Annotated in this window: 52 protein-coding genes and 1 riboswitch (1 of these 53 running past the window's edge); of the genes, 40 read left to right on the top strand and 12 right to left on the bottom strand. The window is 69.0% G+C overall.

The window, feature by feature from the left end:
- The 4 genes from ACFULV_RS24355 to ACFULV_RS24340 all read left to right on the top strand — a co-directional run.
- A protein-coding gene (locus ACFULV_RS24355) for a phytoene desaturase family protein (protein ID WP_378660470.1) crosses the window boundary here: on the top strand, positions 1-478 show its 3' end. It extends 1,088 nt beyond the left edge of the window; only the last 478 of its 1,566 coding nucleotides appear in the window; its start codon lies beyond the left edge, outside the window; its stop codon occupies positions 476-478.
- Positions 479-482: 4 nt separating this feature from the next.
- On the top strand, positions 483-1,481 hold the full coding sequence (locus ACFULV_RS24350) for a carotenoid biosynthesis protein (RefSeq protein ID WP_378660468.1): 999 nt from the start codon (positions 483-485) through the stop codon (positions 1,479-1,481).
- A 146-nt stretch (positions 1,482-1,627) separates the two neighbouring features.
- Positions 1,628-2,383 (top strand): LppM family (lipo)protein, encoded by a 756-nt coding sequence (locus ACFULV_RS24345; protein ID WP_378660581.1) that lies wholly within the window; start codon positions 1,628-1,630, stop codon positions 2,381-2,383.
- A gap of 1 nt (position 2,384) precedes the next feature.
- On the top strand, positions 2,385-3,557 hold the full coding sequence (locus ACFULV_RS24340; protein WP_378636659.1) for a glycosyltransferase family 2 protein: 1,173 nt from the start codon (positions 2,385-2,387) through the stop codon (positions 3,555-3,557).
- A gap of 93 nt (positions 3,558-3,650) precedes the next feature.
- Here the strand turns inward: ACFULV_RS24340 and ACFULV_RS24335 are convergent, their stop codons facing one another.
- Complete coding sequence (locus ACFULV_RS24335; protein ID WP_378660579.1) at positions 3,651-4,364, bottom strand: hypothetical protein; 714 nt, start codon at positions 4,362-4,364, stop codon at positions 3,651-3,653.
- Positions 4,365-4,649: 285 nt separating this feature from the next.
- A riboswitch (SAM riboswitch) is annotated at positions 4,650-4,743 on the top strand.
- Between the two features lie 110 nt (positions 4,744-4,853).
- Here ACFULV_RS24335 and ACFULV_RS24330 point away from each other — a divergent pair.
- The 12 genes from ACFULV_RS24330 to ACFULV_RS24275 all read left to right on the top strand — a co-directional run bounded on the left by ACFULV_RS24330 (position 4,854) and on the right by ACFULV_RS24275 (position 18,379).
- Positions 4,854-5,864 carry an amino acid ABC transporter permease gene (locus ACFULV_RS24330; RefSeq protein WP_378660465.1) on the top strand — a complete coding sequence of 337 codons (1,011 nt, stop codon included), beginning with the start codon at positions 4,854-4,856 and terminating at the stop codon, positions 5,862-5,864.
- Entirely contained in the window at positions 5,861-6,622 is a 762-nt protein-coding gene (locus ACFULV_RS24325) for an amino acid ABC transporter ATP-binding protein (RefSeq protein ID WP_378660462.1), read from the top strand. Before ACFULV_RS24330 ends, ACFULV_RS24325 begins: the two co-directional genes overlap by 4 nt.
- A 32-nt stretch (positions 6,623-6,654) precedes the next feature.
- The gene (locus tag ACFULV_RS24320) at positions 6,655-7,614 is read left to right on the top strand and encodes an ABC transporter substrate-binding protein (protein WP_378636648.1); all 960 of its coding nucleotides are present in this window, start codon (positions 6,655-6,657) and stop codon (positions 7,612-7,614) included.
- Positions 7,615-7,642: 28 nt separating this feature from the next.
- The gene (locus tag ACFULV_RS24315; RefSeq protein ID WP_378660459.1) at positions 7,643-8,713 is read left to right on the top strand and encodes an LLM class flavin-dependent oxidoreductase; all 1,071 of its coding nucleotides are present in this window, start codon (positions 7,643-7,645) and stop codon (positions 8,711-8,713) included.
- Positions 8,710-10,329, top strand: coding sequence for an ABC transporter substrate-binding protein (locus ACFULV_RS24310; protein WP_378660456.1), 1,620 nt, complete (start codon positions 8,710-8,712; stop codon positions 10,327-10,329). The genes ACFULV_RS24315 and ACFULV_RS24310 overlap by 4 nt, the downstream gene beginning before the upstream one ends.
- A gap of 2 nt (positions 10,330-10,331) precedes the next feature.
- Positions 10,332-11,381 (top strand): ABC transporter permease, encoded by a 1,050-nt coding sequence (locus ACFULV_RS24305; protein WP_378660453.1) that lies wholly within the window; start codon positions 10,332-10,334, stop codon positions 11,379-11,381.
- 67 nt (positions 11,382-11,448) lie between these two features.
- Positions 11,449-12,276, top strand: a complete 828-nt coding sequence (locus ACFULV_RS24300; RefSeq protein WP_378660576.1) for an ABC transporter permease — start codon at positions 11,449-11,451, stop codon at positions 12,274-12,276.
- The gene (locus tag ACFULV_RS24295) at positions 12,273-13,940 is read left to right on the top strand and encodes a dipeptide ABC transporter ATP-binding protein (RefSeq protein ID WP_378660450.1); all 1,668 of its coding nucleotides are present in this window, start codon (positions 12,273-12,275) and stop codon (positions 13,938-13,940) included. Before ACFULV_RS24300 ends, ACFULV_RS24295 begins: the two co-directional genes overlap by 4 nt.
- A complete protein-coding gene (locus ACFULV_RS24290; RefSeq protein WP_378660447.1) occupies positions 13,937-15,064 on the top strand; it encodes an LLM class flavin-dependent oxidoreductase in 1,128 nt (375 codons plus the stop codon). Before ACFULV_RS24295 ends, ACFULV_RS24290 begins: the two co-directional genes overlap by 4 nt.
- Complete coding sequence (locus tag ACFULV_RS24285) at positions 15,061-16,428, top strand: NtaA/DmoA family FMN-dependent monooxygenase (protein WP_378660444.1); 1,368 nt, start codon at positions 15,061-15,063, stop codon at positions 16,426-16,428. The genes ACFULV_RS24290 and ACFULV_RS24285 overlap by 4 nt, the downstream gene beginning before the upstream one ends.
- A complete protein-coding gene (locus tag ACFULV_RS24280) occupies positions 16,425-17,234 on the top strand; it encodes a DUF1684 domain-containing protein (protein WP_378660441.1) in 810 nt (269 codons plus the stop codon). The genes ACFULV_RS24285 and ACFULV_RS24280 overlap by 4 nt, the downstream gene beginning before the upstream one ends.
- The gene (locus ACFULV_RS24275) at positions 17,231-18,379 is read left to right on the top strand and encodes an LLM class flavin-dependent oxidoreductase (protein ID WP_378660438.1); all 1,149 of its coding nucleotides are present in this window, start codon (positions 17,231-17,233) and stop codon (positions 18,377-18,379) included. The genes ACFULV_RS24280 and ACFULV_RS24275 overlap by 4 nt, the downstream gene beginning before the upstream one ends.
- A gap of 40 nt (positions 18,380-18,419) precedes the next feature.
- On the opposite strand, the gene ACFULV_RS24270 is transcribed toward ACFULV_RS24275, so the two are convergent.
- Positions 18,420-18,899 carry a MarR family winged helix-turn-helix transcriptional regulator gene (locus ACFULV_RS24270; RefSeq protein WP_378660435.1) on the bottom strand — a complete coding sequence of 160 codons (480 nt, stop codon included), beginning with the start codon at positions 18,897-18,899 and terminating at the stop codon, positions 18,420-18,422.
- Between the two features lie 87 nt (positions 18,900-18,986).
- Here ACFULV_RS24270 and ACFULV_RS24265 point away from each other — a divergent pair, with 87 nt between their 5' ends.
- Together ACFULV_RS24265 and ACFULV_RS24260 are read left to right on the top strand one after the other, a co-directional pair.
- Positions 18,987-20,564 carry a DHA2 family efflux MFS transporter permease subunit gene (locus ACFULV_RS24265; protein WP_378660433.1) on the top strand — a complete coding sequence of 526 codons (1,578 nt, stop codon included), beginning with the start codon at positions 18,987-18,989 and terminating at the stop codon, positions 20,562-20,564.
- Between the two features lie 144 nt (positions 20,565-20,708).
- The gene (locus ACFULV_RS24260) at positions 20,709-21,287 is read left to right on the top strand and encodes a DUF2867 domain-containing protein (RefSeq protein WP_378660430.1); all 579 of its coding nucleotides are present in this window, start codon (positions 20,709-20,711) and stop codon (positions 21,285-21,287) included.
- A 9-nt stretch (positions 21,288-21,296) separates the two neighbouring features.
- Here the strand turns inward: ACFULV_RS24260 and ACFULV_RS24255 are convergent, their stop codons facing one another.
- Entirely contained in the window at positions 21,297-22,298 is a 1,002-nt protein-coding gene (locus ACFULV_RS24255) for a methylenetetrahydrofolate reductase (RefSeq protein WP_378636616.1), read from the bottom strand.
- 250 nt (positions 22,299-22,548) lie between these two features.
- Between ACFULV_RS24255 and ACFULV_RS24250 the strand changes: the two genes are divergently transcribed.
- The 4 genes from ACFULV_RS24250 to ACFULV_RS24235 all read left to right on the top strand — a co-directional run bounded on the left by ACFULV_RS24250 (position 22,549) and on the right by ACFULV_RS24235 (position 28,217).
- On the top strand, positions 22,549-23,703 hold the full coding sequence (locus ACFULV_RS24250; protein ID WP_378660573.1) for a polyprenyl synthetase family protein: 1,155 nt from the start codon (positions 22,549-22,551) through the stop codon (positions 23,701-23,703).
- A 13-nt stretch (positions 23,704-23,716) separates the two neighbouring features.
- On the top strand, positions 23,717-25,303 hold the full coding sequence (gene crtI, locus ACFULV_RS24245) for a phytoene desaturase family protein (protein WP_378660427.1): 1,587 nt from the start codon (positions 23,717-23,719) through the stop codon (positions 25,301-25,303).
- A gap of 101 nt (positions 25,304-25,404) precedes the next feature.
- Complete coding sequence (locus ACFULV_RS24240; RefSeq protein WP_378660424.1) at positions 25,405-27,066, top strand: alpha-(1->6)-mannopyranosyltransferase A; 1,662 nt, start codon at positions 25,405-25,407, stop codon at positions 27,064-27,066.
- Between the two features lie 32 nt (positions 27,067-27,098).
- A complete protein-coding gene (locus tag ACFULV_RS24235) occupies positions 27,099-28,217 on the top strand; it encodes a phytoene/squalene synthase family protein (protein WP_378660421.1) in 1,119 nt (372 codons plus the stop codon).
- A 32-nt stretch (positions 28,218-28,249) separates the two neighbouring features.
- Here ACFULV_RS24235 and ACFULV_RS24230 read toward each other — a convergent pair whose 3' ends face one another.
- Complete coding sequence (locus tag ACFULV_RS24230; RefSeq protein ID WP_378636605.1) at positions 28,250-28,618, bottom strand: Rv2175c family DNA-binding protein; 369 nt, start codon at positions 28,616-28,618, stop codon at positions 28,250-28,252.
- A 125-nt stretch (positions 28,619-28,743) separates the two neighbouring features.
- On the opposite strand from ACFULV_RS24230, the gene pknB reads away from it, so the two are divergent.
- On the top strand, positions 28,744-30,663 hold the full coding sequence (gene pknB / locus ACFULV_RS24225) for a Stk1 family PASTA domain-containing Ser/Thr kinase (RefSeq protein ID WP_378660571.1): 1,920 nt from the start codon (positions 28,744-28,746) through the stop codon (positions 30,661-30,663).
- Positions 30,664-30,741: 78 nt separating this feature from the next.
- Here pknB and ACFULV_RS24220 read toward each other — a convergent pair whose 3' ends face one another.
- Positions 30,742-32,127 carry a class II 3-deoxy-7-phosphoheptulonate synthase gene (locus ACFULV_RS24220; protein ID WP_378636602.1) on the bottom strand — a complete coding sequence of 462 codons (1,386 nt, stop codon included), beginning with the start codon at positions 32,125-32,127 and terminating at the stop codon, positions 30,742-30,744.
- Between the two features lie 178 nt (positions 32,128-32,305).
- Here ACFULV_RS24220 and ACFULV_RS24215 point away from each other — a divergent pair, with 178 nt between their 5' ends.
- A complete protein-coding gene (locus ACFULV_RS24215; protein WP_378636821.1) occupies positions 32,306-32,803 on the top strand; it encodes a polyadenylate-specific 3'-exoribonuclease AS in 498 nt (165 codons plus the stop codon).
- Between the two features lie 93 nt (positions 32,804-32,896).
- Here ACFULV_RS24215 and ACFULV_RS24210 read toward each other — a convergent pair whose 3' ends face one another.
- The 4 genes from ACFULV_RS24210 to ACFULV_RS24195 all read right to left on the bottom strand — a co-directional run bounded on the left by ACFULV_RS24210 (position 32,897) and on the right by ACFULV_RS24195 (position 37,270).
- Complete coding sequence (locus ACFULV_RS24210; RefSeq protein WP_378636599.1) at positions 32,897-34,519, bottom strand: cytochrome bc complex cytochrome b subunit; 1,623 nt, start codon at positions 34,517-34,519, stop codon at positions 32,897-32,899.
- Positions 34,516-35,655, bottom strand: coding sequence for a ubiquinol-cytochrome c reductase iron-sulfur subunit (locus ACFULV_RS24205; RefSeq protein WP_358071506.1), 1,140 nt, complete (start codon positions 35,653-35,655; stop codon positions 34,516-34,518). The genes ACFULV_RS24210 and ACFULV_RS24205 overlap by 4 nt, the downstream gene beginning before the upstream one ends.
- 73 nt (positions 35,656-35,728) lie before the next feature.
- Positions 35,729-36,601 (bottom strand): c-type cytochrome, encoded by an 873-nt coding sequence (locus ACFULV_RS24200; RefSeq protein ID WP_378636596.1) that lies wholly within the window; start codon positions 36,599-36,601, stop codon positions 35,729-35,731.
- Between the two features lie 57 nt (positions 36,602-36,658).
- Complete coding sequence (locus ACFULV_RS24195) at positions 36,659-37,270, bottom strand: heme-copper oxidase subunit III (RefSeq protein WP_301905794.1); 612 nt, start codon at positions 37,268-37,270, stop codon at positions 36,659-36,661.
- Positions 37,271-37,449: 179 nt separating this feature from the next.
- On the opposite strand from ACFULV_RS24195, the gene ACFULV_RS24190 reads away from it, so the two are divergent.
- Both ACFULV_RS24190 and trpD read left to right on the top strand, forming a co-directional pair.
- A complete protein-coding gene (locus tag ACFULV_RS24190) occupies positions 37,450-37,866 on the top strand; it encodes a hypothetical protein (RefSeq protein ID WP_378660418.1) in 417 nt (138 codons plus the stop codon).
- Between the two features lie 90 nt (positions 37,867-37,956).
- A complete protein-coding gene (trpD, locus tag ACFULV_RS24185; protein WP_378660416.1) occupies positions 37,957-39,018 on the top strand; it encodes an anthranilate phosphoribosyltransferase in 1,062 nt (353 codons plus the stop codon).
- A gap of 10 nt (positions 39,019-39,028) precedes the next feature.
- On the opposite strand, the gene ACFULV_RS24180 is transcribed toward trpD, so the two are convergent.
- The 3 genes from ACFULV_RS24180 to ACFULV_RS24170 all read right to left on the bottom strand — a co-directional run bounded on the left by ACFULV_RS24180 (position 39,029) and on the right by ACFULV_RS24170 (position 41,797).
- Positions 39,029-39,304, bottom strand: coding sequence for an Lrp/AsnC family transcriptional regulator (locus tag ACFULV_RS24180; RefSeq protein ID WP_378636588.1), 276 nt, complete (start codon positions 39,302-39,304; stop codon positions 39,029-39,031).
- A gap of 4 nt (positions 39,305-39,308) precedes the next feature.
- Positions 39,309-39,860, bottom strand: a complete 552-nt coding sequence (locus tag ACFULV_RS24175; RefSeq protein WP_378660413.1) for a hypothetical protein — start codon at positions 39,858-39,860, stop codon at positions 39,309-39,311.
- 122 nt (positions 39,861-39,982) lie between these two features.
- Positions 39,983-41,797, bottom strand: a complete 1,815-nt coding sequence (locus ACFULV_RS24170; protein ID WP_378660410.1) for a DEDD exonuclease domain-containing protein — start codon at positions 41,795-41,797, stop codon at positions 39,983-39,985.
- 720 nt (positions 41,798-42,517) lie between these two features.
- Here ACFULV_RS24170 and ACFULV_RS24165 point away from each other — a divergent pair.
- From ACFULV_RS24165 to ACFULV_RS24100, 14 genes are all read left to right on the top strand, one after another.
- Positions 42,518-43,087 carry a C40 family peptidase gene (locus ACFULV_RS24165; protein ID WP_378636581.1) on the top strand — a complete coding sequence of 190 codons (570 nt, stop codon included), beginning with the start codon at positions 42,518-42,520 and terminating at the stop codon, positions 43,085-43,087.
- A gap of 224 nt (positions 43,088-43,311) precedes the next feature.
- Complete coding sequence (locus ACFULV_RS24160) at positions 43,312-44,376, top strand: NlpC/P60 family protein (protein ID WP_378660407.1); 1,065 nt, start codon at positions 43,312-43,314, stop codon at positions 44,374-44,376.
- Between the two features lie 9 nt (positions 44,377-44,385).
- On the top strand, positions 44,386-45,393 hold the full coding sequence (locus tag ACFULV_RS24155) for a peptidase MA family metallohydrolase (RefSeq protein WP_378660405.1): 1,008 nt from the start codon (positions 44,386-44,388) through the stop codon (positions 45,391-45,393).
- A 69-nt stretch (positions 45,394-45,462) separates the two neighbouring features.
- A complete protein-coding gene (locus ACFULV_RS24150; protein WP_378660402.1) occupies positions 45,463-46,590 on the top strand; it encodes a glycosyltransferase family 4 protein in 1,128 nt (375 codons plus the stop codon).
- A 43-nt stretch (positions 46,591-46,633) separates the two neighbouring features.
- Positions 46,634-47,029 (top strand): polyketide cyclase / dehydrase and lipid transport, encoded by a 396-nt coding sequence (locus ACFULV_RS24145; RefSeq protein WP_378636572.1) that lies wholly within the window; start codon positions 46,634-46,636, stop codon positions 47,027-47,029.
- 39 nt (positions 47,030-47,068) lie between these two features.
- A complete protein-coding gene (locus ACFULV_RS24140; protein WP_378636569.1) occupies positions 47,069-47,506 on the top strand; it encodes an SRPBCC family protein in 438 nt (145 codons plus the stop codon).
- A 26-nt stretch (positions 47,507-47,532) separates the two neighbouring features.
- The gene (locus tag ACFULV_RS24135) at positions 47,533-48,783 is read left to right on the top strand and encodes an ArsA family ATPase (RefSeq protein WP_378660399.1); all 1,251 of its coding nucleotides are present in this window, start codon (positions 47,533-47,535) and stop codon (positions 48,781-48,783) included.
- The gene (locus ACFULV_RS24130) at positions 48,773-49,468 is read left to right on the top strand and encodes a hypothetical protein (protein WP_378660396.1); all 696 of its coding nucleotides are present in this window, start codon (positions 48,773-48,775) and stop codon (positions 49,466-49,468) included. The genes ACFULV_RS24135 and ACFULV_RS24130 overlap by 11 nt, the downstream gene beginning before the upstream one ends.
- Positions 49,465-50,460, top strand: coding sequence for an ROK family protein (locus ACFULV_RS24125; RefSeq protein ID WP_378660393.1), 996 nt, complete (start codon positions 49,465-49,467; stop codon positions 50,458-50,460). Before ACFULV_RS24130 ends, ACFULV_RS24125 begins: the two co-directional genes overlap by 4 nt.
- A 117-nt stretch (positions 50,461-50,577) precedes the next feature.
- Complete coding sequence (locus ACFULV_RS24120) at positions 50,578-51,306, top strand: lysophospholipid acyltransferase family protein (RefSeq protein WP_378636561.1); 729 nt, start codon at positions 50,578-50,580, stop codon at positions 51,304-51,306.
- A gap of 174 nt (positions 51,307-51,480) precedes the next feature.
- Positions 51,481-52,860: an ABC1 kinase family protein gene (locus tag ACFULV_RS24115; RefSeq protein WP_378636558.1), complete on the top strand. Its 1,380-nt coding sequence runs from the start codon at positions 51,481-51,483 to the stop codon at positions 52,858-52,860.
- Positions 52,861-52,957: 97 nt separating this feature from the next.
- Positions 52,958-54,511, top strand: coding sequence for an alkaline phosphatase D family protein (locus ACFULV_RS24110; protein ID WP_378660390.1), 1,554 nt, complete (start codon positions 52,958-52,960; stop codon positions 54,509-54,511).
- Positions 54,512-54,562: 51 nt separating this feature from the next.
- Positions 54,563-55,834 (top strand): FAD-binding oxidoreductase, encoded by a 1,272-nt coding sequence (locus ACFULV_RS24105; RefSeq protein WP_378660387.1) that lies wholly within the window; start codon positions 54,563-54,565, stop codon positions 55,832-55,834.
- 232 nt (positions 55,835-56,066) lie between these two features.
- The gene (locus ACFULV_RS24100) at positions 56,067-57,560 is read left to right on the top strand and encodes an MFS transporter (protein ID WP_378660384.1); all 1,494 of its coding nucleotides are present in this window, start codon (positions 56,067-56,069) and stop codon (positions 57,558-57,560) included.
- Positions 57,561-57,671: the final 111 nt, after the last annotated feature.

The following is a 57,671-nucleotide window of genomic DNA, read 5'->3' as shown; positions in this document are numbered from 1 at the left end:
CCCGGTGGTGCTGGCGATGAGTTTCAGCGCGCTCGACCCGTCCATCGCACCCGCGGGCGAACATCAGCTGTCGCTGTGGGCGCAGTGGCATCCCTACGAACTCGCCGACGGCGGCGACTGGGCAGCACACGCCGAGCACGAGGCGGACCGGATCATCGCCGAGGTCGAGCGGTACGCCCCGGGTTTCACTTCGTCGGTGCTCCAGCGATTCGTGCAGACGCCGGTCGATCTCGAGCGGGAGATGGGACTGCGCGGCGGCAACGTCATGCATGTGGAGATGTCCCTCGATCAGATGATGCTGTGGCGGCCGCTGCCCGAGCTGTCGGACCAGCGCGTCCCCGGCGCTCCCGGCCTGTACCTCACCGGCGCATCCACCCATCCGGGCGGCGGAGTCTCCGGAGCCAGCGGGCGCAGCGCGGCCCGCCTGGTCCTCGGCGACGGGCGCAAGCGCCGGTTCACGCCGCTGCGCAAGCGATGAAGGCATGCCCGCCACACCGCCGGAGTCGGCATCACGGCAGCTCCGGCCCGGCAGTTCGGCAGCATCGATGACCGGCACGGTCCTCGACACAGGTCGTCGTACCCTCGCCGCGATCCGCGCCTGGTTACGCGCCGACCCACGCCGCGCGATACCGGCCGTGGCCGCGCTGGCACTGGTGCTCGTGCAGATTACGTACCCGTTGAGCGCGGGGGTGGCGCGCGACCGGATCACCGTCGCGGTCGTGGTGCTGTCCGCCTCGACCGCCCTGCTGCACGCGGCGACCACTCGCGGATTGCGGTGGGCCGCCGGGTTCTTCGTCGTCGTGTCCGGGCTGGGGCTCACCGCCGAAATCGTCGGCACCGCGACCGGATTCCCGTTCGGCAGCTACGCCTACGCCGTCGATCGGCTCGGGCCCGCGTTCGCCGATGTGCCGCTGGCCGTGCCGTTGGCGTGGACCGGCGGGCTGTACCCGATCTGGATCGTCGCGGGCATGCTCGTGTCCCGTGCGCACCTGTCGGGCGCCTCCATCACGCACAGCCCCGGTCGGTCCGCATCCACGCATGCCCAGCCACCCAGCGCGTCGGGCGCTCGGCTGCTCAGCGGGTCGAATGCCGGGCGCCTGGGGCTGTTCGTCCTCGGCGCGGTCGGCTGGGATCTGTTCCTCGATCCGCAGATGGTGGCCGACGGCCAATGGACCTGGTCGGTCACCGACGCGGGCCTGCCCGGCATCCCCGAGATCCCGTACACCAACTACCTGGGCTGGGCGCTCGTCGCTGTGGTCATGGCAGTGATTCTCACCCTGCTCGATCATTTCCTGCCGCCGCCGCGCGACCCGTCGGTGGCGGTCCCGGTCGCGGTGTTCGCGTGGACCTGGCTCGGCTCGGCCCTCGCGCACGCGGTGTTCCTCGGCCTTCCCGCGTCGGCCATCTGGGGTTTCCTCGGTCTCGGTGTGCTCGGAATCCCGTTGTTTCTGCGTGCGCGGGCCGCACGACGCGCGTTCTGAGCGGCCGACCCCGCCGCGACACACCCCGATTCGGGGCGAAAATGCCTGATGGGCGCGGGTGGGCGGTGAGTGCTGGGCCCGTCGTGTGGGCTCTCGGGCCTGAGCCTGGCACGATGTCAACCGTGCAGCCGAGTCCCGTCGCCGACATGCCCGCTCCTTCGCCGCGTCGTTCCGTGCCCGCGCGGCGCGTCGCGGCCGTTGCCGTCCTGCTGGCACTGCTCGTGCCCGCGCTGGCCGGGTGCCTGCGCGTGCAGGTGTCGATGGGGGTGTCGTCGAACGATCGCGTGTCGGGGCGGATCGTCGCCGCGGTGGTGCCGACGGGGCCCGACGACAAGGGGCCGCAGCTGAAGGCGCCGGAGCAGCTGGCGGCGAAGGTGCGGGTGGAGAACTACAACCAGGACGGGTACGTCGGCACCCAGGTGTTCTTCGACGATCTGTCCTTCGGCGAGGTCGGCCAGCTCGGTGGCCTGTCGGATCAGACACAGGGCATGTTCACGCTCGAATTCCAGCGCAGCGGCGATCTGGTGAGTCTCACCGGGCGGGTCGATCTGGAATCGGTGCCGCCGCACGGGTCGGACGTGCAGTTCTCCGTTGCGTTCCCGGCCCGCGTCGCCAAGACCAACGGCACCCGTGAGACCACCGACAGCGAGAACACGGTGTCGTGGAAGCTGCCCGCGGGCGAGGTGTCGACCCTGCGTGCCGAGGTGAAGTACGCCGACCCCAACACCCGCTCGTTCGCGGGCTGGGCGGGCATCGTCGGCGGCATCACCCTCGCGGTGGCCGCGCTGATCGCGGGCCTGGCGTTCCGCGATCGCAACCCCGGCCCGCCCAACGCACCGCGCGGCGGTTTCTCCCCCTCGGAGATGTGGCGCGAAATCTCCAGTCGCAGACTGGGCCGCTGACATGAGCGCGGCGGCCCGCTACCTGACCTGGGCGGGCACCGGTCTGGCCGCGCTCGGCGCGGCCACCGCCGCCTACAACCTGGTCACCTTGCGCACCCTGCCACGCGGGGTCGCCGGCGTGATCGAACCGGTCACGGTGTGCGTCCCCGCCCGCGACGAATCGCAGCGCCTGCCCGCGCTGATCGCCGACCTGCGCGCGCAGATCGGCGTCCCCCGCCTGAGCGTGCTGATTCTCGACGACGCGTCCACCGACGGCACCTACGAAGCCGCACTCGACGCGATCGCCGACGACGAGCGCTTCACCGTCCTGCGCTCGGCCGCCCACCCCGCCCCCGGCTGGACCGGCAAGGCCGCCGCGTGCGCGCGCCTGGCCGCCCGCACCGACGCGGCCGCCCTGGTGTTCATCGACGCGGACGTACGCTTGGCCCCCCACGCGATCGCCGCGGCGGTAACCGAATTACGCAGGCGCGGAGCAGGTCTGGTCTCGGCCTGGCCGAGACAGGACGCCGGTTCGACCGCCGAGCGCCTGATCCAGCCCCTGCTCGCCTGGTCCTGGGCTTCGACCCTGCCCGTCGGCCCCGCCAACCACAGCCTGCGCCCGTCCACCGCCGTAGCGTGCGGCCAGTTCCTGGCCGTCGACGCCGCGGCCTACCGCGCCGGCGGCGGCCACGCGGCCGTAGCGGCCAGCGCCACCGAGGACCTGGACCTGGCCCGCGCCATCCGCCGAGCAGGCCATCGCACCGCCCTGGTGACCGCGGGCCCCGCCGCGAGCACCCGAATGTATACCGGCACCACCGAACTCACCGACGGCTACACCCGCTGGCTGTGGTCGGCCTACGGCGGCCGCCGCGACACCGGCGCAGCCATCGGAATTCTCGCCGCCCTCGCCTACTGGATTCCCCCGCTGGCCGCGATCCTCGGCCGAGGCCGAACCCGCCGCGCGGGCCTGCTCGGCTACCTTGCTGCCGTCACCAGCCGCCTCACCGCCCGCACCATCGAAACCCGCAAGCCCCCCACCGGAACCGACCTCGCCTCAGCCGTGGCCCACCCCCTGTCAGTGGCCCACTACCTCAGCCTGTGGACCCGCTCCCACCACCGCCACCGCACCGGCCGCCTGCACTGGAAACAGCGCCCCCTGGTAACCCCCGAAGACCCGATAGCCCACCACGCCTGACCCGCAGTTCCGCGACGGCGCAGGCGCATCAGGGCCGCCGAGCGGGTGAGGGGCAGCCGCGCACCCGCTCGACACCGAGTCGAGCAACCACCTTCAAGCCACCTCGGTGATCCCCACCGTCGGAAAGAAAAAGCACGACCGCCCACCATTGTCAGTAGTACCGAAAACAGCAGCCAGCACAGTCCCCCGCCCCGTATCCACAGGCACAGCCCGCACACCCCCCACAGGAATAGCGGCGAAGAGAAAATCCCGAATAGCCGTCTCAGCAAGAGGCCGCAATTCACCAGGAACCTCAGCAGGCACCATCGCCCGCACAATGTCGGCAATCGACCCCATCGAGGCCATCCCCCCACGCCCGGTACTCACATTGAGCCACGCCACCTGCATCCCGGACGTCTTCGTAGCAGCGGTATCGGCCGCAAGCCCATAGGGCAGGAACGTGAACAGAGTCTGCCCGGATTTCACCGCGGACAGGTCGAGCCCGGGTATCGGCAGTGTGTTGGCCGGCCACGGCCCCGGCACCGCCCCCGCAACAGCCGGAACAAGCCCCGCTCCGTCACCGCTACAGTTCGCCGCCACCGTCGGGTAGAGGAACGGCTGGATACCCAGCGCCTTCAGCGTCTCGACAACACTCTGATAGGCACCGAGAAGATCCCCCGCCCCCGCGGCGGGCGTGACACCGGGTGCGTCCCGAGTGACAGCGGGCGCCACCGGCACGGCCGGTTCGGCAACGGCCGACGGCACAGCCGACAGCAACGCAGCGGCGCAAACCGTCAGGGCGGTCAGTGCGGTGGAACGACGCGGCATGATCACGACGTACTCCTCATCGACGCAGAGAACCCCGACGCTACCGCCTGCGATGCGGGATTCCGGACAGGTGAAGTAACCGCCCGTTCGGCGCGTCGCAATTTCCCAGCGAACCCACCGATCGCCGCTCGCCCCCGGTCCGCGGGTCCCCCACCACGCCGAACCGGGGCAATTGTGCCCGTGCTCGCGTCCGGTTCCAACCTCTGTGCTCACGCTGATTTCTACCGTTGTGGGTACCGCACATGTGCCACATGCTGATTCAGCTCGGGTCACAAAACCGGGGCGCAACCATCCAGAGCGACCGAGAGACCTGGCTCGATGACGTCGCAGCAACCCGCCCGTTTCGGGGTGTGGGTGCTTCTGCCGGGTTCGATGGAGGAGATTTTCGTGCTGTCTACCTGTCCGGCCTGAGCGCCGCCAGATCGCGAACCCGTTGCTGGCCGGGTGGAGGTCACTGTGCCTCGTTCCACTGTTTTCCGAAGGATTCCCATGACCGCGTCTGCCGTTTCCGGCGCCGAGACCGCGCCCGCACCGCCCGGCGACGCTCTCCCCGCCGATCCGGAATCCGGCGGCAAGGCGCCCGCCGGCGACCTGCCCCGGATCGCCGGGTCGTGGCACCCGTGGCGCTGGCTCGTCGCGGCGATCGCTCTGCTGCTGGTGGCCCAGTTCGCGCACGGCCTGATCACCAATCCGGGGTGGGACTGGGGCACTTTCGCCCAGTACTTCACCGCGAAGTCGGTGCTGGCCGCGCTCCGGGTGACCATCGAGCTCACCCTGTGGGGCACTGCCCTCGGTTTCGTGTTCGGCACCCTGCTGGCGATCGGGCGGGTGTCGAACAATCCCGTGCTGCGGGTGATCGCCTGGACCTATATCTGGGCTTTCCGTTCGATCCCGCTGATCGTGCAGCTGCTGTTCTGGTTCAACATCGCCTACCTGTATCCCCGCCTGTCCGTGGGCATTCCGTTCGGCCCCGGCTTCTACGAGTTCGATGTCAATGGTGTGATCAGCGGTTTCACCGCGGCGGTGATCGGATTGGCCCTGCATCAGGCGGCGTATTCGGCCGAACTGATCCGGGCGGGTCTGCTCGCCGTCGACGACGGTCAGCTCGAAGCGGCGGCGGCGCTGGGGATTCCGCGCTGGCGCCAGTTCCGCACGATCGTGTTGCCGCAGGCGATGCGCTCGATTCTGCCGAACGCGGCCAATGAGGTGATCAGCCTGTTCAAGGGCACCTCGATCGTGTCGGTGATGGCGATCGCCGAGCTGTTCTACCAGGTGCAGGTGATCTTCGGCCGCAACGGCCGGGTGGTTCCGCTGCTGATGGTGGCGACCGTCTGGTACATCGTGCTCACCACGGCGCTGTCGATCCTGCAGTACTACATCGAACGGCACTACGCCAAGGGCGCGCAGCGTGCGCTGCCGCCGACACCGTGGCACCGGGTCCGCGCCAAGGTCACCGAGATCGCCGCCGGTGCGGCCGCACCCCGAGGAGCAACCCGATGACCGCAGCGGTGCTGGCGCGCGGAATCCGCAAGTCCTACAGCGGCACCGAGGTACTGCGTGGCGTGGATCTGGCGGTACGCGCCGGTGAGGTGGTCGCCGTGATCGGGCCCTCCGGCTCCGGCAAGTCCACGCTGCTGCGGGTGCTCAACCATCTGGAAGCGCAGGACGCGGGCACCGTGCACATCGACGGTGAGCTGATCGGTTACCGGCAGCGCGGCAACATCTTGCGTTCGCTGCCCGACCACGCGGTGCGCGCCCAGCGCAGCCGCATCGGCTTCGTGTTCCAGCAGTTCAATCTGTTCCCGCATCTCACGGTGCTCGACAATGTGGCGCTCGCCCCGGTCTCTGCGCAGCGGCGCCCGCGTGGCGAGGTGGTCGCCGAGGCGAAACAGCTCCTGGAACGGGTAGGACTGGCCGATTTCGTCGACGCCTATCCCCGGCGGCTGTCCGGTGGTCAGCAGCAGCGCGTGGCCATCGCGCGGGCCCTGGCCTTGAAACCACGGCTGATCCTGTTCGACGAGCCCACCTCCGCACTCGACCCGGAGCTGGTCGGCGAGGTCCTCGCGGTGATCCGCGATCTCGCGCACAGCGGCACCGCGCTGGTGATCGTCACCCACGAGATCGGTTTCGCCCGCGAGGTCGCCGACACGGTCGTGTTCCTCGACGAGGGCGTGATCGTCGAACAGGGCGAGGCCGCCAGCGTTCTCGACCACCCCGAACACCCGCGCACGCAGGCGTTCCTGTCCCGCGTCCGCTGAACATCCCTTCCCACGAACAGGTTTCGACACTGATGAAGCTCTCCACCCTGATCGGCATCGTCGCGGCGGCCACGCTGTTGACGGCAGGCTGCACCGCCGAGCCCGAGGCCGCCGACACCGTGCAGGCCGGTGCGATCACCTACGACCTGTCCCCCGCCCAGGAGGGCAGGGTGCGGGCCGCCAAGGTCGACGCGATCGCCGCCGAGGTGCCCCAGGCCATCCGTAACCGCGGCACGCTGGTGGTGACCGGTCCCGCCGGTTCCGTGCCGCCGCTGCGGTTCTATGCCACCGACGACCGGACCGTGATCGGCTCCGAGGTCGACTTCGCCACCCTGGTGGCCGACATCTTGGGCCTGAAGCTCGATATCCAGGTGGCGGACTGGTCGCAGAACTTCGTGCGGGTGGATTCCGGTGAGGTGGACGCGTTCATCTCGAATGTGACCGTCACCGAGGAGCGCAAGGAGAAGTACGACTTCGCTACCTACCGCACCGACACCGTCGCTCTCGAGGTCCCGAAGGACAGTCCGCTCACCTACACCGACCGCAAGAGCCTGGCGGGCAAGCGGATCGGTATCGGCGCGGGCACCAATCAGGAACAGCTGCTGGTGAGCTGGAACGAGCAGAACGTCGCCGAGGGTCTGCCCCCGGTCGACATCGCCTACTACCAGCAGAGCACCGACTACTACCTGGCGCTGGCTTCCAAGCGCATCGACGGCTACATCGGCCCGAACCCCGCGGCCGTGTACCACTCCGCCACCAGCGACGGCAAGATCATCGCCACCTTCTCCGGCGCGGGTGAGCAGCTGCAGGGCGAGATCGCGGCGCTCACCAAGAAGGACAACGGCCTGATCGGCCCGATCCACAAGGCGCTACAGCACGCGATCGCCGACGGCAGCTACCAGAAGATCCTCGACCGCTGGGGCCTGAATTCGGAGAAGGTCACCGAGTCGCGGATCAACCCGCCCGGTCTGCCGAAGAAGCCCGCCGCATGAGGTCGTTCGACGAGCTGGGAGACCACGCATGAAGTTCCTGCTGATGACGCTGATCACCCGGGTACCCGATCCGGTCACCGGTGTGGTCCCGACGACACGTGATCGCCTGCACGAGGTGGTCGAACAGGCCAGGCGCGCCGAGGAATTCGGCTACGACGGGTTCGCTGTCGGTGAGCGGCACGAGGATCCGTTCCTGTCGGCCGCTCCCCCGGTGGTGTTGAGCCATATCGCGGCCCTCACCTCGCGGATCAGCCTGTTCACCGCGGTCACCACCTTGAGCCTGCTCGATCCGGTGCGCGCGTTCGAGGACTATTCCACCCTCGACAACCTGTCCGAGGGCCGGCTCGAGTTGATCATCGGCAAGGGCAACGGCGCGGCGCAGGCGCAGCTCTACCACGTCACCACCGAGGATCAGTGGGAGCGCAATCGGGAAGGGTACGAACTGTTCCGGGCGCTGTGGGACAGCGAGGAAGTGACGTGGTCGGGACAGTTCCGGCCCTCGCTCGCCGCGGCCAAGGCGTTGCCCCGACCGTTGCAGCCGCGGGTGCGGATCTGGCACGGGAGTGCAACGAGCAAGGAGTCGGTGGAACTGGCCGCGCGCCACGGTGATCCGGTGTTCTCGGCAAATGTCACCAATCCGATCGAACCGTACGCCGCGCTGATCCGCCACTATCGCGAGCGCTGGGCGCACTACGGTCACGACCCGGCCGACGCGCTGGTCGGCGCGGGCACCGCGGGCTTCCATGTCGCGCGGACCTCGCAGGAGGCCGTCGAGGTGTTCCGTCCGCTGTACGAGGCGCGGACCTCGCTGCAGCGCAAGGTCGGCAATCCGGTCGTGTTCGAGACCGTCGAAGACTTCGTCACCCGCTCGTCGGCGCTGGTCGGCAGCCCGGAGCAGGTGATCGACAAGGTCGGCCGCTATCACGAACAGTTCGGGCACGAGGTGATCCACCTGTCCGCCGAACGTGACGGCCGCACCGAATCCGAGTACCTGGGCAGTCTCGAACTGTTCCAGGCCGAGGTGGCGCCCGAGCTGCGCCGCCGCATTCCGAGTCGTCCTCTGGCCGCTGGCCGCCAATTATCTGGAGTTATCTCGTGATCCGTCCTCGTCATCGCATCGCCGCCGCCGTCGGCGCCCTGGCCGCCGTCACCACGGTGGTCGCCTGTGGCAGCGACACCGGCGGCTCGGGTGGTCAGGCCGGACCGCCGCAGCCCGGTGGCACGTTGCGCTACGGTCTCTCCCAGGCCCCGACCTGCTCGGATCCGGCTCAGTCGGCCAGTAATCAGACCATCTACGTCGCCCGCCAGATCGTCGACTCGCTCACCGATCAGGACCCGAAGACCGGCGCGATCACACCCTGGTTGGCCAAGAGCTGGGAGGTCAGCCCGGACGCGAAGGTGTTCACCTTCAAGCTCGCCGACGGCGTGACCTTCAGCGACGGCACCGCGCTCACCGCGGACTCGGTGCGCGATACCTTCGACGCGACGATCAAGCTCGGCGGGGCGAAGGCAGCACTCGGGGTCAGCTATCTCACCAACTATGTCGGCACCACCGCGGTCGACAAGCTCACCGCCCGTGTCGAATTCAGCCAGCCGAACGCCCAGTTCCTGCAGGCCACCTCGACCCCGCAGCTGGGCATCCTCGCCCAGTCCACCAACGCCAAGCCCGCCGAGGCTCGGTGCGCGGGCGACAACATCGGCAGCGGACCGTTCACCTACACCAGCTGGAAGCAGGACTCCTCGGCCACGCTGGCCAAGCGTGCCGGATACAACTGGGGCTCGGCCGTTTTCGGGCACAAGGGCGAGGCGTATCTGGACAGGATCGAGTTCACCGTGGTCCCGGAATCGGGTGTGCGGACCGGCAGCCTGGCCTCGGGTCAGCTCGACGCGATCAGTGACGCGCTGCCGCAGGACGCGCCGCAGATCGAGGCCGCGGGCGGCGGGGTGCTGTCCACCTCCAACCCGGGGACCCCGTTCGGCCTCCAGCTCAATGTGACTCGTGGTCCGCTGCGTGACCAGGCCGTGCGTCAGGCGCTGCTGCCCGCACTGGATCGCAAGCAGCTCGTCGACACCGTGCTCGGCCCGCAGTTCAAGTACGCGACCGGCAGCTTGGCCTCGGCCACCCCGGCGTACCTGGATCAGTCGGCCCGGCTCGCCTACGACCCGGCCAAGGCCAAGGCCGCCCTCGACCAGGCGGGCTGGCTGCCCGGCGCCGACGGCATCCGTACCAAGAACGGTGAGCGCCTGAGCTTCTCGGTGACGTTCAGCCAGGTGTTCGCGGGCAACCAGGCGATTCTGGAACTGACCCAGCAGCAGCTGCGCCAGATCGGGGTGGATCTGAAGCTCGACCTGGTCTCCGGACCGGAGAGCACCGCGAAGATGAACACCAAGGACTACGACTCCTTCTACGGCAACTCCACCCGCGCCGATGGTGACATCCTGCGGACCTCGTTCTCGCTGACCGGTCGCAATCTCAGTGCCCGTGGCCCGATCCCGGCCCTGGACGAGGCGCTGGACAAGCAGCTGGCCACCAACGACCCGGCGGCGCGCGCGGAACTGCTCGCGACCGTGCAGAAGCTGGTGCTCGACAACGGCCTGTACCTGCCGACGATCGAACTGTCGCAGGCGATCGGCGTGGCCGGACACACCCAGGACGTGAAGTTCGAGGCCTCGGCCCGACTGCAGTTCTTCGACACCTGGCTGAGCGGGCACTGATCATGGGCCGATACGTGGGTTCGCGCGTACTGCAGGCGATCTGGGTGCTGTGGGCGGCGTTCACGATCTCCTTCCTCGTGCTGTACGCGCTGCCCTCGGATCCGGTCTCGATGGCGGCCGACGGCGCCGGGCTCGGCACCCCGGTCGACAAGGCGGCCGTAGCGGAGATGCAAGCCCGGTACGGGTTGGACAAGCCGCTGTGGGAGCAGTACCTGACCGCGCTCGGCAACGCCCTGCGCGGCGATCTGGGCCGCTCCATCAACACCGGCCAGCCGGTCACCGAAGCCATCGGTGACGCGGTCCCGCCCACTCTCGGACTGGCCGCTCTCGCACTGCTCTTGGCGATCATCGGCGGGACGATCCTCGCGTTCGCCGCTACCTACACGCAACGGCTTTGGCTGCGCAACGCCCTGAGTGCGCTACCACCGCTGGGCGTTTCGGTGCCGACATTCTGGACCGGCCTGCTCCTGTTGCAGCTGTTCTCCTTCCGGCTGCACTGGTTCCCCGCCTTCGGCGGGACCGGGCTGCGCGGGACGCTACTGCCCGCGCTGACGCTGGCGCTACCGATCGGGGCGGTGCTCGCCCAGGTTCTCGCCGCCGGGCTGCAACAGACCTGGCGTCAGCCGTTCACCGATGTGGCGCTGGCCAAGGGCGCGTCCCGCTGGTGGGTGCAGCGCCGTCATATCGCCCGGCTGGCCAGCGTGCCCGCGTTCACCATCGCGGGGGTGCTGGTCGGCACGATGCTGGCCGGGTCGGTGGTGGTGGAGTCGGTGTTCGCCCGCGCGGGCGTCGGCCGGCTCACCCAGACCTCCGTGCTCAACCAGGACATCCCCGTGGTCCAGGGCGTGGTGCTGCTCTCGGCGCTGATCTTCGTCGGCGTGAATCTGGCGGTCGACCTGCTCTATCCGCTGCTCGATCCGCGCATCACCGGGACGCGGCGCAGTCGTGCCGTACCCATCGCGGGCACCCCCGCCGAAGCCGTGTCCGTCGCTGGGAAGTCCAGCGAATCGGACGGCTCGAACACCGACACCGAAAGGAGTGAACGTGGTTGACATCCTCGTGCGCCGACCGGCGCCGACCGCACGGCCCGAATCGGTGACCGATCACGGCGTCGCGCGCGTGCACCGAGCGGCCCGAACTGCCCGATGGGCCCGCGCACACCTGGGCCTGGTGGTGTCGGGCGTGGTGCTGGCCGTCGCGGTCGGCTGGGCGGTGGCGCCCTCGGTGTTCGCCTCCGGCGATCCGCTGATCGGAGTGCCCGCGGAGAAGTTCCAGGCCCCCAGCGCGACGCACTGGTTCGGCACCGACAATCTCGGGCGCGACCTGTACACGCGGATGGTGCACGGTGCGGGGCTCTCGCTCACCGCCACGCTCACCGCGGTCGGGATCGCGTTGGTGGTCGGGTCGGTACTCGGGCTGCTGTCGGGCGCCGCGGGCGGCATCGTCGACACCGCGATCATGCGGATCGTCGATGTGCTGCTGTCCATCCCGTCGCTGCTGCTCGCGCTGGCCCTGGTCACCGCGCTCGGCTTCGGCACCCGCAATGTGGCTGTCGCCGTGGGTGTCTCGCTGATCGCGAACTTCGCCAGGGTGATGCGCTCGGAGGTGCTGCGGGTGCGGCACGCGCCCTATGTCGAGGCCGCGCACGCGTCCGGCGTGCGCTGGTACGCGGTGCTCGTCCGGCATGTGCTACCCAATGCGTTCCAGCCGGTCCTGGCCTTGGCCGCGGTCGAATTCGGCATGGCGGTGCTGGCTGTGTCCTCGCTCAGCTTCCTCGGCTACGGCACCAAACCACCCACCCCCGAATGGGGTTCGCTGATCTCGGAGGGCCGCAACTTCCTCGCCTCCGCCTGGTGGCTGACGACGCTGCCCGGCCTGGTCATCATCGCCGTCGTGTTGTCGGCTCAGCGGGTGGGTCGATTCGCTGGAAGGACCGAAACACGATGAGCGACAGGACGAACGGAACGCGCCCCACGCTGAGCTCGGCCGGAACGGACCAGCCGTTGCTCCGGGTCGAAGATCTGCATATCGAGTATCGGACCAGTGCGGGGCCGGTGTCCGCGCTGCGCGGTGTGTCGATCGAGGTGGCGCGAGGAGAGGTCCTCGCCCTCGTCGGCGAGTCGGGGTCGGGAAAATCGACCTTGGCGCACGCGGTGATCGGGCTGCTCGGGGATTCGGCGGGGATCGTGGCGGGCAAGGTCGAGTTCGCCGGTGAGCGGGTCGATCCGGGCGACGAGAAGGCGCTACGGCGGCTGCGCGGGGCACGGGTGGGATTCGTGCCACAGGATCCGGGTCTGTCGCTCAATCCGGTGCTGCGGGTGGGTGATCAGGTCGCCGAGGCGCTGCTGGTGCATCGGCTGGCCGACCGGCGCGGGGCGGCACTCCAGGCGCTCGACCTGCTGGAAGAGGTCGGGCTGGATCGCCCGGAGGTGCGGGCGCGGCAGTATCCGCACGAGCTGTCCGGCGGGCAGCGTCAGCGCGTGCTGATCGCGATCGCGCTGGCGTGCGGGCCGGAGCTGATCATCGCGGACGAGCCGACGAGCGCACTCGACGCGACGGTGGCGCGGCAGGTGCTCGATCGGCTGGCCGAGCGGATCGCGGCCCGTGGGACGGCTGTCCTGCTGATCACCCACGACCTGGCCGTTGCCGCGGAACGGGCCGATCGACTGGTGGTGCTCGAGCAGGGCAAGGTCGTCGAATCCGGCACTACCGCACAGGTTCTGCACCACCCGGCACAGCCGTACACGCAGCGCCTGCTCGCCGCGTCCCCGGCCCTGTCGCCCACCGAATTCCGGCCCCTGCGACCCCGAGCGGAAAAACCGTTGCTGTCGGTTCACGCCCTGCACAAGCGCTTCCACGCGGGAGCGGGCTCCATCACCGCCGTCGACGATGTGGAGTTCAGTCTCGATCGTGGGGAAACGCTCGCGCTGGTCGGCGAATCCGGTTCGGGCAAGTCGACGACGGCGCGTATCGCTCTGCGACTCACCGACGCCGACAGCGGGACGGTCACCTTCGACGGCCACGACCTCACCCGCGCCCGCCGAAACCGCCTGCGCACGCTGCGTCGACGGTTCCAGGTGGTGTATCAGAACCCGTACTCCTCGCTGGATCCACGCTGGGAGGTCGCCGACATCATCGCCGAACCCCTGCGCGCCTACGGGATCGGCGACCGGACGAAACGCGTCGCCGAGCTGCTCGAACAGGTCGCGCTACCGGCGGATTTCACGAAACGCAGGCCCGCGGAACTGTCGGGCGGACAACGACAGCGCGTGGCGATCGCCCGCGCGCTGGCCCTGCACCCCGACCTGCTGGTGCTCGACGAACCGGTCTCCGCGCTCGACGCCTCGGTGCAGGCGCAGATCCTCGACCTGCTCGACACCCTCCAGCACGAACTCGCCCTCGGCTACCTGTTCATCTCCCACGACCTGGCCGTGGTGCGCCGGATCAGCGACCGGGTCGCGGTGATGCGCCACGGTCGCGTCGTCGAAACCGGTCCCACCGCAACCCTGTTCACCGATCCGCGACACCCGTACACGAGGGAGCTGCTCGCGGCGATTCCCGCGCCGGGCGCCCGGATCGATCCCCTCGACGGAAAGGACCTCACCCGATGAGCCAGCCCAGACTGTTCCTCGGCATCGAAACAGTGGGCACCGGAACGCATCCCGCGTCCTGGCGGCGCACCGATTCCGGCGCCGAAGACCTGTTCACCGCCGGCTACTGGACCGCCGTGATCGCCTCGGCCGAGCAGCTCGGGTTCGACGCCGTCTTCCTGCCCGACTCGTTCGGCATCCAGTCCGGGGGCGCGGCCGTGACCCGCGGCAGGCTCGACGCCGTCGCGATCGCCGCCCGCACCGCTCCGCTGACCAGCCGGATCGGCTTGATTCCGCAGGTGCCGGTCACCCACACCGAACCGTTCCACGCGTCCAAGGCCGTGACCGCGCTCGACTTCGCGAGCCTGGGCCGCGCGGGGTGGGAGGTGACCGTGTCCACCACCGAGGTCGAGGCGAAGGCCTTCGGGCGCAAAGCGGTACAAGATCCGAAGTCGCTGTGGCACGAGGCCGACGAAGCGATCGAGGTGGTGACCCGGTTGTGGGACAGCTGGGAGGACGGCGCCGAGATCCGCGACGTACCCACCGGCCGGTTCATCGACCGTGACCGCCTGCACTACATCGACTTCGCCGGCGACAACTTCTCGGTCAAGGGCCCGTCGATCACCCCGCGTTCGCCGCAGGGCCAACCCGTCATCACGGTCCGCGCCGACACCCCCGAGTCGACCGAGGTAGCCGTTCGCCGCGCCGACATCATCCGCATCAGCGCCCCCGATCTCGCGGCCGCCGCCGCGCATCGCGTGGCCTTGCGCGCGGCGATCGCCGCCGAGGGCCGCGATCCCGACACGGTGCAGATCCTGCTTGATCTGCCTGTGCACCTGGCAGATTCGGCAGACGCCGCACTCGCCGAGGTGCGCGAGCTCGATCACTGGGCAGCCGACCACCCGCCGCTCGGATTCCACCACGTCGGTACCGCCGCCGCGCTCGACGATCTCCTCGCCGAGATCACGCGCGCCGACGCCGTCGACGGCGTGGTCCTGCGACCGCTGGCCCTGCACGCCTCGCTGGCCGAGCTCACCACCCATCGGTCCGCTGTCGCGCCGAGCACCACCACCGTGACCCTGCGTGAGCGCCTCGGTCTCCCCCGTCCACTCAGCCGATACGCCACGACAGGAGCAGCGCGGTGACCTCGAAACCACGCAAGCAAGTCCACCTCGCCGCGCACTTCCCCGGCGTGAACAACACCACCGTCTGGGCCGATCCCGCCTCGAAATCGCAGGTCGATTTCGTGTCCTTCGAGCATCTGGCGCGCACCGCCGAGCGCGGCCTCTTCGACTTCTTCTTCCTGGCCGAGGGGTTGCGGCTGCGCGAGCATCGCGGGCAGATCCACGACCTGGATGTGGTCGGCAGGCCGGACACCTTCACCGTGCTCAACGCGGTGGCGGCGGTGACCGAGCGGCTCGGGCTGGCGGGCACCATCAACAGCACCTACAACGAACCCTTCGAGGTCGCCAAGCAGTTCGCCTCGCTCGATCACCTCTCCGGCGGTCGGGCCGCGTGGAATGTGGTCACTTCCTCGGACGCGTTCACCGGCGAGAACTTCCGGCGCGGTGGTTACCTCGAACACGGTGAGCGGTATCGGCGAGCGGAACAGGTGGTCGCCGCGACCAGGGCACTGTGGGACAGCTGGCCCACCGACTCACTGGTGATCGATCGCGAGCGGGGAATCTTCGCCCGCGACATTCCTGACACCGCCTTCCGCAGTTCACAATTCGACTTCGCGGCGCCGTTCGTCGTTCCGCCGAGTCCGCAGGGGCATCCGGTGCTGTTGCAGGCGGGCGATTCCGACGAGGGCCGCGAGTTCGGTGCGAAGACCGCCGATGCGATCTTCACCGGGCACGGCACCCTGGAGGCGGGCCAGAAATTCTACGCCGACGTCAAGGGCCGGCTGGCGAAATACGGTCGCGCACACGGTGATCTGCTGGTGCTGCCGGCGGCCACGTTCGTCCTCGGCGACACCACCGACGAGGCGCACGAACGGGCTCGCGACATCCGCTACCAGCAGGTGAGCCCGCAGACCGCGATCGCCTTCCTCGAACAGGTTTGGGGCCGTGACCTTTCCGGTTACGACCCCGACGGCCCGCTGCCCGATGTCGAGCCCGACGCCGCCGCCGAGATCACCCGCGGCCGGGTCCGGCACACGAAAGATCCACTGGCCGTGGCGAAGGCGTGGCGTGAACAGGCCGAGGCGGGCGACCTCAGCATCCGCGAACTCATCATCGAGGTCACCGCCCGCCAGCAGTTCATCGGCACACCCGCCCAGGTCGCCGAGCAGATCGACCAGTACGTGCAGTCCGACGCGTCCGACGGTTTCATCCTCGTCCCGCACCTGACACCCGGCGGGCTCGACGAATTCGTCGACACCGTGGTCCCCGAACTGCAGGAACGCGGCAGCTTCCGCACTGAATACACCGGCACTACCTTGCGCGACCATCTCGGTCTGCGTCACCCCCACCACCACACCGTCGCCGAAGGAGCACGCGCGTCATGACGATCACCGTCGAGAACCCGACCCCCACCACGACATTCGCCGACGACTGGGCGCGCTGGCATCACGCCCGCGAGGACGGCCTGCGCGATCCCCTCGGCTGGCTCAGCCTGGCGGGGTTGCACTGGCTCACCGACAGCCCGGCGCGCCTGGACGGCGTCCCCGGCACCTGGTGGGTCACCGACGACAAGGTGTTCATCACCGCCCAGCCCGCCGACCGGCTCGATGTGGACGGCGAGCGGATCGGCGGCGTGCAGATCGTGACGCCCGTGGAGGGCGCGCCGGGGGTGAGCGTGCTCAACGAGGACAGGGTCCTCGAGGTGATCCGGCGCTCCGGTCAGTACGCGGTGCGCGTGCACGATCCGGCCGCGCCGACACTGACCGCGTTCACCGGGGTCGCGGCCTACCCGGCCGACCCCCGCTGGGTGGTGACCGGGCGTTTCACCGCGTTCGGCGAAGCACGCACCGTCACCACCGGCGCCGTGGTCGACGGGCTCGAGCACCACCACAGCGCCGCGGGAATCATCGAGTTCCGCATCGGCGACAGCCACGAGGCGCTGCTCGCCTTCGGCACCCCCGACGACCTGAAGGTGCTGTTCACCGACGCCACCAGCGGCGTCACCACCTACCCGGCCGCCCGCTCGCTCGCCGTCGGCGCGGTCGAGGCCGACGGCACCGTCACCCTCGACTTCAACCGGGCGGTGAACCTGCCGTGCGCGTTCACCGACTTCGCCACCTGCCCGGTCGCACCGCGCGAGAACCGGCTGCGCGTGGCGATCGAAGCGGGAGAACAGGATCCGAAGCTATGAGCGTCGCGCTGTCGATTCTCGATCTGTCACCGATCAGCGAAGGCTCCAGTGCCGCACAGGCACTGCGCAATACCGTCGACCTCGCCCGGCAGGCCGAGCAGTGGGGGTATCGCCGATACTGGCTGGCCGAACACCATTTCGTGTCGGTGGCGAGTTCGTCGTCGCTGACGCTGCTCGGGTTGGTCGCCGCGGCGACCTCGCGCATCCGGGTGGGGACCGGCGCGGTACAGGTGGGCCATCACACCTCGGCCTCGATCGTGGAGGCCTTCGGCACCGTCGACGCGCTGTACCCGGGACGACTCGATCTGGGTCTGGGCCGGTCGGGGCATCGGCGCAGCCAGTTCGGCGCCGCGGCCACGACCACCAAGGGCGGGCACCCGATCTTGGACACGGTCACCGGCCGGACCGAGGTGCGTGACGGTGTGGTGGTGCCGCCACCGTTCGATCCACGCCGCGTCACCGACCGCACGAAGTTCCTCGCCTCGGCCGAGGCGCTGCAGCAGCCCGGCGCGGAGTCGTTGGACTTCGCCGACCAGGTGGCCGAGGTGCAAGCGCTCCTCGACGGCCGCTACTTCACCGCAGGCGGTGTCGAGCTGCACGCCGTTCCCGGCGAGGGCATCGACACCGAGCTGTGGCTGTTCGGCAGTTCGGCGGGCGAAAGCGCCGAGCTGGCAGGCAAGTCGGGGTTGCCGTTTGCGGCCGCCTACCACGTCGCGCCGGGGTCCGCACTGGACGCGGTCGAGGCGTACCGGGCGGCGTTCCGGCCGTCGGCTCAGCTGGCCGAACCGCACGTGATCGTCTCGGCGGACGTCGTCGCCGCGGCCGACGACGACACCGCCCGCCACCTCGCGAGCACGTACGGACATTGGGTTCACAGCATCCGCAGCGGCGGCGCGGCCGAATACCCCGATCCCGCAACAGCGTCCCCGCTCACCCCGGATCAACTCCGCCTCGTCGACGATCGCCTGGCTTCGCAGATCGTCGGCTCGCCCACCACCGTGGTCGAACGGCTCGAGGCCCTCCAAAGGGTTACCGGCGCAGACGAATTGCTGATCACCACCATCACCCACGACCACGCCGACCGGCTCGAATCACACCGCCTGCTGGCCGACGCGTGGGGATTGCGGGCCGCCCGCGCGGCTTGATCGGCCGACCACCCTTGGGCGCCCCGCAACGTCGACTCGACTACGGGGCGCCCTTCGGCTGTCCGGGGTCCATCGCCGTGCGCAACCGCTCGAGCAACCGCTCGAACTGCGCGAGCTGGTCGGGCTCGTATTCGGCGAGGATCGCGTCCTGCTCGGCGTTGATCGGGTGGAAGAACTCGTCGGCCAGCTGTCGAGCGTTCGCGCTGCACCGCAACGTCACGACCCGGCGATCGGCGTGCTCGCGGCTGCGGGTGATGTATCCCGCCTGCTCCAGCCGGTTGAGCAGGGTGGTCATCGCCCCCGAGGTCAGGGTGATCCGCTTGCTCAGCAGCGCGGGAGACAGCGGTTCTTCGGCGTGTTCGGCGGCCGCGATCTCCATCAGCGCGAAGGCGTCGGTGGAGTGCACGCCGAGCGTTTCCGCGAATCGGCGGCCCAGTTCGGTGAAGCTCGCGCCGTAGTCGATGAGCCCCGCGGCGAGCCGCTGCCGCCGCATCGCGACATCGCCGGATGTCTGCTCCACCATCTCTTCCTCTCGTCGACCACCGATTGACAACTTACCGGCCCGCCATTTACCTTCATTGTAAAGTAACTTTACGACGGAGGTATAGTGCGGACAGAAACCGAGACTCCACCGCTGCGCTTGTGGCTGGGGCTGATCGCCGTCTCACTCGGCGTCGCGTTGATCGTGGTCGACCTGACGATCGTGAACGTGATCCTCGCGCCGATCGTCGAGGACCTGGCGATCACCTCGATTCAGGCGCAATGGATCCAGGAGTCGTACGCGATCGTTTTCGCCGCGCTCCTCCTGGTCGCCGGCCGACTCAGCGATCTCTACGGCGCACGCAGGCTGTTCCTGATCGGGCTGGCCGTCTTCGGCGCCACCAGCCTGCTCGCCGCGCTCGCGCCCAGTGGCGGCCTGCTCATCGCGGCCCGCTTCCTGCAGGGCGTCGGCGGGGCGATGATCCTGCCGACCTCGCTGGCTCTGGTGAACGCGGCATTCACCGGAAAGGCTCGCGGACAGGCCTTCGCGATCTGGGGATCCACGATCGGCGCGGCCGCGGCGCTCGGCCCGCTGCTCGGCGGCTGGCTTGCCGACTTCTCCTGGCGGTGGGCTTTCGGCATCAACATCCCCGCGGTCGCGCTGATCATGGTGGCCGTGCTGATCCATCTCCCCGCCGCACCGAAGAACGCCGGTCGCGTCGATTGGCTCGGAGCGGCCCAGTCCGCACTCGGCCTCGGGCTGCTCGCCTTCGCCATGATCGAGGGTCGGCACTACGGATGGCTGGTCGTCACCGAGCCGCTGAGCATCGGCGGGTTCGCTTGGCGCAGTGGGCCTTCACCAGTTCTCGTCGCGTTCGTCGGCGCCGCCCTCGCCCTCGGGCTCTTCTGGCGCCGACAGGCGCTACTCGGACGTACCGACGGGGAACCGCTGCTCGACGTGCGGCTGTTCTCGATCGATTCGTTCCGCAGGGGCAATGTGGTGACACTGATCGTCGGCGTCGGCGAGTTCGGCATCATCGCGGTCCTGCCGCTGTGGATGCAATTCGCCCTCGACTACACCGCGCTGCAGGCCGGGCTCGCCCTCCTGCCGCTCGCGATCGGCAGTTTCGTCGCCAGCGGCGCGAGTTTCTCGCTGACGGCCTCGGTCTCGGCCTTGGGCCAGGTCAGGATCGGCTTGCTGCTCGAAGCGGCCGGACTGGCGCTGCTCGGATTGTTCGCCGCGGCGGACAGCAGCTGGTGGTCGATCGCGCTCGCGCTGTTCGTCTACGGCATCGGCGTCGGCTTCGCTACCGCCCAGGTCACCAATATCGTGCTCGCCGACGTGCCGGGCGAGAGCGCGGGACAGGGCTCGGGAATCCAAAGCGCGGCACGCGAACTCGGCTCAGCACTGGGCATCGCCGTCCTCACCACCATCTACTTCAGCACCGTCGGCACCGGCCTGCGCGACCGCCTGACCGACGCGGGCCTGCCCGAACCCGAAGTGCGGCAACTGGAGTCGACCGTCACCGACAGCGCCGGTTCGGCGATCGGAGCGTTCGCCGAAAACCCGGACACAGTGCCCATCGCGGAAGCGGCGCGCGCGGCCATGGCCGCAGGCATCGAGGTGGCGAGCTACCTGTGCGCCGGCCTGCTCGTGCTCGCCTTGGCCACTACGGCATTCGTCAAACCCGAACGACACGAGTAGCACCAGTTCACCGGGGGCCCGGACTCGTTTCGCGGCCCCCACGCTCTCGTCAAGCCCGCATCAATCACACCCCCCTTCTATACGTAGGCGTATATCAGCGCTACTCTCGACTTATACGCCGCCGTACACATGGAGGTTCCAGCTATGCGACTACCCGAATCGGCCCACACCGGCCAACCCTGGCGCATCCACGAGATCGCTCCCGACTTCCATGTCGAGGACATCTGGAAATTCCGGACCCCCGGTGGCGGTCCCGACGACTTCCCCGCCCTGCTCGCCGCCCTCCAGGCCGAACGCGCCTCCGAGTCCACCGGCATCAGCGGCCTGCTGTTCAAGATCCGCTGGAAGCTGGGCGAACTGTTCGGCTGGGACCGCGAAGACGCAGGCACCGGCACCCGGGTCGCCTCCCTCCGCGACCGCCTCCCCGCCGACCTGCGCGACACCGACGTCCCGACCGACGACAGCCCCCTCACTGCCCTCTACGTCCTGGACAACGAATACGCCGCCGAAATCGCCAACGGCACGATGCACGGCATCATGCACCTGGGCTGGGTCCCCGACAACACCGGCTACCACCTACAAATGGCCGTCCTGGTGAAGCCCAACGGCTGGTTCGGCCGCTTCTACATGGCCTTGATCAAGCCCTTCCGCTACGGCATCGTCTACCCGGCGATGACCCGCAGCTGGGAACGCACCTGGAACGACCTGGCCGTCACGCGGTAAGCCCTGTTCCTAGGCGCTGAGGGGGGCGGCGGATACTCCGTAGCCGAGGTTGGTGAGGACTTCGCTGGTGGCCTTGGCGAAGTTCAAGGTGATGAAGTGGAGGCAGGGGGCGCCTTCTTCGGTGAGGCGCTGGGCCATTTCGGTGGCGATCTGGATGCCTTCGGCGCGGACGGCGGCACGGTCTTCCTCCGGGCCGGTGCCTGCCGCGCGGGTGAGGCGGGCTACCACGTCGGCGGGGACGGGGCGGCCGCTGAGTTCTTCGGCGCGGGCGACCGTGCGCAGGGAGGTGATGGGCATCAGCTCGGGGATGATCGGCTTGGCGCCCTCGATGGGGTCCATGGCGATGACGCGGTCGCGCAGACGCAGATAGTGCTCGACGTCGAAGAACATCTGGGTGATCGAATACTCCGCTCCCGCACGGAGTTTCGCCGCCAGGTGGTGGGTGTCGTGGTCGAGGTCGGGCGAGCGGTGGTGGCCCTGGGGGAACGAGGCAACGCCGACGTGGAAGTCCCCGAGATCGCGCACGATGCGGACCAGTTCCTCTGCGTATTCGACCCCGCCGGGATGCTTGGCCCATTCGCCCAGCGGGTCACCGGGCGGGTCACCGCGCAGGACCAGGACATTGCAGATGCCGGAGTCGGCGTACGAGCCGATCAGGGAGCGCAGTTCGGCGATGCTGTGCCCGACCGCAGTGAGGTGGGCGACCGGGAGCAGGGTGGTTTCCTGCGCGAGCGCACCGGTGATACGCACGGTGCGGTCGCGGGTGGAACCGCCCGCGCCGTAGGTCATCGACACGAAGGCGGGATGCATGCGTTCGAACTCGCGAACCGCGCGCCACAGCCGAGCCTCGCCCGCTTCGTCGCGCGGAGGGTTGAACTCCACGGAGAACGGCACGCCGTTGCCCGAATGGGTGCGCAGACTCTGCACCACCGAGGGGGTGTTCGAGACGATCGACGGCCGCTGGGCGGGTCGATCTGGGGTCGAACTTCCCCGTCCATTGTCGAAATCCACCGGCCCAGTCTAGTGGGAGGCGATGACGCCCCGGCACCGACTGGGAAACCGGGCGCCGAACACCGGACAATGCGTCAAGGCCGATGGACATGCCCGCGGGCGGCAGCACCGCGGAAACCCGGATGTGGGCTGCGTCGCAGCGGCCCTGTGCGCCGCGAGCGCGCCCGGTCCGCCCGCGTATCGTTCGAGACAACGCTGGTGACCGCACCACCGAGTGCCCAACCGGTCCCGCTGTTCGCCCACTTCGCCCCTGGAGGCCGCCCTGTCCGCCGGAATCGGTACCCCGCTATCCCGGTCCGCCGCCGACGCTCTGACCTCGGTCGATCTCGTCGCGCTGACCCCGGGCACACCGGCCTTCGTCGCCGCTGTCGAACAGGTGCTGACCAGTTTCTTCGCCACCCGGCGTGAGATCGTCGAGCCGCTGGGGCCCGTCTTCCTCGACGCCGTCGAAGCGCTCGGACAGTTCGTGGTTCGTGGCGGCAAGCGCACGAGACCGGGATTCGCGTGGACCGGCTGGCTGGGCGCCGGTGGCGATCCCGCCGGGCCGGATGCCGCCGCCGTACTCACCGCCTGTTCGGCCCTGGAATTGGTGCAGGCGTGCGCGCTCGTGCACGACGACATCATCGACTCCTCGCGTACTCGGCGCGGGTTCCCGACCGTGCACATCGAGTTCGAGGATCGGCACGCGGCGGCGGGCTGGCCCGGCGACGGCGCCGCCTACGGCTCGGCGGTCGCGATTCTGATCGGCGATCTCGCGCTGGCCTGGGCGGACGATCTGGTGCACGAGGCCGGTTTGAGCCCGCGAGCGCTTGCCCGGTTCGCGCCGGTGTGGGCCCGGATGCGGACCGAGGTGCTCGGTGGGCAACTCCTCGACATCAACGGCGAGGCGGGCGGCGACGAGTCGGTCGAGGCCGCGTTGCGGATCAACCGGTACAAAACCGCCGCGTACACGATCGAACGCCCGTTGCATCTGGGCGCGGCGCTGGCGGGTGCCGACGAGGCGCTGGTGGACGCGCTGCGGATCTACGGAACCGACGTGGGGATCGCGTTCCAGCTGCGTGACGACCTGCTCGGCGTGTTCGGCGACCCGGCGGTGACCGGGAAGCCGTCGGGCGACGACCTGCGGGAGGGCAAGCGGACCGTGTTGATCGCCGAGGCGCTGCGCCGGGCCGATCCGGCCTCCGCCGCGCTGATCCGGACCGGCCTCGGCACGGACCTCGACGACGGCGCCGTCGACCGGCTGCGCGCAGTGCTCACCGACCTGGGCGCGGTCGACGAGGTGGAGCGCCGGATCACCGAGCTCACCGACACCGGGCTCGCCGCCATCGCGACCAGTTCCGCGACACCGGAGGCCAAGCAGTTGCTCCACACCATGGCACTGGCTGCCACTCGCCGCGCAGCCTGATAGGAAAAGTGTTGTGGGACAAGGGAATCACGTCGTCGTAGTCGGAGCCGGGCTGGCAGGTCTAGCCGCCGCGCTGCACCTGCGGGGCGCGGGTCGCGAGGTGACGGTGCTGGAACGGGCCGATCATCCGGGCGGCCGGGTGGGTCGATACCGGTTCGACGACTACGAGATCGACAGCGGCGCAACGGTACTCACCTTGCCGGAGGTGATCGACGACGCGCTGGCCGCCGTCGGGCACACCAGGCAGAGCGTGGGCCTGCGCATCCACCACCTCGCGCCCGCTTATCACGCACGCTTCGCCGACGGCAGCGACATCCGCGTCTTCGACGACGCCGATCTGATGGCCGCCGAGGTCGAAAGTGCTTGTGGGCCTACCGAAGCGCGCAACTACCGCCGACTGCGCGACTGGCTCGGCCGCGTCTACGACGCCGAGTTCGACGAGTTCATGAACGCCGATTTCGATTCGCCGCTCGATATGGTGCGCACCCCGCGCTCCAGGGCCGCGCTCACCGCGCTCGCCAAGCTCGGCGGCTTCGGAAAACTCGGGCCGCGCGTACGGTCCTTTCTGGGCGACGAACGACTGACCAGGCTGTTCACCTTTCAGGCGCTGTACGCGGGCATGTCGCCGGACGACGCGCTCGCCGTCTACGGCGCGATCCCGAACATGGACACCTGCCTGGGTGTCTACTTCCCCGAAGGCGGAATGCGCGCGATCACGGCGGCGCTCGCCGAGGCGTTCACGGCCGCGGGTGGTCAGCTCGTACTGAATGCCGAGGTCGACGGCATCGACTATCGCCCCGGACGGACACCGAACGGACAGGGGCAGAAGGGCCGTGGCCGACGCGCCGAAGCGGTGCGCACCGCCGACGGGCGCACCTACCCCTGCGACGCGGTGGTCCTCACCGCCGACATCGGCTCACTGCCGACATTCGGCCTGCGCCACCGTCGCGGCCTGCGCGCCTCTCCCTCGGCCGTCGTCGCCCACGGCACCATCCCGGCCGAAGTCGCCGCATGCTGGCCCGTACAGGCCCATCACACCATCGAGTTCGGCGCCGCCTGGGCACAGACCTTCGCCGAGATCGCCGCGCGCAAGGGCCGCGGCCGGCTCATGAGCGATCCGTCGCTGCTGCTCACCCGGCCCGCGCTCACCGACGCCGACCAGTTCGTCGACCGGGCCACCGGGCGCTTCGAACCGCTGTCGGTGCTCGCGCCGTGCCCCAACCTGACCGCCGCCCCGCTCGACTGGGACCGGCTCGCCCCCGCCTACCTACGCGAACTGCTCGGGGTACTGGAGCAGCGGGGCTACACCGGCATCGCCGAATATTTCCACGTCGACCACCTCGACACACCCGCCACGTGGGCCGCCCAGGGCATGATCGCGGGCACACCGTTCTCCCTCGCCCATGTATTCCGGCAAACCGGGCCCTTCCGGCCACGCAATCTGCCAAGGGGCGTGGACAACGTCGTTCTCGCAGGTTGCGGCACCACTCCGGGGGTGGGTGTGCCCACCACACTGCTGTCCGGCAAGCTGGCGGCGGCACGAATCACCGGCAGCCGGGCACACGCCGGTACCGACCACCGGGTTAGTGTTCCAACTTGAAGCCGTAAACTGACGGCCGACTTATCAGCTCGCGGTTGCGACCGCCGACCATCCGGGGGGACCGACCGAACATGCCGCCCTCCGAGACGACCGTAGGCACCATGGACAACACGCGCACCCTCGAGCGCCAGCGTCACCTACCCGCCGGGAGCGACCCGGGCGTCCGGACCTGGCTGCGCACCGCAGGCGAGTTCGCCAGGAGCCCCGAGGGCCACGCTGCTCTGATGGGTTTCTTCGGCGCCATGATGATCACCTTCGGTGGCTTCGGTGCGGGGGCTGTTCGCAAGCGCGATCCGCTGCTCGAAGCGCTGCACCTGTCGTGGCTGCGATTCGGCCACGGATACGTGCTGTCGACGATCGTGATCTGGATCGGCGTGCTGCTGATGATCACGGCGTGGGTCCGGCTGGGTCGCACCACCATCGGCAAGGGCGAATCGACGGTCACGCTCAACGAGTTGCGGGCGATCGTCGGAATCTGGATCACGCCCCTGCTGTTCGCGGCGCCGATGTTCAGCCGTGACTCCTACTCCTACCTCGCCCAGGGTGCCCTGTTGCGTGACGGTTTCGACCCCTATCAGGTGGGTCCCGTCGCCAATCCCGGCGTGCTGCTGGACAACGTGAGCCCGGTCTGGACCACCACCACCGCCCCGTACGGCCCCGTCTTCTTGTTGATGGGCCGTGCGATCACCTCGCTCACCGGCGAGAACGTCATCGCCGGGACCATCGCGCTGCGCGTCGTCATGCTGCCCGGACTGGCGCTGATGATGTGGGCGGTGCCGTATCTGACCAAGCATCTGGGCGGAAAGCCGACGGTCGCGCTGTGGCTGGCCGTGCTCAACCCGCTGGTGCTGGTGCATCTGATCGGTGGCGTGCACAACGAGATGCTGATGGTCGGGCTGATGTGCGCGGGCGTCGCGCTCGTGCTCGAACGCCATCATGTGGCCGGCATCGTGGTGGTCGCCATCGGCGTGGCGATCAAGGCGACGGCAGGCGTGGCACTGCCGTTCCTGGTGTGGATCTGGATTCTGCACGAGAAGGAACGGCGAGCCGCCGAGCGGCGAGCCGCGGTGGATTCCGACGCCGCACTCGCCGAAGAACAGAAACACCCCGACGCTGCCAGACCGTCCGCGGATATGCCGCACCCGCTGTTCGTCTTCGCCAAGATCGCCGGTATCGGCGTGGGCGTGTTCGCGCTGGTGTTCGGCGCGGCGTCGGTGATCGCGGGAGTCGGCTTCGGCTGGGTCACCGCGTTGCAGGGCTCGAACAAGATCATCAACTGGCTGTCGCTGCCGACGATTCTCGCGCACATGGTCACCTGGGTGACCCCGCTCGATTTCAACTCCGTCCTGGACGTGACCCGCCTGCTGTGCCAGATCGCCATGGTCGCGCTGCTCGTCGCAACCTGGTGGCGGTTCCGGCACAGTGAGCGTGAGGCAGTGATGGGCATCATCATCGCGTTCGTCGCGATCGTGCTGCTCTCCCCCGCCGCGCTGCCCTGGTACTACTCGTGGCCGCTCGCGCTGGCCGCCGGGTTCGCGATGTCGACCCGCACGTTGATGTGGCTGGTCGGGATCTGCACATGGCTGATGCTGGTGTTCCAGCCCGACGGGTCGATCGGCCTCTACAACTTCTGGCATGTCGCGCTCGCGACCTTCGCCGCCGTGGTCGCGGCGGTGTCGCTGCGCACCGTCGATCCGCTGCATCTGCGTTCGGCCGGTTCGAAGGCCGTTGCCACGGAATCGGCGCCGCCAGTTCGAGCATGAGCCCTCGCGCGCAGAGGCCTCGACGCGACACCGTGAACGCGCCCGGCGATGCCCGACCGCTGACCGCCGATCTGGATGCGGCCTACGCGAGCTGCCGGCGGATCGCCGCCGAGCACGGGCGCACCTACTACCTGGCCACCACACTGCTCTCACCGGAACGTCGGCGGGCCGTACACGCGCTGTACGCGTTCGCCCGGATGGTCGACGACATCGTCGACCATGCCGACAACCCAGCCCGCGTCCTCGACCCCCGCGACGGCACCCGGCACAGCCTCGCTCCGACCGAACTCATCGCTGGTCGACGCGCCCCAGCGCGGCTCGCCGGAACCGCGGCCCAGCCGCACGCTCCCGTACCGAGTGAACCTCCGCAGGTCGTCGACGTCTCCCCCGCCCAGCACCTCGACCTCGTCGAGAAACACCTGCGACTGGCCCTCGAACACGGCGACCTCGACACCACCGACCCGCGCCGCCATCAGATCATCACCGCGGCCGCGGACACCATCAGCCGCTACGACATCGCGCACACCCACATCTGGACTTTCCTCGACGCCATGCGCATGGACGTCCCCGGTACGGCCACCCACCGCACCCGCTACGCCACGATGAGCGAGCTCCGCGAGTACATGCGCGGATCCGCCGCGGCCATCGGCCTGCAACTACTGCCGGTCCTCGGCACCGTCGTCCCCGTCACCGAGGCCGAACCGGCCGCCGCGGCCCTCGGCGAGGCCTTCCAGCTCACCAATTTCCTGCGCGATGTCGCCGAAGACCTCGACCGCGACCGCGTCTACCTGCCCCTCGACGAGCTGACGGCGTTCGGCGTGGACGAAGCCCACCTGCGCGACTGCCGTCATCGGGGCCACACCGACGCACCGCTGCGGCGCGCGCTGGCCCACCTGATCGCCGTCAACCGCGACATCTACCGGCAAGCCGTCCCCGGCATCGCCCTGCTCGCCCCCCGCGTACGCCCGGCGATCACCACCGCCGCCATCCTCTACGCCGAAATCCTCGACCGCATCGAAGCGGCCGACTACCAGGTCTTCACCACCCGGGCCACGGTCCCCCGCCGTCGCCGAATCCTGGTCGCCGCCAAGGGTTTCACGACCCCCAGCGGCGACCGCCAGTCACTGCGGTTCGCCGGCAACGGCCACTGATCGTGGTCGCGCGCGATCCTGCGGTGTGACGGTCAGAAGGGTTCGGCGTGCGCGCGGCGAACCACCTCGCGGGCCAATTGCCCGTGCAGAGCGTCCACCGGGCGACCGGGCAGGGAGGGGTCGTCGGTGTAGAGCCAGCCGAGGATGTCCTCGTCGGTGTACTTCGCGTCGCGCATGACGGTGATCACGCCCGGAAGCATGCGGACGATCTCGTCCTCGGAATCGAAGAAGCGGGACGGAATGCCCGCGACGCCGTCGCGGCGGATCGCGAGGATCTGGTGGTCACGCAGCAATTGGTGCACCGAGGTGACCGGGATGCCGAGAATATCGGCCGCCTCGGGAAGCGAGACGATGGTTTCGGTGTCGGGCAGCACGTCGTCGCTGCAGGGGAAGGCACTCACTCCCACAACGGTAGTACGTGTCGGCGCGCACGCATCGTCTGGCATGCCCACACCACCCGGTTACCATCGTGGTGGCCGCACACGGCGGCCGGTTGAATGCCGGAGGACATCACTTGATCGGCCAGATGCTGGAAGGGCGCTATCGCATCGATGCGCCGATCGCTCGCGGCGGGATGTCGATGGTCTTCCGCGGGACCGACACCCGGCTCGATCGCCCCGTCGCGATCAAGGTGATGGACCCGAAGTTCGCCGGTGACCCCCAGTTCCTCAGCCGTTTCGAGTTCGAGGCACGGGCGGTGGCCAAGCTCAAGCATCCATCGCTGGTCGCCGTGTACGACCAGGGCGTCGATGGCGAATACCCGTTCCTGATCATGGAATTGGTCGAGGGCGGCACGCTGCGTGAGCTGCTGCGCGAACGCGGGCCGATGCCGCCACACGCCGTGCGCGCCGTGGCCGAGCCGGTGCTGCGCGCGATCGGCACCGCCCACGACGCGGGCCTGGTCCACCGCGATGTGAAGCCGGAGAACGTGCTGATCTCCGACGCGGGCGAGGTGAAGATCGCCGACTTCGGCCTGGTCCGTGCCGTGGCCGCCGCCAACACCACCTCCGCGAGCGTGATCCTCGGCACGGCCGCCTACCTCTCCCCCGAGCAGGTCACCACCGGCACCGCCGATGCCCGCAGCGACGTGTACTCCTTCGGCGTCCTGATCTTCGAACTGCTCACCGGGCGGGTGCCGTTCACCGGCGACAACTCGCTGTCGGTGGCGTATCAGCGGGTCGAGAACGATGTGCCCGCCCCGAGCAACTTCATCGGTGGCGTACCGCCCGAATTCGACGCGTTGGTCGCCAAGGCCACCTCCCGCGACCCCGCGCAGCGCTTCGCCGACGCCAACGAGATGGCGGCGAAACTGCAGACGATCGCGATGGAGCTGAATCTGCCGCCCTACCGGGTGCCCGCACCGCGCGATTCGGCCGAACATCTCAGCGAGAGCTATCAGACCGGCGCCGCGCATCATCCCGGCGAGCGCCCGGCAACCCCGCCGCCGATGGCCGCGCACCATTCCCCCGCGCCCGAACCACACCACACCCGGGTGGTTACCGCACCGCGCCCGCGCCCGGAGGAGTACGCCCCCGCACCGGCGGCGAGCGCGTTCGGCGGTGGCGACGATCATTCGCGCCGAACAGGTTTGGTGTGGGTGGGCATCGTCACCGCGCTGACCCTGCTGGTCGGTATCGGCGGCTGGTGGATCGGCGTCGGCCGCTACACCGCGGTGCCGCCGATCGCGGGCATGGACTCCGAGCGGGCCGTCGCGGTCCTGCAGGAAGCCGGTTTCGAGACGGAGTTACGGCAGAAGGCCTCCGACACGGTCCCGGTGGGCGGGGTCGTCGGCTCCGATCCGTCGGCCGGGTCGCGGGTGACCAAGAGTTCCACGGTCGCGGTGCTGATCTCCAACGGCAAACCGCGGGTGCCCGACATCAAGCCCGGCGACCAGCTCAGCGCCACCAACCAGGCGATCCGCGATGCCGGTTTGCAGCCCATCGACAGCGGCGAGGCGGCCAGTACCGCACCGAAGGGTTCGCTGGCCAAGGTGGAGCCCGCGCCGGGCACGATCCTGCCGATGGGCGCGCAGGTGAAGGTGTACCGCAGCAAGGGTTCCCAGCCGGTGAACGTGCCCGATGTCCGCGGCAAGACCGCCGAGGAGGCAGCGAGTGCGCTGACCACCGCGGGCCTGGTCGTTCGCGAGACACGCGTGCAGTTCGACAAGAGCGTCGAGGGCGACAAGGCCATCGCCACCGAGCCGGCCGTCGGCACCACCCTGCAATCGGGCGATACCGTGACGCTGATCGTGTCGAATGCGGTCAAGGTCCCCAATGTGATGGGTCAAAGCGTCGGCAGTGCCCGGTCCAAACTGCAACAGCTCGGTCTACGGGTCGAGGTCAAATCCCTCACCGATTCGGACAGTTCCCTGGTCATCGGCCAGGTACCCGGCTTCAACTCGAATGTGGAGGCGGGCAGCGTCGTCACGCTCACCGCCCTGCCTTGAAGGGGCAAGGATCCCGAGAAGGACAAAGAAAAGCCCGGGCGCGGTCCCCGCTGACCGCCCCGGGCTCGTCCCGCTGGTTCAGCGCAGCATTTCCGCGACCAGGAACGACAGTTCCAGGGACTGCTGGGTGTTCAGGCGCGGGTCGCAGGCCGTTTCGTAGCGGCCGCCGAGGTCGAGATCGGAGATGTCCTGGGCGCCGCCGAGGCACTCGGTGACGTTCTCGCCGGTCAGCTCGATGTGCAGCCCGCCGGGGTGGGTGCCGAGGGCGTGGTGCACCTCGAAGAAGCCCTGGACCTCGTCGACGATGCGGTCGAAGTGGCGGGTCTTGAAACCGGTGGACGACTCGTGGGTGTTGCCGTGCATGGGGTCGCACTGCCAGATGACCTGGTGGCCGGTGGCCTGCACCTTCTCGATGATCGGGGGCAGCACATCGCGCACCTTGCCGTTGCCCATGCGGGCGACCAGGGTGAGCCGGCCGGGCTCGTTGTTCGGGTCGAGCCGCTCGACGTATTCCACGGCCAGTTCCGGCGTGGTGGTGGGCCCGATCTTGAGCCCGATCGGGTTCGCGAGGAGTTCGGCCAGCGCGATGTGGGCGCCGTCGAGCTGACGGGTGCGCTCACCGATCCACAGGAAGTGCGCGGACAGGTCGTAGAGCAGCGGTTCACCGGTCTCGGACTCGCTCAGCCGCAGCATCGCGCGCTCGTAGTCGAGGACCAGCGCCTCGTGTGAGGCGTAGATACGCGCGGTCTTCAGGCTCGGGTCGTTGACCTGACAGGCGGCCATGAAGCGCAGACCGCGGTCGATCTCCTCGGCGAGGGTCTCGTAGCGCGCGCCCGCGGGCGACTGGGCGACGAAGTCGCGGTTCCAGTCGTGCAGGCGGTGCAGGTCGGCCGTGCCCGCGCTGGTCAGGGCACGAACCAGGTTCATCGCGGCGCTGGCGTTGGCGTAAGCACGGACCAGACGCGACGGGTCGTGGCGACGCAGAGCCTCGTCGGCGACGAGCGAGTTCACCATGTCGCCGCGGTAGGACTTCAGGCCCAGCGCATCGGTGTCGGACGAGCGCGGCTTGGCGTACTGGCCCGCGATCCGCGCCACCTTCACCACCGGCATGCTCGCGCCGTAGGTGAGCACCACGGCCATCTGCAGCAGCGTGCGGATATTGCCGCGGATGTGGGGCTCGGTGTTGTCGGCGAAGGTCTCCGCGCAGTCACCGCCCTGCATGAGGAACGCCTCACCGCGCGCGACAGCGGCCAGCTGCGCCTTGAGGTCCTCCACCTCGGCGGGCAGGCAGATCGGTGGCACGCTCTCCAGCACAGTGCGCATGGTGGCGGCCTCGTCGGCGTCCCAGGACGGCTGCTGCAGGGCGGGCCGGGCCAGCGCGGCATCGAGGCGACCACGCAGCTCTTCGGGCAGCGGCGGCAGTTCCGGCAGGCGGTCAATGGGTACGTCGACGGTCCAGGTCACCAGATCAGAATACGACCCGCGCGCACGGGCGACTATCCGGCGTACCCGCGAAGCCACCGCCGACCCGTGCGAAACACGCACAGAGCGCCCACATAGGGTTTCGTCGACCCATCGTGGGGTCCATCGCCCGTCGCGCCGGAGCCCACGAGCAACCCACCGGCACGAAGAGGCGATCTCCCTGCGATATTTCTACGATTCGGAATTCATCGAGGATGGGGTGACGATCGACCTGATCTCGATCGGCGTCGTCTGTGAGGACGGGCGCGAGTACTACGCGGTCTCCACCGAATTCGACGCCGGGCGGGCCGGGCCGTGGGTGCGCAAGCATGTGCTGCCGAAGCTGCCGGCCGCCGGGTCGCCGCTGTATCGCACCAGGGAACAGATCCGCGACGACCTGTTCAAGTTCTTCCTGCCCCGGCCCAGCGTGCAGCCGGAGCTGTGGGCCTGGGTCGGCGCGTACGACCACGTGGCGCTGTGCCAGCTGTGGGGTGACATGACAGCGTTGCCCAAGGGCATGCCGCGCTACACCAACGAACTGCGCCAGCACTGGGCCGTCAACGGCAGCCCCGCCCTGCCGCCCATCCCCGATGACGCGCACGACGCACTCGCCGACGCCCGCCACAACCTGGCCAAGTTCGAGGCCATCGAGACATATCGGCGCACTCCGCGCCTGTAGAACACCGCGCCTGTAGAACACCGCGCCGGTAGGACAAAAGCGAAGGCCCCGAGTCGAATTCGACTCGGGGCCTTCGTTGTTCGCGATGCTCGATCAGTGACCGAACGGCTCGCTGTTGTTCGCGATCGCCTGCTGCTCGGCGAGAACGGTGAGCATCCGGTGCTCCTCGTTCTCCTCGATCTCGGCCCAGGACTCGCCCTCGGCCTTGGGATCGGCCTTGAGGAAGCTACCGGTGCCGGGCTTGCCCGCCGAACCCAGCTTGTTCATCTTCTTGGGCACCGGGGCGCCCTGGTATTCCAGCGGGATGGCGTGGCCGTGTGCGTCGACCCCGCCCAGCGGCTGGTGCACCTCGATGTACTCACCGTGCGGCAGACGCTTGATCACACCGGTCTCGATGCCGTGCTCGAGCACCGCCCGGTCACTGCGCTGCAGACCGATGCAGAACCGGTAGGTGATGAAGTACGCGATCGGCGGCAGCAACAGCACGCCGATACGACCGATCCAGGTGGTCGCGTTCAGCGAGATGTCGAACTTCAGCGCGATGATGTCGTTGACACACGACAGCGTGAGCACCACGTAGAACGCGATGGACATCGCGCCGATCGCGGTACGCACCGGCACGTCGCGCGGACGCTGGAGCAGGTTGTGATGCGCCGAGTGGTCGTTGGTGAGGCGCTTCTCGATCCACGGGTAAGCGATCAGCAGCGTGAACACCAGACCCATGATGAGCGCGACCCAGAACACCGCCGGGATCGTGTACCGACCCAGGTAGAGCTCCCACGGGGGCATCAGACGCGCCATACCGTCGGTCCACATCATGTAGAAGTCGGGCTGCGAACCCGCCGACACCTGGGACGGGTTGTACGGACCGAGGTTCCAGATCGGGTTGATCTGCAGGACGCCACCCATGATGCCGACGATGCCGAGGGTGAACGCGAAGAACGCGCCCTGGTCGGCGGCGAACACCGGGATGATGCGCGCGCCGACGACGTTGTGCTCGGTGCGGGCCGGTCCGGGGAACTGGGTGTGCTTCTGGTACCAGACCAGCGCGACGTGCGCGCCGATCAGCGCCAGGATGATGCCGGGCAGCAGCAGCACGTGCGCGATGTAGAGGCGCGGGATGATGATGTCGCCGGGGAAGTCGCCGCCGAACATCAGCCAGTGCAGCCAGGTACCGACGACCGGGACACCGATGGTGATACCCGAGAACGCGGCGCGCAGACCCGTACCGGAGAGCAGATCGTCGGGCAGCGAGTAGCCGAAGAAGCCTTCGAACATCGCCAGGATCAGCAGCAGCGAGCCGATCACCCAGTTCGCCTCACGCGGCTTGCGGAACGCGCCGGTGAAGAAGATGCGGAACAGGTGGATGATGATCGACGCCGCGAACAGCAGGGCCGCCCAGTGGTGGATCTGCCGGACGAACAGACCGCCGCGCACCTCGAAGGAGATGTTCAGCGCGGTCTCGTAGGCCCGCGACATGCCGACGCCGCGCAGCGGCTGGTAGGCGCCGTCGTAGACCACGTGGGTCATCGACGGGTCGAAGAACAGCGTCAGGTACACACCCGACAGCAGCAGGATGATGAACGCGTAGAGCGCGATCTCACCCAGCAGGAACGACCAGTGGGTCGGGAAGACCTTGTTGATCGAACGCTTCATGAACGCGGCGGCGCGATACCGCTCGTCCATCTCATTTGCCTGATTGGCCACAACGCTCATGAACGACGCTCCCAGAAGGCCGGGCCGAGCGGCTCGATGAAGTCGCCCGCGGCGACCAGAAAGCCCTCGGAGTTGACGGTGATCGGCAGCTGAGGCAGTGCGCGGGCGGCAGGACCGAAGACCGGCTTTGCCCACTCGGTCGCGAGGAACTGCGACTGGTGGCAGGGGCACAGGATCCGGTTGGTCTGCTGCTCGAACAGCGAGGTGGGGCAGCCGAGATGGGTGCAGATCTTCGAGTAGGCGAAGTAGTCGCCGAAGTTGAAGCTCTCCTGGCCCTTGCGCTTGATCGCCTTCTCGGCGTCTTCGGTGCGCAACCGGATCATCATGACCGCGTTGCGGATACCGCGCAGCGACTCGAGCGTGGCGTGCTCATCGCCGCGCCACTTCTCTTTCCACGGGAACACGGTTTCCATCGAGCCGGCGTCCAGGTCTTCGGGACGCACCAGCACGATGTCGCCGGGGCGACCGGTGTCGCGGCGGATGTAGACGGTCTCGCCCGGGTAGTCCGGGGTCCAGCCCGAGACCCACAGCGGCGACTTGTCGCCCTTGGCCCACGGGTTCTTCACCATGCCGCCGACGAACACCAGCAGTGCGCCGATACCGAGCACACCGACACCGGCGCCCGCGGTACCGAGCATCATCTTGCGACGACCGAGGGTGGAGGTGTCGAGCGCGTCCTGCAGCTCGGCCGCCAGGGTGCGCCGCTCGACCTCGTCGGAGGGGCCGTCGTGGCGCTGCTGGATCGAGATCTCGGCGGGGATGAACCGCTTGCGGATCAGCACCACCGCGACACCGATGACCAGCACCGAGATGCCGAAGGTCAGGCCGACGAGCGGGGTGAACAGCGAGTAGGCGCTGTGGCCCTCGTCGCCGTAGCCCTTCCACTCCCACGGCCAGAACAGGAAGACACCGATGAGCGCGGCGGCGGCGAGGCCGGAGACGGCGAACCAGAACGTGACCGCACGTTCGGCGCGCTTCTCGGCCTTGGTGCCCGGCACCGGCCACCGCTCGTTGCGGTAGACGACATCGACGTCGTCGCGATTGGTGCCGAGCTCGACCAGCTCGTCACGCGACATCGCGTCCAGTTCGTCTTCGGTGGGTTCGCGACCCATGTCGCTGTGCTCCTGTCCACTCATGGCTGCATCCAATTCGTCATGCTCGGGCGCGCTGCGTGGTTACGCTGCGCTGCCGCCTCCGCGCGCTGACCGATCATGACCGCGATCCGATCCACATCGCGGCGCCGACCACGGCGGTGATGCCGATGACCCAGATCGCCAAACCTTCGGTCGCCGGACCGAACCCGCCGAGATCCCAGCCGCCGGGTGACTTCTCCTCGGCGGAGTTCTTGACGTAGGCGACGATGTCGCGCTTCTCCTCCGACGTCAGCTGCCGGTCGGAGAACTTGGGCATGTTCTGCGGGCCGGTGACCATCGCCTGGTAGATCTGCTGCTCACTGGCCTCGGCCAGCGGCGGCGCGAACTTGCCGCCGGAGAGCGCGCCACCGCGACCGGTGAAGTTGTGGCAGGAGGCGCAGTTCATGCGGAACAGCTCCGAGCCACGGGCGATATCGTCGCCGCGCAGCGACTCCTGGGCGATCTCACCGTTGGCGTCGCGGATCACCGAGGGGCCACCGCCGTTGGCGGCGACGTACGCGCCGAGCGCGTCGGTCTGGTGCGCGTCGAACTTCTCCGGCTTGCGCAGCGCCTGGGCGCCGTTGGCGGCCATCGGCATGCGACCGGAGGAGACCTGGAAGTAGACCGCGGCCTCGCCGACGCCGATCAGGCTCGGACCACGGTCGGCGACACCCTGCAGGTTCGCGCCGTGGCACGTCACGCAGGAGGTGTCGTAGAGCTGCTTGCCCTCGCGGATGAGCGCGGACTGGTCCTCGTGCGCGGTCGCGACCTGCGCCTGCGGGGTGAGCGCGGTAGCCAGGAAGCCGGCTCCGACCAAGCCGATCATCAGCGCGAGAGCACCCGCGATACGACGACGGGCGCGGCGCTGCTTACGCGCCTTGGCGGCCTGTGCGTCCTGCCCGGCGCCGTGGCCGGCGGGCTCTGGGGCCGACGGGGGAGATGAACTCATCTGTGTCCCTTTGGAGTAGACGGAACCGACTTGTGCAAATGCTGTGTGCGCCGCGCGCTATCGGACGAAGTAGATCGTGGCGAACAGCCCGATCCAGACGATGTCGACGAAGTGCCAGTAGTAGGACACCACGATCGCGGCGGTGGCCTGGGCGGGGGTGAACTTGCTCAATGTGGTGCGGACGAGCAGGAACACGAACGCGATCAGACCGCCGATCACGTGCAGACCGTGGAAGCCGGTGGTGATGTAGAAAACCGAGCCGTACGAGCTGCCGGCGATCGAAGTTCCCTCCTCCACCAGGTGGTAGTACTCGTAGCCCTGCCCGGCGACGAAGAACGCGCCCATCAGCAGGGTGATGGTGTACCAGCGACGAAGGCCGAACACGTCGCCCTTCTCCGCGGCGAACACACCCATCTGGCAGGTGAACGAGGAGGCGATCAGCACGGCCGTCACCGGAATCGCGAGCTTCATGTTCAGCTCGGTCGGCTCCGGGGGCCAGTTCCCGTGCGCCTGCGCGCGAGCAACGAAATACATGGCGAACAGTCCGGCGAAGAACATCAGCTCGCTCGACAGCCAGATGATGGTTCCGACGCTGACCATGTTGGGCCGGTTCAGCGAATGCACACGCTGAGTAATGGCCGATCCTGGGGTGCCTACTGCGGTCGTCACGGGGTAAGTATGACTCTTCGTAGTACGACACATGTACCCGGGTACGAAAGTTTGTGGCGCCAGTCGGAAAACCCACGCACAGAGGGGGTCCACGACATCCGTCGGCGTGTTGGCGACGACCGCGCGACAACCCATTGTGACAGCGTTGGATGTGGATAGGCTGAGACGAGGAGGCGGCGATGGTCGTGGTGCGGATGTGGCGGCGGCTGTTCGGTGGGTCGGCGCGGGAGTTGGACCCGGGGCGCGACGATCTCGTGGTGGTCGCGTCGAGTTTCGACGATGTCGAGGCGTGTTCGACCGCGCTGGATCGGGCGAGCGAGCTGGATCGGGAGGCCGATGCGGTGTTGCGCCACCATCTGCGGCTGCCCGCCGGGCAGATCGAGGCCGCGTGCGAGATCGCCGGGTACGACGGATACGAACGCGCCGAGGCCGCCGCTCCGGCCGAGGACCTGGTCCCGATCATCCTGCAGCGGGTGCAACGGCTCGATCCGCTGACCTGCTCGCAGGAACGCTCGCGGATGGCCGGGCTCGCCCAGCGCCACGACGGGGTCGCCGACGGCTGGGACGCGCTGCAACCCCCGCGCACCGCCCCGTAAACTTGCCCGACGGCGCAAAAGACCTTGCGCCACCTCCGCGCGCCCGATCTACAGTGGCGCAACGGTGTCGTCGAAGGAGAAGCAGAGCAGATGAGCGTGCGCAGCTGGGCCCAGGTGCTCGGAACCCTCGCCGACGGTGGCGACCTGGCCGCGGACGACACCACCTGGGTGATCGACGAGATCTTCACCGATAACGCCACCGCGGCCCAGATCGCGGCGTTCGGCGTCGCCATGAAGATCAAGGGCCCCACGCCGACCGAACTGGCGGGCATGGTGGCCGGGATGCTCGGGCACGCGCGGCTGGTCCACGTCGACGGCGACGCGGTCGATGTCGTCGGCACCGGCGGCGATCGTTCGGGGTCGGTGAACATCTCGACCATGTCCGCGGTGGTCGTGGCCGCGGCCGGGGTCCCCGTGGTCAAGCACGGGAACAGGGCGGCCTCGTCGAAGTCCGGCGGCGCCGATGTGCTCGAAGCGCTCGGTGTGAAGCTCGCGCTCGGACCCGAGTCGGTGGCGCGATCGGTGCGCGAGGCGGGGATCGGGTTCTGTTTCGCGCCGCTGTTCCACTCGGGGCTGCGTTTCGCCGGGGCCGCGCGCAAGGAGATCGGCATCCCGACCGTGTTCAACGTGTTGGGCCCGCTGACCAATCCGGCCCAGCCGCGCGCTGGGCTGATCGGGTGCGCGTTCGCCGATCTCGCACCCGTGATCGCGGGGGTGTTCGAGGCGCGTGGGTCGAGTGCGCTGGTCGTGCGTGGGCGTGACGGGCTCGACGAGATCACCACCTCGGATCTGACCGATGTGTGGGTGGTCAGTGGGGGGCGGATCCGACAAACGCTGATCGATCCGACGCGGCTCGGCATCGCGAGGGTGGATCTGGACGACCTGCGTGGCGGGGATGCCGAGGTCAACGCCCAGGTCGCGCGCGATGTGTTCGCGGGGACGGCCGGACCGGTTCGTGACGCGGTGCTGTTGAACTCGGCCGCGGCGATCGTGGCCTACGACCTCTCGCGCGGGGTCGGCGATGTCGATCTCGACCTGGACGCGGCGCTGACCGACGGGCTCGAGCGCGCCGCCGCCGCGGTGGACAGCGGGGCGGCGGCGAAGCTGCTGCAGAGCTGGGCCGAACTCACCAGGACGCTCGACGAGAGCTGAGCCCGAAGGCTCACTCCCCCAGCGAGAATCCGGCTTCCACGTCGGCGCTGGAATAGGACTTGAAGGCGATGTGGGTGGTGGTGCGGACCACGCCCTCCACCTTGTCGATGCCCGCGGTGACCACTTCGGCGATGCGCGCGTGGTCGCGCACGCGCACGATCGCGATCAGGTCCACGTCACCGGCGCAGGAGTACACCTCGGCGACTCCTTCGGTGTCGGCGAGGGCCTGCGCGGTCTCGGGGATGCGAGAGTTCTGCGCCTGGATCATCACGATCGCGGTAATCATGGGATCACTCTAGAACTTCGGGCCGCTCGGTGGCCGCTTTGAACCGACGCATCAGGTCATAGCTCTTCACCCCGGGTGCCGTTTCCACCGAACTGGACACGTCCACGCCATAGGGACGGTGCCGGGCGATGACATCGGCGACGTTGTCGGGGTCGAGGCCGCCCGCCAGCACCACCCGGCCCGGTTGCGCACGAACCCAGTCGGGGAATTCTTCGAACACACCGGTCCCCGCACTGGCGTCATAGAAGAAGTATTCGCTGGCCTGACCCGGTTCCGGCGGGTTCGAGGAGCAGAAGGCCAGGTTCGGCAGGTCGGTCCACCGGTAGAGCTGCACGACGTCGAACGCGTCCGCCACCTCGGCGACCTCGCTCGCCTCCAGGGCGACGGCGAAGGTGGTGATGCGCCCACGCGCGTAGCCGGCGAGCGCGCGTGCCTGTTCGGGGGTGCGGTACCGCTTGCTCTTCGTCGTCACCATGACGCCGATCGCGGAGTACCCGAGCTCGATCGCCCAGTCGATCTGTTCCTCGGTGGTCAGACCGCACACCTTCACGAACATCCGCCGCTGCTCCTTGTCCTCGGGCCCCGCCACGGTGCACGGAGTCGTCGTCCATGATCCAGGACGGACTTCCCGGCCGTTCGGCCAGACCGTTGGGCCCGCACGGAGGCTGGTGTTCGGTGTCAACGTTCGGCCAGATACTCCTCCTGTTCGCTCCTGGTGGTCGCCGCCGCGCGCGCGAGCTGCGCCCATCCCACCCAGCGCGCCGCACCGTGCAGCGGTTCGTGGTACCCGTCGCTGGTCCGCACGATCCGCGCGCCGGGTTTGGCAAGCCAGCGAGCGATGACGCCGACTTCCTCCGGTGGGGCTCCACGCAGGGGTGGGACGCGGTCGTCGAGGTCGACGACCACGCCCTCGAGTGGACGCTGGGTCCCGCTACCCGGCGACGCGGTGCCCAGGTCGGGGATCACGGTTTCGGCGGCGGCGACGATCTGATCGACAACGGCCATCGGCGGGGTGCCGCGGGCCGCGGCGCCTGCCGCGGCGAGGCGGCCGTGGCGGATGACGGAGAATTCCCAGCCGCCCGCACCGTCGGGCAGGGCGATGATCAGTTCCGCGAGGCGAGCGAGGGCGGCGAGACGCTGGGTGCGGTGCAGTTTCGTGACAACGGCGGCGGTGCGGTCGCGCAAACGGGCAGCTGCCTCGAAATGCTCTGCGGTGGAATGAGTTTCGATGCGATCGATCATCGCGCGGAGCACAGCGTCGGAGCGCCCGGTGAACAGGTCGCAGACCGCGTCGACGGCCGGCGCGTAGCTCATCGCGTCGAGGTCGCCGTCGTGACGTGCGGCGGGACAGCCACCGACCACCGTGGGCGGGCAGGTGTGTTTCGCCGTGCGGGTGAGCCGGGTGGCGCAGGTTCGGATTCCGGCGAATTCGGCGATCGTCAACGCCACGTCGACGGCGTCGGTCCGGGAATGGAACGGCCCCATCGCGGTTCGGGTCGGGGTGCGCACCGCGGTCAATCGGGGGAACGCCTCCTCGCTCAGGGTGAGCCACCACCCACGCTTGGGGAACTTCGAGCGGCGGTTGTACGGCGGCGCGTGCGCGGCGAGCAACCGCAGCTCGCGCACCCCGGCTTCGAGGCCGTGCGCGCACACCACGTGGTCGACCCGAATCGCCAGTGCCACCATCTCTTTCATCCGGCCGCGGGTCTCCGAGCCGGTGAAGTAGTTGCGGACGCGACGGCGCAGATTCACCGCAGTCCCTATATAGAGGACTTCGTCCGACGGTCCGCGGAAGAGATAGACGCCGGGCGCGACAGGCAGATCGGTCGCGAAAGTGCGCTTGGCCCGCTGGGTTCCGGTGACGCCGGGCAGATAGTCGAGCAGCTCGGTCAGGCTGTGCACGCCCTGATTGCCGACCCGGCCGATCAACGCGTGCAGCACATCGACGGTGGCGCGGGCGTCGTCGAGCGCGCGGTGCGTCGGCGTCGTCGACGCACCGAGGATCTGTGCCAGCACCCCGAGCCGCGCCGATGGGGCCTCGTCACGCGTGAGCACCCGACGTGCCAGCTTCACCGTGCACAACACCTGCGGATTGGGCCACGCGATGTCCTGGCGGGCCGCGGCCGCTTTGAGGAACGCGGTGTCGAAGCGCGCGTTGTGCGCCACCAGCACTGCGCCGGCGGCGAACTCGAAGAACCCCGGCAACACCCCCTCGATCCGCGGCGCCTCGTAGACCATCGCCGTGGTGATCCCGGTGATCTGCACGATGGCGGGCGGAATCGCGTACCCCGGATTCACCAGGGTCGCGAACTCCCCCAGCACCTCGCCGCCGCGCACCTTCACCGCCCCGATCTCGGTGATCGCGTCCCGATCAGCGCTGGTCCCGGTCGTTTCGAGGTCGACGACGACGAAAGTGGTGGCATACAGCGGGGTATCGAGCTCGTCGAAGGCCAACTGCCGGGCGGCAGCCGGGAGCGGAACGGGATCGGGCACGGCGAGCAGCGTAGGACGGGGGTCCGACAAGCTCGCCCGAACTCGGTCACCACTCAGCCGATCAGCCGCCTGACGTGGCCGTACCGTAACCGCCTCAGCGATTTCCCGCCAAGCGGCGAGGGGCGGATACCACCCGGCGACCCGGCCCGCGGCCCGGTACGACCCGGGGCCGTGATCTTCGGAGCCGACAATTCGGCGCGAGACTTTCGTTCTGATGCGAACAAAATGCCCAAGATCAAACTGAATTGTGACCGGGCTCACATTCTTATCGAATTCACATGAGTTCATCAGATTTCAATGGGTAATCGGCCTTACCGCTCTGCGCGCGCCGCAGCTTACGGCGCGCCGCCCGTGAGGCGGACCGTCCGACACGCAGGCAAACCACGCTCCGAGCCTGCACGACCTGCGGATTTACCGATTCTGGGCACCACAATCGCCGCGCGAACCCTATTGGCGACGCGCCGGTAGCACCCGGAAATCTCGAACGCCGCGACCTGGCGTTATCGTTTCGTGATCGGGTGTGACTCAGCTCGCACACATTCTTCGGTGATATCAGCCGAAACCCCCTTTGGACCGATGTCCGACTTTACAAACCCCCGTGATGTCTTCGTAACCTTTTTGAGACCTCACGGAGTCCCGCCGATCGGAAACGGTCAGCGAGACGAAGCCCGCCGCGTCAAACGGACACGGCGTCGTGGGGCAGATTGGAAGTTCCGCATCATGGCGAACAACACCGTCAAGCGTCAGGCGCAGCGTGCCGTTGCCGTCGGAGCCGTCGGCGCTGCCACCATCGGCGCGTTCCTCCTGCCGGCCGCCCCGGCATCGGCCACCCCGGTGACCGTGCCCGGCATCGGCACTTTCGAGGTTCCGAACGAGATTCCGCTGCCCCAGGGCGTCCCCGGGATCGAGATCCCGGCCGCGCCGCAGGTTTTCACCGCACCGCGCGCCACCGCCGCCGACATCGCCCTCGATGCCGCGCTGAGCAAGATCGGCTCGCCCTACGTCTACGGCGCCGCCGGCCCGAACGCCTTCGACTGCTCGGGCCTGGTCCAGTGGGCCTACGCCCAGGCCGGCATGGACATTCCGCGCACCAGCGACGCCCAGCTGGGCGCCGGCACCCCGGTCTCCATCGATGCCCTGCAGCCCGGCGACATGGTGTCGTTCTACGGCGGCGGCCACTCCGGCCTGTACGCCGGTGACGGCAACGTCGTGCACGCCTCCACCGCCGGCACCCCCGTTCAGATCGCGTCGCTGTCGTCGATGCCGTTCGCGGGCGCTCGACGCTTCTGATCGAATGCCGCGTGATGCGCGATTCGCGGGGAAGTGCGCACCGTCACGGCACTGATCGTCCGGGTACGTGCGCCGTCCACTGGGTTGGACGGCGCACGTACCTTTACTGGACACGACTGCATACAGTTCCGTAACCTGATCGAGACCTTCTCGGCTGACGAGGAGATCGCGCTCAGGTAGTGCGCTGTATCGGCGGACAACGAGAGAACGGGGCACGGGCCACTGTGACTGCACACCACCGGAATTCGCACGCCACGCGTGGTTTCGCCGGAGCCCTTTCCGCCGCGATCCTGGTGTGCGCGATCTACACCGCCGGTCCCTCCGGTGCCGACCCTGTGGCCCTGCCGACCACCGCGACCGACGCGATCTCCCGCATGGTCGACCTCTCTCGTCAGTCCGAACAGCTCAATCAGCTCGCTCTCACCGCGCAAGGCGATCTCGACGCCAAGCTCGCGCTGCAACGCGAAGCCGACGACAGGGTCGCTGCCACCTCCGCGGTCGTCGAGGCCGCCCGCGCCGAAGTGCGCAAGTTCCAGCCGATGATCGACCGCACCGCCGTGGCCGCCTATACCGGCGTGCGCACCAACAGCATGTTCGCCGTGCTGTCGAGCGGTTCCCCGCAGCAGTTGCTGGACAAGATGTCGACGCTGGACGTGCTCGCCCAGCAGACCACCGATACGGTCCGCCAGTTCAAGCAGGCCGCCGACGCCGCCACCGCGGCCGACGCCGTCGCCCGCACGGCCGCCGAGGCGGCGCACGCCGCGACCACCGCCGCCGACGCGGTGCGGGCGGACGTCGAACGCAAACGCCAGGAACTCGCCGCCTCGACCACCTCGGTGGTCGAGGCGTGGAGTCAGCTCTCGGCTCGCGACAAGTCGACGCTGGCCGGTTCACCGTTCCCCCCTGGCTTCGACCGTGATTCGCTGCTCGCGGGCCTGGTCCCCGGCAGCGGCACCAGCGCGCTGGCCGCCGCCCTCACCCGTGTCGGCGATCCGTATGTCTGGGGCGCCACCGGGCCCGATCAGTTCGACTGCTCCGGTCTCGTGCAGTGGGCGTTCAAACAGGTCGGCAAGAACGTGCCGCGCACCAGTTCCCAGCAGGCGGGCTACGGCACGCCGGTGTCCAAGGACGAACTGCTGCCCGGCGACGTGATCCTGTTCTATCCCGACATCACCCACGTCGGCATCTACGCGGGCAACGGAATGATGGTGCACGCCTCCACGTTCGGCGTGCCGGTCGCTGTCGCGCCGATCAACACCACCCCGTACCACTCGGCCCGGCGATACTGAGCAAGACCGGTGACCGATCCGTCCCCCCGCTCGGGCCTGCGTTCGTGGTTCTCGTCGAACGGCCGCCTGGAATTCTGCATCACGCTCGCCTCGGTCACGCTGCTGACCGGGGCGTGCGTGGCACTGATCCTGGTGCCGCGCAACGCGGGTCCGTTGCAGCTGGCCACCGACGAGGCCGAAGTCCTCGACACCTCCGAGGGCATCGACAATCCGCGCTTGAGTCCGGTGCGCCGCGAGCTGCAACCGTACGGCCCGATCCTGGTGCGTGAAGTCGCCGACGGTGCCGCGGCCGAGGCGCTGCTGGTGGCCCACCCCAGCCATCGCGCCGACCTCGATGTCCTCGAACAACAACTGGGCCGAGCCATTTCGGATGTGAGCGCGGTGTGGGGCACCGAGTGGAATCGCGCGCCCGTGGTGGTCGTGGCGAGCACTCCGGCCGAATTCACCGCGCTGACCAGGTCCGCGGGCGCCACCGGCACCGACGTGGCCGCCGTGTCGCTCACCGGGTCCTACACCCCCGGCACCCAGCCCACCGACCAGCGCATCGTGTTCAACCCCGACGCCCGCAGGCGAGTCGGGAACGAGGGTATGGCCACGTTGCTGCGCCACGAACTCACCCACCTCGCCACCCGGGCCGACACCACCGACGGCGCACCGTTGTGGATGCTGGAGGGCTTCGCGGAGTACGTCGCTCAGCGCGATCAGCAGACCACCTTCTCCCAGATCGCGCCCACGCTGACCACCCGGTTGCGCGGCGGCGCCCTGCCGACCGAACTCGTCGCCGATACCGATTTCACCGGTGTCGACGCGGCCTACGCCTACGAAAGCGCGTGGAGCACCTGTGCCTTCCTCGCCGACCGCTACGGCACCACCGCCCTCACCACCTTGTACAAGCGCCTGGCCACCGGCCCCCAGTCCCCCGCGGCCCAGGATGCGGCGTTCACCGCCGTGCTCGGTGCCTCGCGTGCCGAGTTGCTGGACGGGTGGCGGGCCTGGTTACGCGGCCGCGCCGCATGACGGTCGCAGGCGCGGGTACGCCTGACCACGTCCGCCCACCTGTCAGCCGACCGATTAGGTTGTTCTCTTATGGCCCGAACTCTGCTGGTTACCAACGATTTCCCGCCTCGGCCGGGCGGAATCCAGTCGTATCTGCAGGCGCTGTCGAATCAGCTGCCGCCCGAGGACCTGGTGGTGTACGCCCCGCGCTGGCGCGGTGACAGCCACGAGAAGTTCGACGCCGCGCAGAAGTTCCAGGTGGTGCGTCATCCGACGACGCTGATGCTGCCGACCCCCGCGGTCATCAAGCGGGCGAGTGCGCTGCTGCGCGAGCACGACTGCGACACCGTGTGGTTCGGCGCGGCCGCTCCCCTGGCGGCGATGGCGCCGATGCTGCGGCGCGCGGGCGCGGAGCGCATCCTGGCCAGTACCCACGGTCACGAGGTCGGCTGGTCGATGCTGCCCGGTTCGCGCCAGGTGCTGCGGTCGATCGGCGAGCACACCGATGTGGTGACCTACGTCAGCAAGTACACCCGCGGCCGTTTCGCCTCGGCCTTCGGTCCGCGCGCGGCACTCGAGCATCTGCCGCCGGGCGTCGACCCCACCGAGTTCCGGCCCGACCCGGCCGCCCGGGAAGAGCTGCGCGCCCGCTACGGCCTCGGCGAGCGCCCGACGGTGCTGTGCCTGTCGCGGCTGGTCCCGCGCAAGGGTCAGGACATGCTGATCGTGGCGATGAGCGAGATCCGCGAGCGCGTCGACGGCGCGGTGCTGGTGATCGCCGGTGGTGGACCGTACGAGACGCGCCTGCGCGCGCTGGCCGAGGCGCTCGGCGTGCAGGACAGTGTGGTGTTCACCGGGCGGGTACCCTCCGGTGAGCTGGCCGCCCATCACACGATCGCCGATGTGTTCGCGATGCCGTGCCGCACGCGCGGGGCAGGCCTGGACGTCGAGGGCCTCGGGATCGTCTTCCTCGAGGCGTCGGCGACCGGGGTCCCGGTCGTGGCGGGAGATTCCGGCGGCGCCCCCGAGACGGTGCGCGAGGGCGAGACCGGCATCGTGGTGCACGGCCGGTCGGTCCCGCAGATCAGCGATGCCATCGTCGAGCTGCTCACCGACCGGGACAAGGCGGCCGAGATGGGCGCCGCGGGCCGGGCCTGGGTGGAGCAGAACTGGCATTGGGACCGTCAGGGCGCCCGCTTGCGGGAACTGCTGCGGTGACACCTTGGCGGGGCCCGGTGTGGCGTCCACTACGCTCAGCCGGGTGAGCAGTATCCAGGTCGCAGATCAGACCTTCCTCGCCGCACCCGGCACCGCGATCGCCGAGGTGCTCAGCGCCGCGAACAACTGGCGCCGCTGGTGGCCCGACCTGCGCCTCGATGTGCGCGAGGATCGCGGCGACAAAGGCATCCGCTGGACGGTGGCAGGCGCGCTGACCGGCACCATGGAGGTATGGCTCGAGGCCGTCCCCGAGGGCGCCATCCTGCACTACTTCCTGCACGCCGAGCCCACCACGGCCGCGTCGGAGTCGCCGCGCGCGCTGGCCGCGGCCAATCGGGCCCGCCGGGTCGCGGGTCGCAACATGGCCTTCGAGCTCAAGGCGCGACTCGAAGCCGGTCGCCCCGCGGGCGTCGCGCCCGCGATCGCCGCCGCCCCCTGACAGGCATCGTTCCCAGACAGAAATGAGGGCTTGGCTGCCATGGCCGACCGGACTCAGAGATCGATTCTCATCGACGCACCGTCGCAGCAGGTGATGGCCGTTATCGCGGATCTGGAGTCCTATCCGGAGTGGGTGGCCGCCGCGAAGTCGGTCGAAGTCATCGATCGCGACGCCGAAGGGCGCGCGGCCACAGCACGGTTCGTGCTCGACGCCGGCGTCGTCAAGGACACCTACGTGCTGTCCTACACCTGGCGCGCCGACGGTAGAGCGGTGAGCTGGCGGCTGCTCGAAGGTGACCTGCAGAAGGCCCAGGACGGCAGCTACGAACTCCGGGACCGGCCGGGGGGTGGCACCGAAGTGGTCTACGAACTCACCGTCGATCTGAACATCCCGATGATCGGCATGTTCAAACGCAAAGCCGAGAAGGTCATCACCGACACCGCGCTCAACGAGCTCAAGAAGCGGGTCGAAGGCTGAGCGCCCCGGGCGGTACCCGCGTCGAATTGTTCGTCGGCAAGGGTGGTGTCGGGAAGACGACGCTGGCCTGCGCGACGAGCATGACCTATGCCCGCTCGGGTCAGCGTGTGCTGATCGCCTCGCTGGATCAGGCCCATTCGCTCGGCGACGCGCTCGGTTTCCGTTTCCCGCACGATCCGGGCACCGTCGCCGGGGTGGCCAGGGTGGCGCCCGGCATCGAGGTGATCGAGATCGACTCGCTCGCCCTGCTCGAGGACCGGTTCCGCGATGTGGTGGCGATGCTGGCCAAGGGCGGCGGCCACGATCACGGCTTCGACCTCGCCGCGCTGGATCCGGCCGAGCTGACCGGGCTGCCCGGTGTGCAGGAACTGTTGATGCTGGTCGAGATCGCCCAGTACGCCGAGGAGAACGACTGGGACGTCATCGTCGTCGACTGCCCGCCCTCGGCCGACATGCTGCGCATCGTCACCGCCCCCGACACCATGCTGGCCTATCTCGAACGCCTCTGGCCCAAGCATGCGCGCACGATGAGCGCGATCGGACTGGATCTGCGCAAGGCGGTGCTCGCGGCCGCGGTCGAACGGGTCGTGGTCGCGGTGACCCAGGTCCGCGATCTCCTCGCCGACCGCACCCGTACCAGCGCCCGCCTGATCACCGGCCCCGAACAGGTCGCCGTCGCCGAGGCGCGGCGGGTGCGTTCGGCGGCCGCGTTGCTGGGCCTGCGGATGGACGCGGTGGTGGTGAACAAGGTGCTGGCGCCGGTGCCACCGCCCGGCGACAACGCCCACCCGGCCGTGCACTGGTACCTGAACCGCCGCGCCGAGCAACTCGAGGTGGTGGCCCGGCTGCACGAGCAACTCACCGATGTCCCGATCCTGATCGCCCAGCACGCCGGCGCCGAACCGGTGGGGGTGAATTCGCTGGCGGCCTTCTCGCATTCGGTCGACACGCTGTCCGCCTCACACGCGCAGGGAGCGGATTCGGGCGAACCGATGGTTCGATGGGAGTCCGGCTCCGGTGTCGACTCCGTGTACGCGATGCGGATGCGGCTGCCGGTAGTCGATCCCGGCACCTTGCGGCTGGGCCGAGTGGAGGACGATCTGATCGTGGGAGCCGACGGGGTACGCACACGCGTACGGCTCGCGCCGGTGCTGCGCCGCTGCACAGTGGCGGGCGCCGAACTCGACACCGGTCACCTCGTGGTCCGCTTCCGGCCCGATCCGCGGGTGTGGCCCGCCGATCCGAACTACACGAAGGCCACCGCAGATGAGCACTGACTCCCAGTCCGAGCGCCACGGCCACGACGGCTTCGCCGAGTTCACCGAGGAGCTGCGCCTACTCTCCGAAGTTCTGCTCGCCCGGGTCGAACCCGTGCTGCGCCGCACCGCCGCCGACGGCCGAGCCGACCTGGGCGGTTGCGCCTGGTGCCCGGTCTGCGCGGCCGCGGCCCTGCTGCGCGGCGACCACCACGACGTCGTCGCGGCCCTCGCCGACCACGGCACCTCCATGGTGACGGTCCTGCGCGAAGCCCTCGCGGGCATCCCCGTCGAACCGGTTCTCCCGCCGGAATGGGCCGAGCACGCTGCGGGACACCCGCATTCGGCCGACGACCACGCCGCCGCACCCGAGCCCACGGAGCAGCCCCCACGCCCCAGCGATGCCACGGGTCTGCAGGATCCGGGTTCCAGCCCGCGCCGGCGAGCCCCTCGCCCGGACCAGTCCAGTGCCCCGCGCCCACGCCGGGTCGACGAGTACAACGCGCCTCGGACCACGCGCACACCGCACATCACCCCCGAACCGGACCGCGCCGACGCGACCGCGCCGGGCGCTGACACCTTCGCCCCCACCGCGCCGCCGACGGCCGCCACCCCGAACCAGCGCCCCAGGGCCGAGGATCGGTCGGCCGCCGCCCGCGCGCCACGCTCGCAATATGTCGACATTCCGGTGACGATCCGGGGATGACCAGCAGGATCGACCCGCAACACCTGCTCACCGTCGGCATCGATGTGGGTGGCACCAACATTCGCGCCTCGGTGGTCGACGGCGACGGCGAGGTGCTCGACACCGTGCAGGCGCCGACCCCGCATTCGGCGCGCGCCCTCGAGGACGCGATCGACCGCTCGGTGCGCGAGCTGGCCCGGCGGCATCCGATCGCGGCGGTGGGGCTGGCCGTCGCCGGTTTCATCTCCACCGATCAATCGACGGTCCTGTTCGCCCCGCACCTGCCGTGGCAGAACGCCCCGGTCGCCCAACGGCTCACCGCGCGGCTGGGCCTGCCGGTGATCCTCGAACACGACGCGAACGCCGCGGGCTGGGCCGAATACCGCTTCGGCGCGGCGGCGGGCGGGCAGACGGTGGTGCTCGTCGCGATCGGCACCGGCATCGGCGCCGCGCTGCTCATCGACGGTCAGCTCTATCGCGGCAGCCACGGCATCGCCCCCGAACTCGGCCATCTCCAGGTCGTGCCCGAGGGCCGTGCCTGTCCCTGCGGCAAACACGGCTGCTGGGAGCGCTACTGCAGCGGAACGGCGCTGGCCGACACCGCCATCGAAATGCTCGCCACCGACCCTGTGCGTTCGGTGCTCGCGCGCGACGTTCTGCGCGACCCCGGCTCGCTCACCGGCCGCCGGGTCGCGGGCGCCGCACAGGACGGCGATCCACTCGCGGTCCGGGTGATGGCCGACTTCGCGCGGTGGCTCGGACTCGGCCTCGCCTTCGTCAGCGATCTGTTCGATCCCGACCTCGTGGTGATCGCGGGCGGGGTGAGCAGTTCGGCGCCGCTGTTCCTCGACGAGGCTCGCGAACACTACGCGAGCGCTGTCACCGGAGCCGGGCACCGGCCGCTGGCACGCCTGCGCACCACCCAGCTCGGAGAGGCCGCGGGCATGATCGGCGCCGCGGAATTGGCCAGGGCGGCGGTCGATGCGCCGGTGGCCGGTCGCGCGGCGAGATAAGGGTCACAGCCATGTGCTCCAGCTACCAGCTCGGGTTGGTTGTGACCTGCGACCAGCGGTAAAGTCGTTGTCCGACGAGGCTCTACACGACCATCACGGTCCCGGGGAAAGGACGCCATGTTCTACTGGCTGCTCAAGTTCGTTCTCGTGGGGCCGTTCATGCACGTGTACAACCGGCCCGAGGTCGAAGGGGTCGAGAACATTCCGACCGAGGGCCCGGCCATCATGGCGGGCAATCACCTCTCCTTCTCGGACTGGCTGTTCGCTCCGCTGCTGAGCCCGCGCCGGATCAACTACCTGGCCAAGGCCGAGTACTTCACCACCCCCGGTTTCAAGGGCCGGCTGCAGAAGTTCTTCTTCAGCGGCACCGGCCAGTACCCGATCGACCGCAGCGGCGCCTCGGCCGCCGAGGACGCGCTCACCGCCGCCACCAAGCTCCTCGACGAAGGTCGCCTCGTCGGCCTGTACCCGGAGGGCACCCGCTCCCCTGACGGCCGCCTCTACAAGGGCAAGACCGGCATGGCGCGCCTCGCGCTGGAGACCGGCGTCCCGGTGATCCCGGTCGCGGTGATCGGCACCGACAAGGTGAGCCCGCCCGGACCGTTCAAGTGGCGTCGCCAGAAGGTCACGCTGAAGTTCGGTGCGCCTCTTGATTTCTCGCGCTACGAGGGCATGAGCGGCAACCGCTTCGTCGAACGCGCTGTCACCGACGAGGTGATGTACGAGCTGATGCGGCTCACCGGCCAGGAATATGTCGACGTGTACGCGCACAGCCTCAAGAAGGGCGTCGCACCCACCGACAACCAGATCGACGCCACCCGCATTCCCGAGACCAAGGCCGGCTGAGCCGAAACCTGGTGCGCCACACGATGAACCGGCGCACATCTACGTCACTCGGATCAATCCTTCTCGCACGCGTCCGCCGTTGCCCGGACACCTTCGCGCCCGATTGGTAACCTTTGCCAGGCACGGGCGGGCGGCCACCACAGATGGCGGGCGTCGGGGACAGCGAGGTAGACGATGGCCGGAGGCGAATCCGACGAGGGTCGCGTCATGCCGTTCGCCCGGCGTACGACCCCTCGTGACGGCAATCCACCCACCGGCCGGGTAGTGCGCAGTGCGCGCTTGGCCGCGGTACCGGTGGCCTACGCGGGCCGCCGCATCGCGGGCTTCGGCAAACGCGCCGCGGGTCGCGACCCCGCCGCCGTCGACCGCGACATCCGCGTTCGCACCGCCGAACACCTCTTCCAGGTCCTCGGCGAGCTCAAGGGCTGTGTCGCGAAACTGGGCCAGCTCCTCGGCCTGCTCGAACTCGGCCTGGCCCCCGACCTGGCCGAACCGTACCGCCAAGCCCTTGCCCGACTGCACGATTCGGCGCCCGCCATGCTTCCCGGCGCGGTCCACGCCGAGCTCGCCACCCATCTCGGCCCGCACTGGCGCTCACTGTTCCTCGAATTCGACGACCGCGCCTCCGCCGCCGCCTCGGTCGGCCAGGTCCATCGGGCGCGCTGGCACGACGGCACGCAGGTCGCGGTCAAGGTCATGTACCCCGGTTCCCGCCGCGCGGTGCTGGCCGACCTGCAAGCTCTGCGTCGCGCCACACCGTTGTTCACCGCACTGCTGCCCGGCGCCGACACCCGCCCGGTGGTGGAGGCGCTGTGCAACGAGATCCGCGACGAACTCGACTACGCCCGCGAAGCCGTCAACCAGCGCGCCTTCGCCACCGCCTTCGCCGACGACCCCGATGTCGTGGTGAGCCGGGTGATCGCCCAGCGCGGCGACGTGCTGGTCACCGAATGGCTCGACGGTGTTCCCCTGTCCCGGCTGATCATTCGCGGCAATGCGAACGAACTCGACCGGCTCGGCGTGCTGATCATGCGCTTCCTGTTCTCCGCCCCCGCCCGCGCCGCCCTCGTCTACGGCGACCCGCACCCCGGCAATTTCCTTCGCATGCCCGACGGCCGGCTCGGCGTGGTCGACTTCGGCGCCTGCACTCCCTGGCCCGGTACCTTCCTCGACGTCGCGAGCGACGTGGGCGCCGCCGTCATCGCTGACTCCCCCGCCGACCTCGAGGCCGCCATGCGCCGCCACGGCTTCGTCGCCCCCGACCGCGACCTCGACATCGCCACCGTCGCCGCCCGACTCCAACCGGTCCGCGAAGCCCTGCTCGCCCCCACCTACCCCCTCTCGGCCGACTGGCTCCGCGAACAGGTCCGCCTCGCCACCGACCTGCGCCTGACGAACATCCTGCGCCAACTCACCATGCCGCCGGCCCACACCCCGATCCTGCGCTCCTTCCTCGGCGGCCTGGCAGTCCTGTGCCAGCTCCACACCGCCGTGCCCCTCCGCGCCGAATGCACCCGCTGGTACCCCGAAACCGCCGCCGCCGCGGGTCTGTAGACGCCTCACCCGAGTTCGGTCTGTCGTACGGCACCGTTCATGTTCCGTTGCCTTGCTAACGACCGCGTGTTCCGACCGGTGGCGCACCGTGACGTTCATGGCTGTTTCGGATTTCGCGATGTCTCGGCGCACGCTGCTGCGCGCAACCGCCCTCGGTGTGGTGACCGCCCCCGCGCTGGTGGCCTGCGGTGACGATGGGCCCGCACTGGTGCGAGCCAGGCCTTCGCTCACGCACGGGGTGGCGGTCGGGGATCCGCGCAGCGACGGCGCCTTGATCTGGGCTCGCTCGGATACGCCCGCGACACTGGTGGTGGAGACGTCGGCGAGCGAGAAGTTCACCGACGTCAAGCGATTCACCGGGCCGCTGCTCACCCCGGCGACCGACGGCACCGGGCGGGTGCGGGTCAACGGTCTGCCCGCCGGGCAGCTCGTGCACTACCGGGTGCGCCTCGATGGGGAAGGGGGCGCGAGCTCGGAGGCCCTCACCGGCGTGTTCCGCACGGCGCCGACCGCGCCCGCCGACATCTCGCTGCTGTGGTCCGGTGATGTCGCCGGCCAGGGTTTCGGGATCAACCCGGACCTCGGCGGCATGAAGGTGTTCTCCGCCATGGCCGCTCGCGACCCGCACCTGTTCCTGCATTCCGGCGACTGCATCTACGCCGACAACGCGCTGAAGGAATCGGTGACGCTGCCAGACGGCCGGATCTGGCGCAACATCACCGCCGAAGCGAAGAACGCCCCCGCGGAAACCCTCGACCAGTTCCGCGGCAACTACGCCTACAACCTCACCGACGACAACTACCGCCGGTTCAACGCCGCCGTCGCCCAGATCGTCCAGTGGGACGACCACGAGACCACCAACAACTGGTCCCCCGGCGGCACGGTCGCCGCCGACAAGGGCTACACCGAGCGCAGCATGGACACCCTCGCTACGCGTTCCTGGCAGGCCTTCCACGAGTGGATGCCCTTGGAGCCCAAGGAAGCCGTCGACGGCCGCCTCTACCGCAAGATCTCCTACGGCCCGCTGCTGGACGTGTTCGTCCTGGACATGCGCGCCTACAAAGACGCCAACACCGCCAATACCGCGCCCCAGGGCCAGATCCTGGGCGCCGCCCAGATCGCTTGGCTCACCGACGGGTTGAAGAACTCCAAGGCCACCTGGAAGATCGTCGCCGCCGACCTGCCGCTGGGTGTGGTCGTCCCCGACGGCAAGACCGCCTTCGAAGGCCCCGCCAACGCCGCCCCCGGCGCACCGTCGGGCCGCGAGACCGAGATCGCGCAGGTGCTCTCGGCGATCAAGGCGAACAAGGTCAGCGATGTCGTCTGGCTCACCGCGGATGTCCACTACACCGCCGCGCACCACTACTCCCCCACCCGCGCCGCCTTCACCGATTTCGACGAGTTCTGGGAGTTCGTCTCGGGCCCGCTCAACGCGGGCGCCTTCGGCCCCAACCCCCTCGATCCGACCTTCGGACCCGAGGCGGTCTACGTCCACGCGCCGCCCACCGCCAACACCTCCCCGATGGATCCGGAGTACCAGCACTTCGGCGAGGTGAAAATCGACGGCCGCACCGGAGAAATGACCGTCAACTTGTGCGACGCGACCGGAAAAGTCCTGTTCACCAAGCAACTCGCGCCCACGCGGAAATAGGTGCGAAGTACCCTGCGCAAGAACCGCGCACCTATGGTTAGCTATGCGGTCATGGGCACGCCGCATACCGTCATCTCCGAAGAATATCTCCCCACCGATACGGCGGATGTCGTTCGCACTGTGCGTGATTCGCGCGGTCGGTCGGAACGGTTGACGGTGCGCGGCGGTGAACAGACCGAAGAGTCCTATGGCCTGACCGATCAGCGCGGGGCGCTGTCGCTGCGCAAGATGAATTCGGTGCTCGACATCAACCTGGGTCGGCGCACCGTGCGCGTGCAGGCGGGCGCGAAGCTGTCCGAGATCGACCGCCGCCTCGGCGCGCACGGCCTCGGCCTGCCGGTGGTCGGCGATCATCGCGACATCACCGCGGGCGGCTTCGCCTCCGTCGGCGGGGTGAGCACCGCCTCGCATCGCTACGGCATGTTCATCGACCAGATCGTCGACCTCGAGTACGTCGACCCCGACGGCCGGATCGGCACCTGCGGGCGCGGACACCACACCGAGCGGTTCCACCGCATCCTCGGCGCGGGCGGTCGCGCGGGCATCATCACCGCCCTCACCCTGGACGTGGTCGAGGTCGACAAGGACCACACCATGCTCACCACCGACGCCGACCGGTTCCTCGACTTCGACTCCTTCGTCGAGCACGCGACCAACGAGATCACCAACCCCGGCAGCGCGGCGCTGCAGGTCGGTCGCTGGGTCGACACCGCCCCGCTGAAGGTGGCGCGCCCGGTCGGCACCGGCCAGGTGACCCTCGGCGCCGTCCGTTTCGGTCAGTGGTCGAGCCTGTACCCCACCGCCCCCACGCGCGGCCTGCGGGCCCGGCGTGAGGTCGGCACGCGGACCCGCAAGTCGCTGGGCGCCATCGCTTCCGCCGCGGGCGGCCGTGCGGGCATGCCGGTCCGCAACGCGGCGGCGGGCGCGCTGATGTTCGCGCCGAAGGTCCTCACCATGCGCGACGCCGAGTACCTGGCCGACACCGTCATCAACTCCTCCGAGCGCGGCCCCGCCTACCGCGTCGGCGTGTTCGCCCCGCTGGCCAACTACGGTTCGGTCTTCTACGGCCTGCACGATCTGTTCTCGGCGCACCGCGAGCGCTCGGGCTGCTTCACCGTCATCTCCGCGATGACCTACGGCGTGCGCTCGGAGTACCTGCGCGCCGAAGCCGCCGCCCGCGGCCTCACGCCCGCCGACTACGGCCTGATCACCTTCACCTGCCGCCTGCGTCCCTCGGCCCTGCCCTCGGAGCAGCTGCGCGAGATCGTCTCGGGCATCGACGACATCTGCCGCTCGGAGCAGGGCCTGCGCTACAGCGTCTGAGGAAGGACTCGACGGGTTCGGCGTTTCGCCCGGCTGCGCGTATTCGCGCACTGTGTTACACGCCTGACCCGCTGGTCACGTCGGTTTCGACGGCGACCATCTGACTATCAGTCATATCCATCTCCCAGTGGATGGGATAGTCGGCTCTACGGCTCACCCGGAGAAAGTGTGATGTCGGTTACGCATTCCGATCGTTCGTCGGATGCGGGCCCCATCCTCGAAAGGACCTCTGATGGTCGCTCCCACTCCGACACCCGCCGTGGACCGCTGGACCCCACGCCTGATCTTCTCGCTCGCCTCGATCGTGCTCCTGCTGGAGATGCTGGCGGTGAGCTACATGATGATCTCGACGGCGCTACCGTCGATCGCCGCGCACTACCAGACCACCCAGGGCGCCTGGCTGCTGACGTCGTTCCTGCTGGTCGGCGCCGTCACCGCGCCGCTGATCGGCAAGCTGGCGGACATGTACGGCAAGCGCAAAGCCCTGCTCGGTTGCGTGACCGTGGCAGCGGCGGGATCGCTGCTGTCGGCGATCGCGGGCAGCTACGCGGTCCTGATCGCGGGCCGTGCGCTGACCGGCCTGCTCATCCCCTGCCTGTTCCTGAGCTACTCGCTGATCCGGGACGTGTTCCCGGCGAAGACGATCGCGCTGGCGGTCAGCATCGCCACCAGCGGCATGGGGTTGATCGCGATTCCCGCGCCGTTCCTCACCGGGTGGCTGATCGACAACCACGGATTCCGCAGCATCTTCTGGTTCTTCGTCATCGGTCTCGCCGTACTGGGCGCGCTGATCTTCTTCACGACGGCCGAGTCGTCGGTGCGGCTGCGCTCACGGATCGACCCGCTCGGAGCGTTTCTGCTCGGCGGCGGCATCGCCGGCATCCTCATCGCGGTCAGCTTCGGGCCGACCTGGGGCTGGCGTGACAGTACGACGATGGCATACCTCTTCGGTGGTGTCGTGCTGCTGCTGGCCTGGCTGGCGAGCGCGCGAATGATCCGGGAGCCGCTGATCGACCTCGACGTGCTCGGCCGCCGTTCGGTGCTGCTCACCACGATCGGCGCCGGACTCTGCTACGGCGCCAGTGGCCTGTTCACCATCCTGCTGCCGATGATGGCCATGACACCGGCCGTGTTCGGGCTCGACTACGGATTCGGCGTCACCGCGGAGGGTTTCGCGATCTTCCAGGCGCCGGTGGGGCTGATGGTGGTGGTCGGCGGTGTGCTCGTGGGTGTGCTCGTCGGCCGCCGCGACGTGCGCCCCCGCATCCTGATGACCTGCGGCATGCTGCTGATGGCCGTCGGATTCGTGCTGACCGCCGCCGTGCACGACAGCAAGCCCCTGCTGATCGTCTTCGCGGGCATCTTCGGCACGGGCATGGGCATGGCCTACGCCGCGATCCCGAATCTGCTGATCGAGGCCGTGCCGCCGCAGTTGCAGGCGGGCACCGCGAGCATCGTCGGCGTCTCGCAGAGCGTGTTCCCCGCCGTCCTGCCGGTCATCGCGTTCACGATCATGAACAACTCCTACATCGCGCCGATCCCGCCGGAGATGACGCAGGGCGCGGTGTTCTATCTGGACCGCGGCTTCACGATCGCCTTCCTGATCGGTGGCGCGACCGCGTTCGTCGGCGCGGTGGTCGCGGCGGCGCTGCCCCGCCGGATCGTGCAGCTGTCCGCTCCGCGCACGGTGGAAGGACCGGAGGAAGGACTGGTGTTCGCGCACTGAGGCATTCGATGCCCAGAGCCGGTCGTGCGCTCGCACGACCGGCTCTGTCGTTCTCGGCGCACACACCCTCCGACAACGAAAACGGTCGCCGCGACTCCCTCGGCTGAGGGC

This window comes from Nocardia sp. NPDC057272, assembly GCF_042668615.1.
Classification (GTDB): domain Bacteria; phylum Actinomycetota; class Actinomycetes; order Mycobacteriales; family Mycobacteriaceae; genus Nocardia.
The sequence above is the reverse complement of the archived record's forward strand: the minus strand, read 5'-3'. Positions and strand labels throughout refer to the sequence as shown.

What these genes read in the sequence shown, in the direction of transcription:
- ACFULV_RS24350 (WP_378660468.1), top strand. Translation starts at nt 483, where the DNA reads ATGCCCGCCACACCGCCGGAGTCGGCATCACGGCAGCTCCGGCCCGGC.
- ACFULV_RS24345 (WP_378660581.1), top strand. Translation starts at nt 1,628, where the DNA reads ATGCCCGCTCCTTCGCCGCGTCGTTCCGTGCCCGCGCGGCGCGTCGCG.
- ACFULV_RS24340 (WP_378636659.1), top strand. Translation starts at nt 2,385, where the DNA reads ATGAGCGCGGCGGCCCGCTACCTGACCTGGGCGGGCACCGGTCTGGCC.
- ACFULV_RS24335 (WP_378660579.1), bottom strand. Translation starts at nt 4,364, where the DNA reads ATGCCGCGTCGTTCCACCGCACTGACCGCCCTGACGGTTTGCGCCGCT.
- ACFULV_RS24330 (WP_378660465.1), top strand. Translation starts at nt 4,854, where the DNA reads ATGACCGCGTCTGCCGTTTCCGGCGCCGAGACCGCGCCCGCACCGCCC.
- ACFULV_RS24325 (WP_378660462.1), top strand. Translation starts at nt 5,861, where the DNA reads ATGACCGCAGCGGTGCTGGCGCGCGGAATCCGCAAGTCCTACAGCGGC.
- ACFULV_RS24320 (WP_378636648.1), top strand. Translation starts at nt 6,655, where the DNA reads ATGAAGCTCTCCACCCTGATCGGCATCGTCGCGGCGGCCACGCTGTTG.
- ACFULV_RS24315 (WP_378660459.1), top strand. Translation starts at nt 7,643, where the DNA reads ATGAAGTTCCTGCTGATGACGCTGATCACCCGGGTACCCGATCCGGTC.
- ACFULV_RS24305 (WP_378660453.1), top strand. Translation starts at nt 10,332, where the DNA reads ATGGGCCGATACGTGGGTTCGCGCGTACTGCAGGCGATCTGGGTGCTG.
- ACFULV_RS24295 (WP_378660450.1), top strand. Translation starts at nt 12,273, where the DNA reads ATGAGCGACAGGACGAACGGAACGCGCCCCACGCTGAGCTCGGCCGGA.
- ACFULV_RS24290 (WP_378660447.1), top strand. Translation starts at nt 13,937, where the DNA reads ATGAGCCAGCCCAGACTGTTCCTCGGCATCGAAACAGTGGGCACCGGA.
- ACFULV_RS24280 (WP_378660441.1), top strand. Translation starts at nt 16,425, where the DNA reads ATGACGATCACCGTCGAGAACCCGACCCCCACCACGACATTCGCCGAC.
- ACFULV_RS24275 (WP_378660438.1), top strand. Translation starts at nt 17,231, where the DNA reads ATGAGCGTCGCGCTGTCGATTCTCGATCTGTCACCGATCAGCGAAGGC.
- ACFULV_RS24260 (WP_378660430.1), top strand. Translation starts at nt 20,709, where the DNA reads ATGCGACTACCCGAATCGGCCCACACCGGCCAACCCTGGCGCATCCAC.
- ACFULV_RS24240 (WP_378660424.1), top strand. Translation starts at nt 25,405, where the DNA reads ATGGACAACACGCGCACCCTCGAGCGCCAGCGTCACCTACCCGCCGGG.
- pknB (WP_378660571.1), top strand. Translation starts at nt 28,744, where the DNA reads ATGCTGGAAGGGCGCTATCGCATCGATGCGCCGATCGCTCGCGGCGGG.
- ACFULV_RS24210 (WP_378636599.1), bottom strand. Translation starts at nt 34,519, where the DNA reads ATGAGCGTTGTGGCCAATCAGGCAAATGAGATGGACGAGCGGTATCGC.
- ACFULV_RS24205 (WP_358071506.1), bottom strand. Translation starts at nt 35,655, where the DNA reads ATGAGTGGACAGGAGCACAGCGACATGGGTCGCGAACCCACCGAAGAC.
- ACFULV_RS24200 (WP_378636596.1), bottom strand. Translation starts at nt 36,601, where the DNA reads ATGAGTTCATCTCCCCCGTCGGCCCCAGAGCCCGCCGGCCACGGCGCC.
- ACFULV_RS24190 (WP_378660418.1), top strand. Translation starts at nt 37,450, where the DNA reads ATGGTCGTGGTGCGGATGTGGCGGCGGCTGTTCGGTGGGTCGGCGCGG.
- trpD (WP_378660416.1), top strand. Translation starts at nt 37,957, where the DNA reads ATGAGCGTGCGCAGCTGGGCCCAGGTGCTCGGAACCCTCGCCGACGGT.
- ACFULV_RS24180 (WP_378636588.1), bottom strand. Translation starts at nt 39,304, where the DNA reads ATGATTACCGCGATCGTGATGATCCAGGCGCAGAACTCTCGCATCCCC.
- ACFULV_RS24175 (WP_378660413.1), bottom strand. Translation starts at nt 39,860, where the DNA reads ATGTTCGTGAAGGTGTGCGGTCTGACCACCGAGGAACAGATCGACTGG.
- ACFULV_RS24165 (WP_378636581.1), top strand. Translation starts at nt 42,518, where the DNA reads ATGGCGAACAACACCGTCAAGCGTCAGGCGCAGCGTGCCGTTGCCGTC.
- ACFULV_RS24150 (WP_378660402.1), top strand. Translation starts at nt 45,463, where the DNA reads ATGGCCCGAACTCTGCTGGTTACCAACGATTTCCCGCCTCGGCCGGGC.
- ACFULV_RS24140 (WP_378636569.1), top strand. Translation starts at nt 47,069, where the DNA reads ATGGCCGACCGGACTCAGAGATCGATTCTCATCGACGCACCGTCGCAG.
- ACFULV_RS24130 (WP_378660396.1), top strand. Translation starts at nt 48,773, where the DNA reads ATGAGCACTGACTCCCAGTCCGAGCGCCACGGCCACGACGGCTTCGCC.
- ACFULV_RS24125 (WP_378660393.1), top strand. Translation starts at nt 49,465, where the DNA reads ATGACCAGCAGGATCGACCCGCAACACCTGCTCACCGTCGGCATCGAT.
- ACFULV_RS24120 (WP_378636561.1), top strand. Translation starts at nt 50,578, where the DNA reads ATGTTCTACTGGCTGCTCAAGTTCGTTCTCGTGGGGCCGTTCATGCAC.
- ACFULV_RS24115 (WP_378636558.1), top strand. Translation starts at nt 51,481, where the DNA reads ATGGCCGGAGGCGAATCCGACGAGGGTCGCGTCATGCCGTTCGCCCGG.
- ACFULV_RS24110 (WP_378660390.1), top strand. Translation starts at nt 52,958, where the DNA reads ATGGCTGTTTCGGATTTCGCGATGTCTCGGCGCACGCTGCTGCGCGCA.
- ACFULV_RS24105 (WP_378660387.1), top strand. Translation starts at nt 54,563, where the DNA reads ATGGGCACGCCGCATACCGTCATCTCCGAAGAATATCTCCCCACCGAT.
- ACFULV_RS24100 (WP_378660384.1), top strand. Translation starts at nt 56,067, where the DNA reads ATGGTCGCTCCCACTCCGACACCCGCCGTGGACCGCTGGACCCCACGC.